Raw genomic sequence first — 57,128 nt, 5'->3', positions numbered from 1 at the left:
TTGCAGGATGACGGCACCCATGCTCCGCAGCCGTATCTGCGGCTCGTGATTCACGGCGGTGCCTGGCTCACGTGTCAGCGGTGCCTCGCTCCCTATGAGCAGGCCTTCAATGCCGATGCGGTCTTCCGTATCGTCCAGACGGAAGAAGAGGCGGACGAGTTTCCGCTCGACGACGATGAAGTCGAAGTGATCGTAGGCTCGCGCCATTTCGATCTCGTCGACTTGATCGAAGAGGAGTTGTTGCTCGCCTTGCCGCTCGTGCCGAAGCACGAAGTCTGTCCGGAAATTCACGAAAGCCTCGCCTCGGGTCCCGATGGCGCGGAAGGCGTGGACTCCGTGGACGACGTGCCGGAGCAGGAGATCGAGACGGAAGAGCGCATCAACCCTTTTGCGGCGCTCGAATCGCTCAAGAAGGACGGCCCAGGCAGCAAGCACTGAGCGTCAATATCTGACGTATCGGGCGGCCGCCAGGGCAGCAGTTTCAGATACGTGGGCCTGAGCCCGGAGTCCGGCCATCCCCCAGGGTGGCGGCGGCCGGATCGGGCTGTGTTAGAATTCGGAAAATTTTCAGGAGTTATCATGGCAGTTCAACAAAACAAGAAGTCGCCGTCGAAGCGCGGCATGCACCGCTCGCACGATTTCCTCACGGGCGCGCCGCTGGCTGTTGAGCCGAGCACGGGTGAAGTGCATCTGCGTCACCACATCAGCCCGAACGGCTACTACCGTGGCAAGAAGGTCGTCAAGACCAAGAACGACTAATCGTTCCAGCGTGCGGCGCACCGGCTCCGGGTTCTCCCGGCAGCTATCTGGCAGCGTCGCACATGGCGATTCCGTTCGCTTGACTATTGTTCGGCTCGGCAAAAAAGGCGGCATTCAACTGCCGCTTTTTTGTGCCTGAAATTCGTCGCATTCCATGACTGTTACGCTCACGATAGATTGCATGGGAGGCGACCACGGCCCGTCAGTGACGGTGCCCGCCGCAGTCCATTTCGTCCGCTCCCACCCCGACGCGCATCTGCAGCTCGTGGGCATCGAGACGGCGATCCGCGCCCAGCTCAAGAAGCTCAAGGCGCAGGACCTCCCCGCACTTTCCGTCGTTCCCGCCACCGAGGTCGTCGAAATGGACGATCCGGTCGAAGTCGCTCTTCGCAAGAAGAAAGACTCGTCCATGCGCGTCGCGCTCAATCGCGTGAAAGAGGGCGAGGCCCAGGCCTGCGTGTCGGCTGGCAACACTGGCGCGCTGATGGCGGTCTCCCGCTACGTCCTCAAGACGTTGCCCGGCATCGAACGCCCGGCCATCGCCTTTGCGCTGCCCAATCCGCGCGGCTATACGACGATGCTCGACCTTGGCGCGAACGTCGATTGCGAACCGCAGCATCTGCTGCAGTTCGCCGAGATGGGCCACGCGCTCGTCGCCGCGCTCGAAGGCAAGGAGCGCCCGACCATCGGGCTCCTGAACATCGGCGAAGAAGTCATCAAGGGCAACGAAACCATCAAGCGCGCCGGCGAACTGCTGCGCGCGAGCACGCTGAATTTCCGCGGCAATGTCGAAGGCAACGACATCTACAAAGGCAGCGTCGACGTGATCGTCTGCGATGGCTTTGTCGGCAATGTCGCGCTCAAGACGTCGGAGGGCCTCGCACAGATGCTCAACGACATGATCAAGGAAGAATTCGGCCGCTCGTGGTTCACGAAGCTGATGGCGATTGCCGCCTTGCCGGTGCTCATGCGCTTCAAGAAGCGCGTCGATCACCGCCAGTACAACGGCGCGGCGCTGCTCGGCCTGAAGAGCCTCGTCATCAAGAGCCACGGCTCCGCTGACGCCTACGCGTTTGAGTGTGCGATCAATCGCGGGTATGATGCCGTCAAAAATGGCGTGCTGGAGCGACTGGCCCGCGCCATGGAAGACAACGCCGGTTCGTTCGAACAGGCGCAGGGCAGCCAGAGCGCTGCCGCGTCGACTCCCGACAGCCCGGCCGCGAGTGCAGCAGGCCCGGCGGCCGACGCCGCCCAGCCCGTCCCGCCCGCCGCGGCATCCACCTCGAAGGCATCATCCTCGAAGGCATAATGGCTCAACCGACTCTCTATTCCCGCGTGCTCGGCACGGGCAGCTTCCTTCCGCCTGAGCGCGTCACCAACCAGGACCTGGCCGAGCGCCTCGCCGCTAAAGGCGTCGAGACGAGCGACGAGTGGATCGTCGCCCGCACGGGCATCCACGCGCGCCATTTCGCGGCGCCGGACGTCACCACGAGCGATCTCGCGCTTGCCGCGTCGCAGCGCGCCATCGCTGCTGCCGACGTCGATCCGCAGTCCATCGACCTGATCATCGTCGCGACCTCGACGCCCGATTTCGTGTTTCCGAGCACCGCCTGCCTGTTGCAGAACAAGCTCGGTATCCGCAATCACGGCGCGGCGTTCGACGTGCAGGCCGTGTGCTCGGGCTTCGCCTACGCCGTTTCGGTGGCCGACAGCCTGATCCGCAGCGGCCAGCACAAGACGGCGCTGGTGGTGGGCGCGGAAACCTTCTCGCGCATCCTCGATTTCAATGACCGCACGACCTGCGTGCTGTTCGGCGACGGCGCCGGCGCCATCGTGATGCAAGCCTCGGAAGAACCGGGCGTGCTCGCGAGCGCCCTGCACGCGGACGGCAGCTACGCGCACATCCTGTGCACGCCGGGCAACGTGAACGGTGGCGTGATCGCGGGCAACGCCTTCCTGCACATGGACGGCCAGGCAGTGTTCAAGCTGGCCGTGAACGTGCTGGAGAAGGTCGCGATCGAGGCGCTCGACAAGGCGCAACTGACGGCCGACCAGATCGACTGGCTGATTCCGCACCAGGCCAACATTCGCATCATGCAGGGCACCTGCCGCAAGCTCGGCCTGCCGGCTGAGCGCATGGTGGTGACGGTGGGCGAACACGGCAACACCTCGGCGGCATCGATTCCGCTCGCTTTCGACGTTGCAGTGCGCGACGGCCGCATCAAGCGCGGCCAGAACGTGCTGATCGAAGGCGTGGGCGGCGGTTTCACCTGGGGCGCCTCCGTCATCCGCTACTGATTTCCGAGCGGGCTTTCGCGCTCCCGCCCGGCAGGCCGCACGCACTCGCTCGACGATCGAGTCGACGACGTGCGCGGCCCGCGGCGGTTTATCCGAGCGCATCGCCCATCCGTTTTGACCGAATTTTGGGGAAGCCATGAAATTCGCATTCGTTTTTCCGGGCCAGGGCTCGCAGGCCGTCGGCATGCTCGACGCCTTCGCCGATAACGCCATCGTGCGCGAGACGGTTCAGGAAGCGTCCGACGCGCTGGGCCAGGACATCGGCAAGCTGATCGCCGAAGGCCCGGCCGAAGAGCTCAATCTCACCACCAACACGCAACCGGTCATGCTGACCGCCGCTTACGCCGTTTATCGCGCGTGGCAGCAGGCAGGCGGCCCGGCGCCCGCGATCGTCGCGGGCCATAGCCTGGGCGAATACACGGCGCTCGTCGCCGCCGGCGTGCTCGCGTTCCGCGACGCAGTGCCGCTCGTGCGCTTCCGCGCCCAGGCCATGCAGAACGCCGTGCCGGTCGGCGAGGGCGGCATGGCTGCCGTGCTCGGCCTGGACGACGACACCGTGCGCGCAGTCTGCGCCGAAGCCGCGGCTGCAAGCGGCGGCGTGGTCGAAGCCGTCAACTTCAACGCGCCGGCGCAAGTCGTGATCGCGGGCCACAAGGCCTCGGTCGAGAAGGCCTGCGAAGTCGCCAAGGCGAAGGGCGCCAAGCGTGCGCTGACGCTGCCGGTGTCGGCGCCGTTCCACTCGTCGCTGCTCAAGCCGGCTTCGGATCAGCTGCGCGACTACCTCGCCAGCGTCACGCTGAATGCGCCGGTCATCCCGGTCGTCAACAACGTGGACGTGGCTTTCGAAACCGATCCGGCGAAGATCCGCGACGCGCTCGTGCGTCAGGCCGCCGGCGCAGTGCGCTGGGTCGAGTGCGTGCAGGCGATCGCCGCGCAAGGCGCGACGCACGTGATCGAGTGCGGCCCGGGCAAGGTGCTCGCAGGCCTCACGAAGCGTATCGACGGCAACCTGGTCGGCGCCTCGGTGCTCGATCCGAAGTCGCTCGAAGAAGCGCTCGCCCTTCTGAGCGCGTAATGCGCGCATAACTCGCAACGGATTCGAAGATGGAAAAGACTCTCGACAATCAAGCCGCGATCGTGACCGGCGCCTCGCGCGGCATCGGCCGTGCGATCGCGCTCGAACTGGCGCGCCAGGGCGCGACGGTGATCGGCACGGCGACCAGCGAAGCGGGCGCGCAGGCCATTACGGCAGCGTTCGAAGAAGCGGGCGTGAAGGGCCGCGGTGCGGTTCTCAACGTCAACGATGCAGCTGCGGCAGAAGCGCTCATCGACGCCACCGTCAAGGAATTTGGCGCACTGGCGATCCTCGTCAACAATGCGGGCATCACGCAGGACAACCTGGCGATGCGCATGAAGGACGACGAGTGGGATTCGGTGATCGACACCAACCTGAAGTCGGTGTTCCGTCTCTCGCGCGCGGTGCTGCGCCCGATGATGAAGGCGCGCACGGGCCGCATCATCAACATCACGTCGGTGGTCGGCTCGTCGGGCAACCCGGGTCAGGCCAACTACGCGGCGGCCAAGGCCGGCGTCGCGGGCATGACGCGCGCGCTCGCACGCGAGATCGGCAGCCGCGGCATCACGGTGAACTGCGTGGCGCCGGGCTTCATCGACACCGACATGACCAAGGATCTGCCGGCCGAGCAACAGGCTGCGCTCAAGCAGCAGATTCCGCTGGGACGTCTGGGCAGCCCGGAAGACATCGCTCACGCGGTGGCGTTCCTGGCTTCGCCGCAGGCGGGCTATATCACGGGCACGACGATGCACGTGAACGGCGGCATGTATATGTCTTAACCGGATTCAGGTACTATCCGCGCCTTGAAGCGTCCGACGAAATGATTCGTTAGGCGTGGGCGCGGGCAGCCGTTCCGGAACCGCGGGCGCACTGCTTTTCTGCCAGGTCAAACCTGATAAAATGCGCGCACTCGCATTCATGAGCTAACTTTTTTCCCTTGGAGGGGTAATGGACAACATCGAACAGCGCGTCAAGAAGATCGTCGCCGAACAACTGGGCGTCGCCGAAGCCGAAATCAAGACCGAAGCTTCGTTCGTGAACGATCTGGGCGCAGACTCGCTCGACACCGTCGAACTGGTGATGGCCCTCGAAGACGAATTCGGCATGGAAATCCCGGATGAGGAAGCCGAGAAGATCACGACGGTCCAGCAAGCGATCGACTACGCTCGCGCGAACGTCAAGGCCTAATCCGCCTTCTTCCTGTCGGGGCCGGGCGCGCGCCATGCGTGTCTTTGGCCCGCGAGGACGCTCGCCCGTGAAACCGCGTACGGCCGCCGCACTCGTTGCGGGGCATCTGCCGGTCAACTAGCCACAGGGCTCACAGGAGCATTTCCTGTGGCCTCTGTGGCTTTTGTTTTTGTCATCTATGGAAAAGGGGTTACCGTGAGCCGCCGTCGAGTTGTTGTTACAGGCCTGGGGCTGATTTCGCCTGTTGGCAATAATGTTGCCGACGGCTGGGCCAATCTGGTCGCCGGGAAGTCGGGCATTGCCAACATCACCAAGTTCGATGCGACGAACTTCTCGACCCGCTTTGCCGGCGAGGTCAAGGGCTTCAACGTCGAAGACTACATGCCCGCGAAAGAAGCGCGCCATATGGATACGTTCATCCATTTCGGCATTGCTGCAGGCATGCAGGCGCTCAAGGACAGCGGCCTCGAAGTCACCGAGGCCAACGCTGAGCGCATCGGCGTGAACGTCGGCTCGGGCATCGGCGGCCTGCCGATGATCGAAGTCACGCAAACCGAATTGCTCAACCGCGGCCCGCGCCGTATTTCGCCGTTCTTCGTGCCGGCGTCGATCATCAACATGATCTCCGGCCACCTGTCGATCAAGTTCGGCCTGAAGGGCCCGAACCTGTCGATGGTCACGGCATGCACGACCGGTCTGCATTGCATCGGCGAAGCGTCGCGCCTGATCGAATACGGCGACTGCGATGTGATGATCGCGGGCGGTGCGGAATCGACCGTGTCGCCGCTGGGTATCGGCGGTTTCGCGGCGGCGCGTGCGCTGTCGCAGCGCAACGACGATCCGGCAACGGCGAGCCGTCCGTGGGACAAGGATCGCGACGGTTTCGTGCTGGGTGAGGGCGCAGGCGTGATGGTGCTCGAAGAGTACGAACACGCGAAGGCGCGCGGCGCGAAGATCTACGCTGAAATCGGCGGCTACGGCATGAGCGGCGATGCTTACCACATGACCGCACCGCTGGAAGATGGCGACGGCGCACGCCGTTGCATGCTGGCGGCGATGAAGAACGCGGGCGTCAATGCCAGCGAAGTGAACTGGCTGAGCGCCCACGGCACCTCCACGCCGCTCGGCGACCTGGCGGAAACCACGGCGATCAAGCGCGCCTTCGGCGACCACGCGAAGAACATCGTCGTGAACTCGACGAAATCGATGACGGGTCACTTGCTTGGTGGCGCAGGCGGTCTGGAGTCGGTGTTCACGGTGCTCGCCGTGCACAACCAGATCTCGCCGCCGACCATCAACATCTTCAACCAGGATCCGGCTTGCGACCTGGACTACTGCGCGAACACCGCGCGGGACATGAAGATCGATGTCGCGCTGAAAAACTCGTTCGGCTTTGGTGGCACGAACGGCACGCTCGTCTTCAAGCGTCACGCTTAAGACGCCAGCGAGTCTGACGTGATCGCCTCGAGCGACACAGCGGCCGTGCCGGCGCAGCAGCTTGCGCCGGCCGGCCGCGACTCTCTTTCTGCTGCGCGGCGCATGCATGCGCCGCGTCCGCCACGTATTGCCTTGCGCCCGTCCTGGGTGCTTCAGGCTCTGCTCCTTGCCGGTATCTTGATTGCCTCGCTGGCGTTCTATACGACGCTTGCGCAGTGGCTCGGCTTGTGGCGGGCGTTGCCGCCCGCGCTCGCATTGGGTGCGGCGGGCGGGCTCGCTTTCACCGCCTGGCGCCGCACGCAGCCGGCTTTCATCGAAATCGGGATCGATCGCCTCGCAGCGTTTTCTCGCTCGGGAAGCTGTCTCGTAGACGGGCGCCCGATTGGCGCAGCCCAGTGGGGCGGGGCCTTGCTTTCGCTCGTGGTCGAGGCGGGCGGCCGCCGCTGCAGCATCCTCATTGCCGCCGATTCGCTCGATGCCGAGTCGTTCCGCCTGCTCGCGGTGGCCGCGCGCAGCGCGTCCGGGCGCTGAAAAGCGCAGCGAACAACGCGAATTTCCTGCGCTTTTTCCTTCCTGTTTCTGTTTGCCTCTTGCGCTTGGGCAGGGCGTCCCCATTTAGTCCAGTTCCACCTCCAGCGGTGTGCTGTAAAGACTGTAACCGCTGTTACGCGCGTAACGTGGTGCCCTGGCGGTGACGCTACAATGAGGCCCCGCGTCCACTTCATGAGCTAACGGACTTTTCAGGTGAGCGAAAAAGAAATTGACCAGGTGCTGGTCGAGCGCGTGCAAAAGGGTGACAAGGCCGCGTTCGAACTGCTGGTCTCCAAGTACCACCGCAAGATCATCCGTCTGATCTCGCGCCTCGTGCGGGACCCCGCCGAGGTCGAGGACGTGGCCCAGGACGCCTTCATCAAGGCGTACCGGGCGCTGCCGCAGTTCCGTGGCGAATCCGCTTTCTATACGTGGTTGTACCGGATTGCGGTCAATACGGCGAAGAACTACCTTGCGACCCAGGGAAGACGCGCCCCCACTTCGACCGAAGCAGATGCAGAAGAAGCTGAAACTTTCTCGGACGCCGATCAACTAAGGGATATCAACACGCCCGAGTCGATGTTGATGAGCAAGCAGATCGCCCAGACGGTCAACGCTGCCATGGCGGTTCTACCGGAAGAACTGCGCACCGCCATTACTCTTCGGGAAATTGAAGGTTTGAGCTACGAGGAAATCGCGGAAATGATGAACTGCCCTATCGGCACCGTCAGGTCGCGAATTTTCCGCGCTCGCGAAGCCATTGCGGCAAAATTGCGTCCGCTGCTGGACACACCGGAAGGCAAGCGCTGGTAAAAAGCCACGTTCGCGCCGGGTACGGACGCAAGTCACTAAAGTGAGTGTGTCACTGCGGGGCTCTGTAAGGAAATGGGGAGCATCATGGGGTCGGTTTCGATGCAATCGGTGTCAAGCTCGCACGGCGAGCGTCTGTCCGCCTTCGTCGACGGCGAATTCGCCAATGAATTCGCGAAGGAAGCGGACACGCAGGCGCATCTGAACGCTATTTTTTCTGGACTCGACGACGAAGACCGCAAGGTCTGGTCGGCGTATCACCTGATCGGCGACGCGCTGCGCTCGGACGACCTGGCGATGAGCCCGGCCGCGAGCCAGTCGTTCATGGCGGGGTTCGCCGCGCGCTTCGAGGCGGAGCCGCACGTGCTGGCGCCTGCCGCCGTGGCAGCGGACACCGTCGCGAGCACGCACAACGGCCGCGTCGCGCGTATCCTGTCGCTGCGTCGTCGTGTGGTGCCGTCGCTGGCGGTGGCCGCTGCGGCCGCCACGTTGACGTGGATCGTCGTGCCGCAAATGCGCGGCGTCGGCATGGCCGGCGGCTCGCAGATCGCGGCGCTGCAACCGGCGGGCGACAATGTCCAGCGCGTGGCCATGAACACCGTGCCCGTGCAGACGGCCGCGGCGGTTCAGGACGGCAATATCATCCGTGACGCGCGTCTGGACGCGTATCTCGAAGCACATCAGCAGTTCGCACAGCAGCCGGTCATGTCGGATTCCATGCCGCTGATCCGATCTGCCGCCCTTACCACGCAAGGCCAGTGAGTCTGATGCAGACATTGCGGTTGAATAACAATACATTCTGGGGGCGGTTGCCGGCATTCCTGTGCTGCGCAGCCGTGATGTTCACCGCTCTGTCTGCCGCCACGCGTGCGCACGCACAAGGCGCGTCGGCGGCTTCCGTGACGGATCCGGCCACGCGCCAGAGCGCCTCGCAGTGGCTCGACCGCATCCAGCAGGCCGCCCAGCAGCAAAACTACATCGGCACCTTTGTCTATCAGCGCGGCAACTTCGTGCAGTCGTCGCGCATCACGCATTACGCGACCAAGGGCGACGGCGAGTTCGAGCAGCTCGAAAGCCTCGACGGCAAGCCGCGCAAGATGTTGCGCCATAACGACGATCTCTACACCTTCGTGCCGGAGCGCAAGCTCTGCGTCGTCGAAAAGCGCCAGAACAAGGACGCCTTCCCGGCGCTGCTCGCCACGAGCGGCGACCAGGTGCTGTCCGTCTACGACCCGAAGATGCTCGGCACTGACCGTGTCGCCGGCATCGACAGTCAGGTCATCGAACTCGATCCCAAGGACGCTTACCGCTTCGCCTACAAGCTGTGGGCGGACGCGAAGACGGGCCTGCTGCTGCGCTCGCAGACGCTCGATCCGTCGAACGGCCAGGTGCTCCAGCAGCTGTCGTTTACGCAGGTGAACATTGGCGTGCCGGTGGACAAGGCGCCGATCGCGGCCGGCATGCGCAATACCGCTGGCTGGACGGTGGTGCGCCCGCCGCTGCAAAGCGTCGATATGGAAGCACAGGGCTGGACTTTCGCGCAGACCGTGCCGGGCTTCGTCAAGATCCGCGAGCTGCGCCGCCCGATGGCCGCGCGCGACGCGAGCGAACCGCCGATCCCGGTCGATCAGGCGGTGTTCTCGGATGGCCTGTCCGCCGTGTCGGTGTTCGTCGAGCCGGTCGAGCACAACAGCCGCAAGGAAGGCGCGGGCAGCAACGGCGCGACGCACGTGCTGGTGAAGCGCAGCGGCGATTACTGGATCACTTTGCTCGGCGAAGTGCCCCAGGCCACGTTGCAGCAATTCGCGTCTGCCATAGAATACAAGGCTCCCAAGTAACTCCTTCGGCCGAATACGATATGACGATCCTCCCGCTGCGCAAATTCTTCGCTGCCGCGGTGGTGGCGGTGTGCCTGCCGTTCGCCCCGCACGTGGCATCGGCCGCGCCTGCCGCCAATTTGCCGGACTTCACCGACCTTGTGGACAAGGTGGGCCCGTCGGTGGTCAATATCCGCACCACCACGCGCGTGTCGCTGTCGCAGAGCGGGAGCCTGCCGCCGGGAATGGACAACGGCGACATGTCGGAATTCTTCCGTCGCTTTTTCGGCATTCCGCTGCCGCAGGGCCCTCAGGGCCAGGCGCCGCAAGGCCGCGGGCAAACGCCGCGCGGCGGGCAGGGCGGTCAGGGTGGCCAGGGCGGTCAGGATTCGGGCCCCGACAGCGGTAGCGACAGCGAACAGAACAGCGGCGTTGGTTCTGGCTTCATCATGACGAGCGACGGCTACGTCATGACCAACGCGCACGTCGTGGACGACGCGGACAGCATCTACGTCACGCTCACCGACAAGCGCGAATTCAAGGCCAAGCTGATCGGCGTTGACGATCGCACCGACGTGGCCGTGGTCAAGATCCAGGCGAACAATCTGCCGGCTGTGAACGTCGGCGATTCGAACAAGGTGCGCGTGGGCGAGTGGGTCGTGGCGATCGGTTCGCCGTTCGGCCTTGAGAACACCGTGACCGCGGGCATCGTGAGCGCCAAGGGCCGCGACACGGGCGACTATCTGCCGTTCATCCAGACCGACGTGGCCGTGAACCCCGGCAACTCAGGCGGCCCGCTCATCAACATGCAGGGCGAGGTCATCGGCATCAACTCGCAGATCTATAGCCGCACGGGCGGCTTCATGGGCATCTCGTTCGCCATTCCGATCGACGAGGCGATGCGCGTGGCGGATCAGCTCAAGACGACCGGCAAGGTCACGCGCGGCCGCATCGCCGTGGCGATTGGCGAAGTCACGAAGGACGTGGCCGATTCGCTCGGTCTGCCCAAGGCGCAGGGCGCGCTGGTATCGAGCGTCGAGCCGGGCGGCCCCGCGGAAAAGGCGGGCATCCAGCCGGGCGATATCATCCTGAAGTTCAACGGCCAGTCCGTGGATACCGCGACCGATTTGCCGCGCATGGTGGGCGACACCAAGCCGGGCACCAAGGCGACCGTGACGGTCTGGCGCAAGGGCCAGACGCGCGACCTGCCGATCACGATTGCGGAGATGCAGGCGGACAAGGGCGCGAAGGCCGACCCGAAGAAGGCGCCGGAGCCGAAGCCGCGTGCGGCGAATGCGCTGGGCCTGTCGGTGACGGACATTCCGGCCGATCAGCTGGCCCAGCTCAAGATCAAGGGCGGCGTGGTGGTCGATTCGGTGGACGGCCCTGCGGCGCGTGCCGGCCTGCAAAAGGGCGACATCATCCTGCGCGTGGGCGACACCGATATCGCCAATGCGAAGCAGTTCCAGGACGTGAGTTCGCATCTGGATCCGCAAAAGATGGTGGCGATTCTCGTGCGTCGTGGCGACAATACGCAGTTCGTGCCGATCCGCCCGCGCGGGCCGGCGCAGAAGTAACCGCAGCAAGTAGAAGCCGCGAGCAGCCGCAAGCAGCCACAAGCATTAGCAAAAAAGCGAGTCAGCACCATGCCCAACACGCCGATGCGTACGTCGACCGGCACTCAGCCTCGCGCGGTGGCGCGCGCGAGCGCGCATCTGGTTCTGTACGGCCGGGCGTGGTGCCATCTGTGCGAAGACATGCGCGAAGCGCTTGAACCGCTGGCAGTGGCCGCGGGCGCGCGTCTCGACGTGATCGATGTCGATTCCGACCCTGAACTCGTCGCGCGGTACGACGAACTCGTGCCGGTGCTGGTGTGCGACGGCATCGAACTCTGCCGCTACCGGCTTGACGAGGCGCGCGTGCGCGCCACGCTGGGCCTGAGCGCGGAAGCACCTTACGTACCGAAAAAGCCGCCGAGCGGAACCTGACGAAGGCTTTCAATCCCTCGTCGGTCCGGCAGCAAGGGGGCGTCCCTGGCACAACACCTGCGTGAGTTCACAGCAGGGTTAGCCCTTGACACCCCTTTTCGGCTAAAATAGTTCGGTTTTTCATCTGTTTACGAGGCGTGCCCAGCTTGTCGTTGGGGCGCGCCTTTTTCGCTTGATCGGTACTGAATGGATCATATTCGTAACTTCTCGATCATTGCGCACATCGACCATGGCAAGTCGACGCTCGCCGATCGCATCATCCAGCTGTGCGGTGGCTTGTCCGACCGCGAAATGGAAGCGCAGGTGCTCGACTCGATGGATCTCGAGCGCGAGCGCGGCATCACGATCAAGGCGCAGACCGCGGCCCTCACGTACAAGGCACGTGACGGCAAGGTCTACAACCTGAACCTGATCGACACGCCGGGCCACGTCGACTTCTCCTACGAAGTCAGCCGCTCGCTGTCGGCGTGCGAAGGCGCGCTGCTCGTCGTCGACGCCAGTCAGGGCGTGGAAGCGCAGACCGTGGCGAACTGCTACACGGCGATCGAACTCGGCGTCGAAGTGGTGCCGGTTCTCAACAAGATCGACCTGCCCGCCGCCAATCCCGAAAACGCCATCGAGGAAATCGAGGACGTGATCGGCATCGACGCGACCGACGCCACGCGCTGCAGCGCGAAGACCGGCCTCGGCGTGGACGACGTGCTCGAATCGATCATCGCCAATGTGCCGCCGCCCAAGGGCGATCCGGACGCGCCGTTGCAGGCGCTGATCATCGACTCGTGGTTCGACAACTACGTCGGCGTGGTCATGCTCGTGCGTATCGTCAACGGCACGCTGCGTCCGAAGGACAAGATCAAGCTGATGGCCACGGGCGCACAGTATCCGGTCGAGCACGTCGGCGTGTTCGCGCCGAAGTCGCGCAACCTGGATTCGCTGTCGGCGGGGCAGGTGGGCTTCATCATCGCGGGCATCAAGGAACTCGCCGCCACCAAGGTGGGCGATACCGTCACGCTCGTGAACCGTCCCGCGCCGGAACCGCTGCCGGGCTTCAAGGAAGTGAAGCCGCAGGTGTTCGCGGGTCTGTATCCGGTCGAAGCGAACCAGTACGACGCACTGCGCGAATCGCTCGAAAAGCTCAAGCTCAACGACGCGTCGCTGCAATACGAACCGGAAGTCTCGCAGGCGCTGGGCTTCGGCTTCCGCTGCGGCTTCCTGGGCCTGCTGCACATGGAAATCGTGCAGGAGCGTCTGGAGCGCGAGTTCGACATGGATCTCATCACCACGGCTCCGACCGTGGTGTACGAAGTCGTGCAGGGCGACGGCACGCTGATCAAGGTCGAGAACCCGGCGAAAATGCCGGAGCCTTCGAGGATCGCCGAGATCCGCGAGCCGATCGTGACCGTGAACCTGTACATGCCGCAGGACTATGTGGGTTCGGTGATCACGCTCTGTACGCAGAAGCGCGGCAGCCAGATCAACATGCAGTACCACGGCCGTCAGGTGCAGCTCACGTACGAAATCCCGATGGCGGAAATCGTGCTCGACTTCTTCGATCGCCTGAAGTCGGTGTCGCGCGGCTATGCGTCGATGGACTACGAGTTCAAGGAATATCGCAACGCGGACGTCGTGAAGGTCGACATGCTGATCAACAGCGAGAAGGTCGATGCGCTGTCCATCATCGTGCACCGTTCGCAGTCGCAGTATCGCGGCCGCGAAGTGGCGGCGAAGATGCGTGAGATCATTCCGCGCCAGATGTACGACGTGGCGATTCAGGCCGCGATCGGCGCGCATATCATCGCGCGTGAGAACATCAAGGCGCTGCGCAAGAACGTGCTGGCCAAGTGTTATGGCGGCGACATCTCGCGTAAGAAGAAGCTCCTCGAGAAGCAGAAGGAAGGCAAGAAACGGATGAAGCAGGTTGGCTCCGTGGAAATTCCGCAGGAAGCCTTCCTCGCGATCCTGCGCGTCGAAGACAAATAAGCCCGAACAACGGACCACTACATGAATTTTGCGCTGATCCTTTTTGTGCTCGTCATCTTGACGGGCATCGCGTGGGTTGCAGACAAGCTGGTTTTCGTGCCGCGCCGGCGCCTCGCCGCCGATGCAGCCGTTGCCGAGTTCGACCGGCAACAGCAACGCGTTGGCGAGCGTTTCGCCGACGAGAACGCAAGCGTCACGCGTCAGAACCTGCGTAACGAAAAGCTGCGCCAGCCGTGGTGGCTCGAGTACACGGCAAGTTTCTTCCCGGTCATCCTGGTCGTGTTCCTCGTGCGTTCGTTCGTCGTGGAGCCGTTCAAGATTCCTTCGGGCTCGATGGTGCCGACGCTGCTGGTGGGCGACTTCATCCTCGTGAACAAGTTCGACTACGGCATCCGCCTGCCGATCACCAATACGAAAGTCACCTCGGGCCGTCCGCTCGAACGTGGCGACGTGGTGGTGTTCCGCTATCCGAAGGACGAGTCGGTCGATTACATCAAGCGTGTGATCGGCCTGCCGGGCGATGTCGTTGCGTACCAGGACAAGCAGCTCACGATCAACGGCAAGCCGGTGCCTGAAACGCCGCAAGCCGATTACTTCGACGAAGAGCGCATCGGTTACGCGAAGCAGTTCACCGAAGACCTCGGCAACGGCCGCAAGAACAACATCCTGAACAACCCCGCTGTGCCGCCGTTCGTCGTCGGCGCGGACGATTATCCGTATCGCGACAACTGCCAGTACAACGCGCGCGGCGAGATCTGCAAGGTGCCGCCGGGTCATTACTTCATGATGGGCGACAACCGCGACAACAGCGCGGACAGCCGCTACTGGGGCTTCGTGCCCGACGCGAATATCGTCGGCCGCGCGTTCTTCATCTGGATGAACTTCAGCAGCCTGAAGCGCATCGGTTCGTTCGAGTAACGCGGCGTGCGCAACGGCGCGTCCCGATTGATCAACACATCGATCGATACGCGCCACGCATCTTCGCGCGCTACTTGAAGAACCCGCGGCAACGCCGCTTCATCACGGTTTTACGCCCGCCGCCCCGCGTTTTCGCCGGGGGCGGCGGGCGCGTTATACTCTCCCCATGCCCCAATCTCCGTTGGAAAGCCGGCTGCGCTATGAATTTCGCAATGCGGAATTGTTGCGCCAGGCTCTCACCCACCGCAGTCACAGTGCCACGCATAACGAACGCCTCGAATTCCTCGGTGATTCGGTTCTGAATTGCGCGGTGGCGGCCCTATTGTTCCAACGTTTTGGCAAGCTGGACGAAGGCGACCTGTCGCGCGTGCGCGCGAACCTGGTCAAGCAGCAGTCGCTGTATGAGATTGCTCAGGCCCTGAATATTGCCGATGGCCTGCGTCTGGGCGAGGGCGAACTGCGCAGCGGCGGCTTCCGCCGTCCGTCGATCCTCGCGGATGCGCTCGAAGCCATCTTCGGCGCGATCTTCCTCGATGGCGGCTTCGACGCTGCGCAGACTGTCATCAAGCGCCTTTACGTGCCGATCCTCGATCACATCGACCCGCGCACGCTCGGCAAGGATTCCAAGACGCTGCTGCAGGAATACCTGCAAGGCCACAAGATCGCATTGCCCACCTATACGGTCGTGGCGACGCATGGTGCGGCGCACAATCAACAGTTCGAAGTCGAATGCACGGTGCCCAAGCTCGACGTGAAGGTCTCGGGTTCGGGCGCGAGCCGTCGCGCAGCCGAGCAGGCCGCCGCGAAGAAGGCGCTCGACGAGGTAATGGCGGCCGCGCCCGCGCTGGTGGCCAAGCCGCGCCGCTCGAAGGGCGCGCGTGCACCGAAAGCCGAACTCGAAGTCGTGCCGGGCGTGACGGGCGTGCAAGGCGCGCTCGACCTGCGGGCGCCGGAGCGCCGCGGGCGCGGTGAGCGTCCGACGACCGTTGCGGGGGCCGCTGCCGCGGCTGCGGCAGCGGGCGCAGAGGCCGCGCCGCTCGCCGTGATCCGCGCGGCGCATGTGCAGGACAAAGGCGCAGAGAAGGGTGCAGAAAAGGGCGTCGAGAAAGTCGCTGAAAAAGCCGACCGCTTCGACGCCGTGCCCTCGGCCACTTCGATCGCACCGCGTGTTTCGCGCACCCGTGAGACGCAACACGGCGCTCCGGACGACAAGACGCCGTCCGGCTCCGCCGAAGCCAGCGCCGACATCGGCGCGGCCGTGCCCGTGCGCGCGGCCGACGCCGGCCACTGATTCCACCCGGGCGCGCGATCGACGCGCGCCCCGCTAATTTTCCCCGCTCATTTCCCTGGTCCGATCATGAACGCACCTACCACCACTCCTGCCGGCTTCCGCTGCGGCATGGTCGCGATCGTCGGCCGGCCGAACGTCGGCAAATCCACGCTGATGAACGCGCTCGTCGGCCAGAAGATCAGCATTACCTCGCGCAAGGCGCAGACGACGCGCCACCGCATCACCGGTATCAATACGACCGACGACGCGCAGTACATTTTTGTCGATACGCCGGGCTTCCAGACGCGCCACAGCACGGCGCTCAATCGTTCGCTGAACCGCGCCGTGACGTCGACGCTGAGTTCCGTCGATGCCGTGCTGTTCGTGATCGAAGCGGGCAAGTTCGGCCCGGATGATCAGCGCGTGCTCGACCTGATCCCGGCGGACGCGCCCACGATCCTGATTGCCAACAAAATCGATTGCGTAAAGGACAAGGCCACGCTGTATCCGTTTATCGAAGGCGTGCAGAAACTGCGCGAGTTCCGCGAGATCGTGCCGCTCTCGGCGAAAAACACGGACGACATCAAGCGCCTGCTCGCGACGCTCAAGCCGTATCTGCCCGAAGGCGAGCCGATCTACGGCGAAGACGACCTGACCGATCGCAGCGAGCGCTTCCTGGCCGCCGAAATCCTGCGTGAAAAAGTCTTCCGCTGGACTGGCGACGAGCTGCCGTACACGAGCACGGTCATCATCGACAAGTTCGAGCAGGACGGCCGTCTACGCCGGATCTTCGCGACGATCCTGGTCGAGCGCGATACGCAGAAGGCCATGGTGATCGGCCAGAAGGGCAGCAAGCTCAAGCAGATCAGCACCGAAGCGCGTCTCGACATGGAGAAGCTGTTCGACGGCCCGGTGTATCTCGAAACCTTCGTGAAGGTGAAGAGCGGCTGGGCCGACAACGACGCAGGCCTGCGCGCCTACGGCTACGAGTAACGCGTAGCCCCGCAACCCTGGACGCAACCCAGCGACAGCAATCTCAAGGTGCGAGTGAGCGGGCATGAGTGACGGCGAAGCCGGAACCCTGAACGACGACTGGCCCGCGCCCGACGCGGGCGCCGACGACGCCGATTTCGAATCGCCCGGCGGCGGCGCCACGCGCGCGCGGCGTTCGAGCGGTACGGGCGGCTCGGGCAGCGCGGCCACGTCGAACGGCACGCGCAGCCGCCGCACGCGGTCTTCGGCGTCGAGCGAGCGCGACATGAGCGAAGGCGCCGACGCCACGCTCGAGCGCCGCGCCGCGCCGCGCAAGACCACCGCACGCTCGCAACTGCCGCGCGCCTCGCGCGGCACGTCCGACTATCGCGTCAGCGAGCAGCCCGCCTTCGTGCTGCACAGTTACCCATACCGCGAAACCAGCCTCATCATCGACGTGCTCTCGCGCGACCATGGCCGCGTCGCGCTCGTCGCGAAGGGCGCCAAGCGCCCGCACTCGGCTTTGCGCGGCGTGCTGCAAACTTTCCAGCCACTCACGCTCAACTGGACAGGCAAGGGCGAAGTCCGCACGCTCACCGGCGCCGAATGGGTCGGCGGCATGTTGCCGCTCGCGGGTGACGCGCTGCTGTGCGGCTTCTATGTGAATGAGCTGCTGGTGAAGTTTCTCGCGCGCGAAGACCCGCATCCCGCGCTGTTCAATCATTACGTCGTCACGCTCACGCGCCTCGCGCATGATCTGCCGCCCGTGCAGGTGCTGCGCTCGTTCGAGCGCGTCCTGCTGCGCGACACCGGCTACGCACTGGCGCTCAACCGCACCGTCAACCGCAAGACCGTGGTCGCGGAAGGGCGCTATGTGTTCGATCCCGAGCGCGGCGTGCGCGAAGCGTCGGACGAGTGGCCCGCGCATTGGCCCGTCCTGTCGGGGCAGACCTTGCTCGACATGGAAGAGGACAATTACCATCGACCCCAGACCGTCGCGCAGAGCAAGGCGCTGATGCGTTTCCTGCTGAACACTTACCTTGGCGGCACGCCGCTCGCGACGCGCCAGATCCTGATCGACTTGCAGAATCTATGAGCTTCTTCCTGACTTCGCCTAACGTGATCGACCTCGGCATCAACATCGACCACGTCGCCACGCTGCGCAATGCGCGCGGCACGACCTATCCCGATCCGATCCGCGCGGCGCTGCTCGCCGAAGAAGCGGGCGCCGATGCCATCACGCTGCATCTGCGCGAGGATCGTCGCCACATCGTCGACGCCGACGTGCGCAAGCTGCGCCCGCTGCTCAAGACGCGCATGAACCTCGAATGCGCGGTGACGGCCGAAATGCTCGACATCGCCTGCGAGATCAAGCCGCACGATGTCTGTCTCGTGCCGGAAAAGCGCGCGGAACTGACGACCGAAGGCGGTCTCGACGTGGCGGGGCAGTTCGACGCGGTTGCGGCGGCGTGCCGTCAACTGGCCGACGCCGGCATCCGCGTGTCGCTCTTCATCGACGCGGACGAAACGCAGATCCGCGCCGCGCAGGCCGCGGGCGCGCCGGTGATCGAGCTGCACACCGGCCGTTACGCTGAAGCGCACGCAGCCGCCGAACAGCAGCGCGAATACGAGCGCGTGGTGGCGGGCGTGAACTGCGGCGTGGGTCTGGGCCTGAAGGTCAACGCTGGCCACGGCCTGCATTACACGAACGTGCAGCAGATCGCAGCGATCGAAGGCATTCACGAACTCAACATCGGCCACGCGGTGGTTGGGCACGCGATCTTCGCGGGCTGGGAGAACGCGGTGCGCGAGATGAAGGCGATCATGGTTGCGGCGCGCCTCGCGGCCACGCACGGTTGAGCAAGCACTAACGCGCTCAAGCACGCTCAGGCACGCCCCACGGCGAAAACGACGAAGCGAACCACGAGGAACGCATGGCGATCTACGGCATCGGTACTGACATCATCCAGATCAGCCGCGTCGCGGCGACGATGGAGCGCACGGGCGGACGGTTCGCCGAGCGCATCCTCGGGCCCGACGAGCTCAAGGTCTACCACGCGCGCAAGGCGCGCTCGGAAGTGCGCGGGCTTGCGTACCTGTGCACGCGCTTTTCGGCGAAGGAAGCGTTCTCCAAGGCGATCGGCCTGGGCATCCACATGCCGATGACCTGGCGCGCCGTGCAGACGCTCAACGCGCCAGGCGGCAAGCCCTACATGGTGGCGTCGGGCGAACTCGCGCTCTGGCTCGAGGAGCGCGGCATCACCACGCAGGTGACGATCACCGACGAGCGTGACTACGCTGTCTCGTTCGTGATCGCCGAGACCGACCAGCCGCGCAGCTGAACGCCCGCCGCTCATTTTCATTCCGCCGCGCGCGCCGTGAATGGCCAGGCGCGGCATTAACGCCCGATTGATCGATGAAACGAATTCCCGGACCGGTCATGCTCGACGTGGTCGGCACGACGCTCAACGATGACGACGTGCGCCGCCTCGCGCATCCCTCCACCGGCGGCGTGATCCTGTTCGCGCGCCACTACGAGAACCGCGCGCAGCTGGTCGCGCTCACCGACGCGATCCGCGCGGTGCGCGACGACCTGCTCATCGCCGTCGATCACGAAGGCGGCCGCGTGCAGCGCTTTCGCACCGACGGCTTCACCGTCCTGCCCGCGATGGGGCGCCTTGGCGCGCTGTGGGACAAGGACGTGCTGCTCGCGACCAAGCTGGCGACGTCGGTCGGCTATATCCTCGCCGCCGAGCTGCGTGCCTGTGGCATCGACCTGTCGTTCACGCCCGTGCTCGATCTGGGCTACGGCCAGTCGAAGGTCGTCGGCGACCGCGCGTTCCATCGCGATCCGCGTGTCGTCACGATGCTCGCCAAGAGCCTGAACCACGGCCTCGCGCTCGCGGGCATGGCGAACTGCGGCAAGCACTTCCCGGGGCATGGTTTCGCGACGGCCGATTCGCACGTCGCGGTGCCCGTGGACGAGCGTCCGCTCGAATCGATCCTCGGCGAAGATGCGCAGCCGTACGACTGGCTCGGTCTGTCGCTCGCAGCGGCCATGCCGGGCCACGTGATCTATCCGAAGGTCGATGCGAAGCCGGCCGGCTTCTCGCGCATCTGGGTGCAGGAGATCCTGCGCGAGCGCCTGCGTTTCACGGGCGCGATCTTCAGCGACGACCTGTCGATGGAAGCCGCGCGCCAGGGCGGCACGCTGACCGAAGGCGCACGTGCGGCGCTGGAGGCGGGCTGCGACATGGTGCTGATCTGCAACCAGCCGCACGAGGCGGAGAAGGTGCTCGACGCGTTGCGTACCGAAGAACCGTCGCGCGAGCGCAAGGCATCGGCAAAGCGCATCAAGAAGCTGCAAGGTCGCGGCAAGGCGCTGAGCTGGGACAAGCTCGTGGCCGATCCGGCGTATCTGTCGGCGCAATCGTTGCTGCGTAGCGTCCTGCCCTGAGTTTTGACCTGAACCGCTCGCGCTAGCCACAAAGAGAAACGGCGGCCCTCCGATATCGAAGGGCCGCCGTTTTTGCATCTGCAGGAGCGCCTGGCTAGTTGAGGCGCATGCGTTGCAGCTTGTTATAGAGCGTCTTCGGGCTGATGCCGAGCAGCGACGCCGCACGATGACGCGTGCCGCCCACGGCGTCGAGCGTCGCGCGGATCAGCATTTCCTCGACATCGGCGAGCGGCGTGCCCACCGTCACCTGCACGCGGCCGCCATTCGAGTCGCGGCTCGACGCGCCGCTGCTTTCCTCGGCTTGCAGCGTTTCGAGCACGTCGCCCGAGGCATGCCACGCGCGCTTCACGCGCTCCTGGAGTTCGCGCACATTGCCGGGCCAGTCGTAGGCCAGGCACTCGCGCACGAAGGAGGGCGACACCAGCCGCGTCGTGCCGGTCATGCCGCGCGAATGCGCATCGATATTGAGCTCGTCGACGCAGGCCGCGGCCAGCAGCGCCGCGTCTTCCTCGCGCTCGCGCAGCGGCGGCAGTTGCAGCGCCGCAGCGTCCAGGCGCAGCCACAGGTCTTCGTGCAGCATGCCCTGTTGAACCGCGTCGCGCGGCACGGCGCGGGTCGCTGCGATCAGGCGGAAATCGGTGCCCACTTCACTGCTGCCGCCCACGCGCATGAAAGTCTGCGAGTCGAGCGCGCGCAGCAACGCTTCCTGTTGTGCACGCGGCAGTTCGGTGAGCTCGTCGATGAAGAGCGTGCCGCCGCTTGCATGATCGACGAGGCCCGGTTCGCGCTGTTCGGCGCCGTTGAACGCGCCGCGCTCGTGGCCGAACAGGATGCTCGCGAGCGGCCGGCCACTGGCGGCTTCGGCGGCCAGCGCGCGTGAGTCGCAGACGACGAACGGGCCTTTGCGGCGACGGCTCAGCTGATGCAGCGTGCGCGCCGCGACTTCCTTGCCGGTGCCGGGTTCGCCGTGCACGAGGATCGCCGATTCGGTGGGCGCGAGCTGCTCGATTGCGTCATAGACATGCTGGATCGCGCTGCTGCGGCCAAGCATCGGGCCGAAGCGGCCCAGCAGGCGCAGGCTTTCGCGCAGCGTGCGCACTTCCTCGGTCAGCTCGTACGGACGCGGAATGCGCGCGAGCAGGCTACGCAGACGCGGAATGTTGACGGGCTTGAGCAGATAGTCCCAGATACCGTGGCGCAGGCCTTCGATCGCGCTTTCGACGGTGGCGTTGCCGGTCATCACGATCACGGGCAGCGCGCCGCCGGGCGGCTGCGCGGGCAGGTGAGGCAGCAGTTCGAGGCCGCCGCCGTCGGGCAGGTTCAGGTCGACGAGCACGACATCGGGGATAAAGCGCCCGAGGGCGGCGCGCGCATCGGCCAGGGTGGCGGCCGTATCGACGGAGAAACCGTCAGCGGCCAGGATGGCGGAAAGGCCTGACAGGCTATTAGGATCGTCTTCGACAATCAGGGCGTGTGGCATGGCGGAATCGGCTTACCGATAGACGAGGAGCGGGGCGAAAAGCGGGTCGAGAAGCGGGGCGCAAAGGAGCCGCACCGGTGCGAGCGTGCACGCGTCGTCCAGTTCCAGGACAACGGGCGCGCGGGCGCGACGTGGCTGCGCGACAGGTCGCGGCACGATACGGAATTAGTCACCGAGAGCACCTGCGTGTCTCGAGTCAGGTTGTTCAGTTCCGGTCCTCCCCCAGAATTGACGCGTTGCAGACTGCGCTGGTTGCGGCATTCTTCGAATCGCCGTGGCGATCCACTTTGACGTCGTTCGTCCGCACACCAGTCGCGCCGTGCTTGCGCGCGAGACCCGAAACACCGCGCGATGCGAAGTTCGAGCCGTACTACCCCCATGCTGCTGTAAGTCCGTCGGCGACCCATCAGGCCGATGGGCTGCCGCGAACCAACTTGATGACCTGCTGCGCCTGCCCGATCAATCGTCGAGCGGCCGATGCTCGTCAAACCAGCGCTTCACTTCCTGTTGCGCTTCGTCACGCGTCTTGCCGTAGCGTTCCTGGATCAGTCCGGCGATGCGATCCGCACGGCCTTCGACCTTGGTGAGTTCGTCGTCCGTCAACTCGCCCCATGCGGCCTTGGCTTTGCCGATCAACTGCTTCCACTTGCCTGCGGCGATGTCATTGTTCATCGTGTTTCTCCTGGTTTCGGTGGAAGGTCGCGCTCGCGCGCTATCTCAAATAGAAACCAGCAGGAACCATGCCATCGGCGCCCGGCCTTGCCGCTCCAACATACGGTGATTTTAAGCGACTGCTAAACCGGTAAGGTTTTCCCATGCAGTCACAAACATACACGCTCGGGAAAAAAAGAAAAAGCGCCCCGAGGGGCGCTTTTACGATTGCATCCACCACGCATGAGAATTCGCGTTGCGGCTGCTTACCACGCGACCGCGCGGCGCAGGACGCGCCGCTGCATGCTTTACGCGCGGCTGCGGTACTCGTTCGTACGCGTGTCGATTTCGATCTTGTCGCCGATGTTGCAGAACAGCGGCACTTGCAGTTCGAAGCCGGTGTTCAGCTTGGCGGTCTTCAGAACCTTGCCCGACGACGTGTCGCCCTTGACAGCCGGTTCCGTGTAGGTGATCTCGCGCACGAGCACGGTCGGCAGTTCGACCGAGATGGCCTTCTCGTTGTAGAACACGACTTCGCAAGCCATGCCGTCTTCGAGGTAGTTGAGGGCGTCGCCCATCATCTCGCCTTCGACTTCGTACTGGTTGTAGTCAGCGTCCATGAACACGTACATCGGGTCGGCGAAGTACGAGTACGTCACTTCCTTGCGCTCCAGCACCACGACGTCGAACTTGTCGTCGGCCTTGTACACGGTTTCCATGCCTGCGCCGGTCAGCAGGTTCTTGAACTTCATCTTAACGACTGCCGAGTTACGGCCCGACTTGTTGTACTCGGCCTTCTGCACGACCATGGCGTCGCTGCCGATCATGACGACGTTGCCGACGCGGAGTTCCTGTGCGGTCTTCATAAAAAACTGTCCTGTCCAGATTTAAATAGCTTCAAGTGTGCGCGACGGCAAACGTCGCAAGCGATTCGCCATTCGTATTGTCCGTTTCGCGGTTTTCGTCCTATGCAGGAGAAACCGCAGACGGTGTCGAATCCGAAGCGCTTGAGACGGCTGCCGTCGGGTAACCGCTTATTTTAACTGACTTTTTGCGAATTCGGCTAGATTTCCGCCGAGATCGCCGGCCTGCGCCAGTTCCCGCGCCCACGCCTGTGCGCGAGCCTTGTAGGCGGGCAAATGCCCGGCAAACTCGTTCCAGATGGCGTTCCAGGTCGCGTGCCCGTTCGTTTGATTGGTCTGGTTCGTCTGTCCAGCAGTGGCAGCGTCGCCGTGGGGCGCGCCGTTGCCGTTCCAGCCGTGCCAGAACCGTTCGAGCACGCGCCGGGGCGCCTCGTCGAGGGTGCTGGCGTAGTGATCGAGTGCGGCGTCGAGCTTGGGCAGATGGGCGTCGTCGCCCTGCGGATAGATGTGCCAGACAAACGGCCGCGCGGCCCATTGCGCGCGCACGAACGAGTCTTCGCCGCGCACGAAATTGAGGTCGCTGGCCCAGAGCAGCGCGTCGTAGCCACGTTGCTCGGTGAAGGCGAGGCCGTGCGCGGTCAGCGAACCGCGTTCGGCGCGCTGGCCGGCACCGAACGATTCGACACCGAAAAAGCGCGCCAGCGCCCCGGAAATGCGACCTTGCGGCACCAGCAGGACGATCGGCGTCGGGCTGTCGCGCCATTGCGCCAGCAGCGCGTCGACGGCGGGATTCTCATAGGCGAACAGCGAGATCACCGTGGCGTCGGGCGCGGGGGGCGGGCCGCCCGTCACGCTTTGCCACCATGCTTCACGAGCCTGCGGCGAGGCTTCGAACGCCGCGCGTGCGGCATCGAGGTCGCGTTCCTTCAACACGCCGCCTGTGCCTTTGCCCAGTCCTGGGAAGAAGAAGTGCTTGAGCAGCGGATAGCGCGGATGCGGCGAGGGGCGCAGGTGAAAGTCCGACACCCAGTCTTCCGCGCTCAGGTATTCGAGGTTGAACCAGACCGGCTTGCGCTCGCGCTGCGCCATCGCGGCGACGTACACCGGCGGCAGCTCGCAGGCGAAGGCTTCGATCACCACGTCGGCGATCTGCAGGGTTTCGCCGGCGTGGGTGGGCTCGTGCCAGTGCTCGATGACGACGCCTTCGACGGTCTGCGTCGTGCGCTGCGCATCGAGCGCAGGGCACAGCCGCTGGAACGACTGCAGGTCGTCGACGAAGAGGCGCACTTCCCAGTCGTGCTCGTGCGCGAGCTGGCGCGCGAGACGCCAGCACACGCCGATGTCGCCGAAGTTGTCGATCACGGCGCAGAACAGGTCGCAGGCGATGCGCGTCGGTGCGGGATCGGCGCTCGCGGGGGCGTCGGCGTGGCTGGCGGCGGTGTAGCGTGAGTCGTGGGGCATGGTGGCGAGCGGACGCGATGAGCGATGGAGCGGAGCCGGCGGCAGGGGCTGCGAGATCGCCTGCGTGCCTGTCGGCGCGGCAGGCGAGCGGGTTCGGGGCCGCACGGAATGATCTAAACTTGCGATTCTAGGACACTCGCATGACGGCGTCGCGAAGGCGGCCCGGCGTGCGCTACGTGCCGCACGTACTACATGGCGCCATCGCGGCGCAGACCCGACGCCCCCATACTGGATGACCGCTTCCACCGACCCCGCCGTTTTCGACCCAAAAGAGGTGCTGGCGCAGTTGCCCCATCTGCCCGGCGTCTATCGCTACTACGACGCGCAAAACGCGGTGCTCTACGTGGGCAAGGCGCGTGACCTGAAAAAGCGCGTATCGAGCTATTTCACGAAGACGCAGCTCTCGCCGCGCATCGCCATGATGGTGACGCGCATCGCGCGTATCGAAACCACGGTCACGCGCTCGGAAGCCGAGGCGCTGCTGCTCGAAAACAACCTCATCAAGGCGCTCGCGCCGCGTTACAACATCCTGTTTCGCGACGACAAGTCCTATCCGTTCCTCAAGCTCACGGGACACAAGTTCCCGCGCATGGCGTACTACCGTGGCGCGGTCGATCGCAACAATCAGTACTTCGGCCCGTTCCCGAGCGCCTATGCGGTGCGCGAGAGCATCCAGATCCTGCAACGCGTGTTCCAGTTGCGCACCTGCGAGGATTCGGTGTTCAACAACCGCACGCGGCCCTGTCTGCTGCATCAGATCGCGCGCTGCACGGCGCCGTGCGTGGGCGCGATCAGCCAGGAGGACTACGCGCGCGATGTGAGCAATGCGTCGCGCTTCCTGCTTGGCCGTCAGGGCGAGGTGATGAAGGAGCTGGAGACCAAGATGCACGCGTTCGCGGCCGAGCTGAAGTTCGAGCAGGCCGCGTCCGTGCGCAACCAGATGAGTTCGCTGTCGACGGTGCTGCATCAGCAGGCGATCGAGACGGGCAGCGACAGCGATGTCGACATTCTCGCGGTCGTGGCGCTGGGCGGGCGTGTCTGCGTGAATCTCGCGATGGTGCGCGGCGGGCGGCACCTGGGCGACAAGGCCTATTTCCCCGCGCACGTCGAGCGTGCGCTGACGGACGAAGAGGGCGGCGTGGCCGAGGAGATCGGTGACGAGACCGTGGTGGCGGCAACGGCCCTGAAATCGCTGCCGTCGCTCGCGCGCAAGGCGCTGGTGGAGGGCGCGGCGGCGCGCGCGCAGGCGAGCGACAGCGGGAGCGAGGAGGACGCGCAGGATGGCGAGGAACTGCCCGATCCGCTCGCCATCGCCGCCGATCTCGAAGAAGAAGCTGAAGAAGCCGATGCGCCCGACGCTCAGGAAGCAGAAGAAGGCGCCGCCACGCCGAAGCCGTCATCACGCAAAGCGCGCTCGGGCGGCATCGAATCCGAAGTGCTCGACGCCTTCATCGCGCAGCACTACTTCGGCAATCGCGTGCCGCCGGTGCTGGTGGTGAGCCATCCCCCGGCCAATCGCGAACTGGTCGATGTGCTGTCCGGGCAGGCCGGCCACAAGGTCGCCCTGGTACGCCAGCCGCAGGGACAAAAGCGCGCATGGCTCGCGATGGCCGAGCAGAACGCGCGGCTCGCGCTCGCACGGCTGCTGTCGGAGCAGGGCTCGCAGCAGGCGCGCACGCGCACGCTTGCACAACTGCTCGGGCTGGAGCTCGACGATCTCGCGCATCTGCGCATCGAGTGTTTCGACATCAGCCACACGATGGGCGAGGCGACTCAGGCATCGTGCGTGATCTATCACCACCACAAGATGCAGTCGAGCGAATACCGCCGCTACAACATCACCGGCATCACGGGCGGCGACGATTACGCCGCGATGCGCCAGGTGCTTACGCGCCGCTACGAGAAGATGGTCGCGCAGTCGGCGCGCAACGAAGCCGATGAGGCGCAGACGCTGCAGACCGAATCGTCCGATCCCGCCGATCCGACGGCATCGCCCGATGGAGCCGAACCGCTCGCGACGGGGGGCTTGCTGCCCAACATCGTGCTGATCGACGGCGGCAAGGGGCAGGTCGAGATCGCGCGTCAGGTGTTCGACGAACTTGGACTCGACCCTGCGATGCTCGTGGGCGTGGCAAAGGGCGAGGGGCGCAAGGTCGGCCTCGAAACCCTCGTGTTCGCCGACGGCCGCGCGCCGCTCGAACTCGGCAAGGAGAGCGCGGCGCTGATGCTGGTCGCGCAGGTTCGTGACGAGGCGCACCGTTTTGCGATCACGGGCATGCGCGCGAAGCGCGGCAAGACGCGGCAGACTTCGCGGCTCGAAGAGCTCGAAGGCGTCGGTGCGAAGCGGCGTCAGCGTCTGCTCGCGCGCTTCGGCGGCCTGCGCGGCGTGATGGCGGCGAGCGTCGAAGACCTGGCGAGCGTCGAAGGCATTTCCCGCGCGCTCGCCGAGCAGATCTACCAGCAACTGCATTGATCCGTTTTGATGCGTTTGCAGCCTGTGCCTGCCGCCGGACGTGAGGCGCCTGACGTTGGCGCCTTACGTTTGCTTGTGGCAGGTGCACTGAAGCGGCACAATTGCATCTCCCATAATTGCAATCTCCCCTGACAGACTGCGCCACCCAATGCCGTTCAATATCCCGATTCTCCTGACGTGGCTGCGGATCGTGCTGATTCCGCTCGTGGTTGGCGTGTTCTATCTGCCGCAGACAATGCTGAGCCCGATGCAGCAGAACACTTCGGCAATGCTCATCTTCGTGCTGGCAGCGCTCACCGACTGGTTCGACGGCTTTCTCGCGCGCAAGTGGAATCAGACCTCGTCGTTCGGCGCGTTCCTCGATCCGGTCGCCGACAAGCTCATGGTCACCGCCGCGCTGCTCGTGCTCGTGCACCTGCAACGGCTCGATGCCGTGATCGCGCTGGTGATCGTCGGCCGCGAGATCGCGATTTCGGCGCTGCGCGAATGGATGGCGCAGATTGGCGCCTCGAAGAGCGTGGCCGTGAACCAGCTCGGCAAGTTCAAGACCGCGTGCCAGATGGTGGCGATCCCGATGCTGCTGTTCTACGCGCCGCTGACGATCGGCGGAGCTACGCTGTTCGATTCGCGGGTGTGGGGAACGTGGCTGATTTACGTGTCCGCCGTGCTGACGATCTGGTCGATGCTTTACTACATGAAGCTCGCATGGCCGCAGATTCGCGAGCGTGGCAGCTTGTAAGCCTGCCTGTAAGCCTTACTGGGCGGGCGTTTCGGCCAGTTGAGCCGATGCCTTCGCGAAGCGCCAGCAAATCTTTTTTCAAAAAGTTCATGCGAAGGTGTTGACAGGATTCAGCGGCTTATACATAATCTCACTTCTCCGCTGCACGACAAGCAGCAAACGAAGCAGATGCGGTAGAGATAGCCGAAGATAAGTGGCAAATCAACGGTGAAGCAGTAAGGTAGTAAATATGCGGGAGTAGCTCAGTTGGTAGAGCGCAACCTTGCCAAGGTTGAGGTCGCGAGTTCGAGCCTCGTCTCCCGCTCCATATTAAGGTGTAGCGTTTTACGAAAATGTGAAACGAGACGCCAGGCAGGTCAAGCAGTACGGTAGGTTATGCGGGAGTAGCTCAGTTGGTAGAGCGCAACCTTGCCAAGGTTGAGGTCGCGAGTTCGAGCCTCGTCTCCCGCTCCACTTAGAAAGGGGAAGCAGCGCTTCCCCTTTTGTTTGGCGATTCACGCTGTGGTCGCACAAACAGTCCGCTTCTGGCGCGATAGCAAAGCGGTTATGCAGCGGCCTGCAAAGCCGTTTAGGCCGGTTCGACTCCGGCTCGCGCCTCCAGGAAAAAAAGAAAAGCCACCTTCGGGTGGCTTTTCTTTTTTCTGCGGCGGATTTTCCTGGTAGGGCTATCTGCGTCTTATCCAGCGAATCGAGTAGTAGCTCCGTGAGGCAAGTCGGCGAGTGCTTCGCCGACCTGGTGATGGCATCAATCGTGGTTGCTCGACGGCTTCATCGATGCGAACGCCTTTAGCGCGGAGTCGGAGATCCGTTTTTTGCCGCGCTTTAGCACTACGACCTCTGATTTCCTCAACAGAACGGAACCCGACAAGGTACTGGGCTTCGTCTGCCGTGAGTGCGCGAGGGAGGATGTTGAAGATTTTGCGGATTTCATTTCCCAATCCCCTTTTGTCCAGAATTGCAATGGTTTTTGGGTCTGCTTGCAGTCTACCAGAGCGACTTGCATTCACCAGGACGATCGCCGCGACCGGAATGCCGCCGCCTCGCTGGATAAAATCGGCCAGATCGCAGAGTGTTCCCCCCAGAGTCGTGACGTCGTCCACTAGCACGTAGTGCCTTCCGCGTTCGATTCTGCCGTGGAACGATGCTCGGGCGTTGAGCCTCTCCATCGGATCAGCGCCCGTGTGATACACCTTGGTCGTTTGTACGATCTCATCGTCGAGGTCGCCTCCACAGATCGAAAAAAGTGCAGCGAGAACCTGCGGAATCGCGTTGTCGCCGGTCGCTTCCCGTGCGTGAGGGGCAACCACGATATGGTCAGCCGGAATGTTGCCGCGTTCGACCGCATTCGAAAATTGGCGGAACAGCGGGACAGCAAGCGCATAGACGAGGGCGATCGCCGCGTCGCTGTCGCCACTTTTCGCCGCCTTGTAGCGACCGTGCTGCTTCAGTACCTGATCGGAGTCGAACGCCGAGAAGGGCGCCTGAATACAGGGCGGAAAGCCAAATTCGCGAAGAGGCGCCGGGGCAGGCGCTGCCTGCCCTGTAAGCGACAATTTTTGCGGAAAATTGCGCTCTTCTTCCAGTGCACTGCCCTGTGTTCGACCGATCATCGGCGGAGTATAGCTGCGCGAACTGGACGAACGTGAAGGGCACCTGACGCCAGGTGCGCGGTAGATCAAATGAAGTCGCGAACTCTGTGTTATCGGGATTCGCGCACAATACCCGGATCCCTCGCATCCGGACGCTCCCCATGCCCATCGAACTCCCCGAAGACGAACGCACGGCTGCGATTGCGTCGATCCAGCGCTACTTCGAAGCCAACATGGAGGAGCCCATCGGCAATATCGCAGCGGGCGGCTTGCTGGCTTTCTTCCTCGAAGAGATCGGCCCAGCCGTCTATAACCGCGCGATCGCCGAAGCGCAGGAGCGCATGCAGGCGCGCATCGCCGAACTCGATATCGAATTGCATGAGGAGCCGTTTCAATACTGGCGCAAGTTCGAAGCGCCGCGCCGTCGCAAGTGACGCCGTCGTTCGCCCGGTTTGAGGGTTTGTGAGCCGCGCATGCTGCGAGGCATAATCAGCCTTTCAGCAAGCTTCGACGGAAATCCCATGACTGTGCAGTCTCCCACCGTGTCCTCCGCCATTTCGCCCGCGTTGTCCGCCACGACGCCCGCGCAACTCGACTGGCAGTGGAGCGCTTTCGACGACCTCAATGCACGCGATGTCTACGCCATGCTCGAACTGCGCTCGGCGGTATTCGTGGTCGAGCAGAACTGCGTGTATGGCGATATCGACGGTCTCGATGGCGATGCGTGGCATCTGTTCGCCTGGGGCGAGCGCGATGGCGTGCGCAAGCTGGCAGGCTACCTGCGCGTGCTGCTGCCCGATGCGAGCGACGCCGATGTACGTATCGGCCGTGTGGTGACGTCGCCGGACTTTCGCGGCATCAAGCTCGGCAACGGCCTGCTCGAGCGCGCGATCGGCCACATCGCTCAGCAGTGGCCCAATGTGCCGATGCGCCTGCACGCCCAGGCGCATTTGCAGAAGTTCTACGGTGCGTTCGGCTTCAAGCCGGTCTCGGATATTCACGACGAAGACGGCATTGCGCACGTCTGGATGCGTTCAGAGTAACAACACAGTAACAACGACTAGCCGTGCTGCGCGGCCCCTGAGGCATTGCGCGGCGCACGCGCGGGCCGCTCGCGCTTGAGCCGTCCGCGCGCCGACAGGCGCATCCAGTGACGCAGCGCGAGCAGCGCGCCGATCACGCTCATCATCGATCCCGGAATCCACAGCAGCAGCCCGCCGATCTGTTGATCGCGCATCGGCGAAAGCCAGACGAACGCGCGCCCGCAAATCGAATACACCGGATAAAGCTCGCGCGGCGTGAAGAAGATGAACGCGCCCAGGATGATCTGCGGCGGAATTGCCGCGATCACGACCAGCACGCGCTTGCCGGGTGCAAGGCGCGCGGGCGGGGCGGGCCGCGGATCGAGCACGAGCCACCAGAACAGCAGCCCGTCGATCACCATGCTCCAGTTCATGACGCGATAGAGCCGCCAGTCGAGCATCGCGATGAGGTGAATCGGCGACAGCAGCCAGAAGTAGATCAGCCCGACAAAGAGCGTCACGGCGACGACCGGGTGCATGACGACGTCGAGTGCGATGCGCACAGGACGCGCAGCCAGCGCGGGCCGCACGAAACGTTGCCGCCACGCGAACGGAATGCCGGCGCGCAACGCCGCGCCGGGATAGGCGAGTGCGATAAAGAACGGCCCGAGGTGATGCAGTACGAGATGCTGGGCGCGGTGCATGAAGAACTCATGCTCGAAGAAGTAATCGAGCCGGGTATGCAGCGCGACATACAGCGCGCCAAGTCCAAACCAGAACGAGATCTGCCGCGCAGGCGAAACCCGCGCATGACGCTTGCCACGCGCGAAGAGGATCGCCGCCACGCCGATGGCAATGACGACCGTCGGCGACGGTTCCCAGGGATCGAGCCAGTAGAGCAGGTTCATCGCGCCCGGCGAATGGTGAGCCACGCGTGTTGCGCGCTGGGCGGCGTTTTCACATCGATCGTCAAGGCAAGTCCTGTGTCGGTATAGCAGTAGTCAGATGAGTCACGCCGAAGCGTCGATCACGCGACGCAGGTCGTGCGCAATCGCGTCCGGCGTATCCTTGTCGGTGGCGAGCAGACGTGCGCGGCCCTGCGCATCGAACACGTAGACCGCCGAACTATGCGTGACTTCGTAGCTGCCGTCCGGGTCGCGCTTCTCCATCTGATAGGCCACCCGGTAGCGCTTCGCGAGCGATTCGATCTGCGTGTCGCTGCCGGTCAAGCCCAGCGCATGCTGCGCATCGAAGGCGTCCACATAGGCATGCAGCGCCTGCGGCGTGTCGCGGGCCGGATCGACGCTGATGAAAAGAATGCGGACGTGCTGCGCATCGGGGCCAAGTTTTGCTAGCACCTGCATCAGGCGCGCCATCGTTTCCGGGCAGACATCGGGGCAATGCGTGTAGCCGAAATACACGAGCGTGGTTTCGCCGCGCAGGTCGTTGGCCTCCATGCGCTGGCCGTTATCGGCGGTCAGTGCGAAGTCCAGATTGGGGAGGTGGCCGCTGACGTTCGTGAGCTGCCACGGCGCGCCGGGCTGCGAACACGCGCCCAGCAGCGTCGCGACAAACAGCGCGCAGCCCCCGGCCAGGCGCCAGGCAAGGCGGTTCAGAGGCATGAAAGGCAACGCGGCGAAGTTCGAAAACAAAGGCTGTCTCAACAGTTTGAGCAACGGCTTGAGCGACGGCTTGAGCGACGGCTCGAATGGCATTGTGTGCCGGGCGGCTTGCTGCGGCATGTCGACGGACTGTAGCAAAATTGTACGTTCGCGGTCGCAGGCGGGCTGTTATGACCGGGTTTCGGTGCAAGTCGGCGTACGGATCTCATGCGGATTCATTGAGAGCCAAAACGTGCGTCAAACGGCACGAAACACCCCTCGAAGCGGTCTGCCAGGCCTGTTTTCTCGAAAATCGAAGTGATGCGCGGTAAGATGCGCTCACTTTGCCCGGCAGGCTTGCGCCCGCCGGGTGCTTACCCGGCCCGCGCGCCGAGGGACGAAACGAACGCGATGCAACAACCTCCGCAACACCCTTCGCAAGACCTTCCGGTGGAATTGCCGTTCGACAGGACGGCGTTTTTCTTCGACTTCGACGGCACGCTCGTCGAGCTTGCGCCCACGCCCGATGGCGTGCTGGTGCAGCCTGAAATGTTGGCGCTGCTCGGCGCGCTGCGGCGCGCGACGCGCGGCGCGGTGGCGATCGTGTCCGGCCGCGGCATCGAGAGCATCGACGCCTTCCTCGGCATGCCGGATCTGCCCATCGCGGGCCTGCACGGCGCGGAGCGCCGCGACGCGAATGGCGACACGCAGCGCGTCGGCTTTAACGACGAGCGCCTGCTGCACATGGAGCAGGTGCTCGCGGAAGTGGTGCGCACGCATCCTGGCATGCTGCTGGAGATCAAGGGCGCCGCGCTTGCGCTGCACTACCGCAATGCGCCGGAGCACGAGGGCGTCGCGCGCGCGGCGACCGAAAAGCTCGCCGCCGAATTCTCTGCTGCCTACGTCCTGCAGCCGGGCAAGATGGTCTACGAGATCAAGCCGAAGGACGTCGACAAGGGCCGCGCGCTGCGCGCCTTCCTGAATGAGCCGCCGTTCGCGGGCCGCACGCCGGTGTTCGCGGGCGACGACCTGACCGACGAAAAAGGCTTCGCCGTGGTCAACGAGATGGGCGGCCTGTCGATCAAGGTCGGCGGCGGCGAGACCATCGCCAGGACGCGCGTCGACTCGGTCGGCGCGCTGCTCGCATGGCTGGCGGCGCTTGGCGCCTGATGCTCGTGCTGCCGCTGCTGTCTTCAGCCTCATCGATCTTCGCGCCCGTGCCCGCATCGCCCGCAGGGTGTCCGGCACGCGCGCACTCTGTTTCACCCCAGCACGGAACCTGTAATTCATGAGCCGACTCATCATCGTGTCGAACCGGGTCGCGCCCATCTCCGAAGGCGGCCCGGCCGCCGGCGGTCTCGCGGTCGGTGTGTACGACGCGCTCAAGGAAACCGGCGGCATGTGGTTCGGCTGGAGCGGCGACGTGCTCTCCTCGGGCGCGCCGCAGATCCAGCTCGAAGAGCGCGGCCCCGTCACCTTTGCGACCATCGGCCTGCTGCGCCGCGATTACGACCAGTACTACCGCGGTTTCTCGAACGCGACGCTCTGGCCCGCGTTCCACTATCGCGCCGATCTGCTCCAGTACGACCGCCACGAATACGAAGGCTATTGCCGCGTGAATGCATGGCTCGCGCAGCAGCTCGTGCCGCTGCTGCACGACGACGACGTCATCTGGGTTCATGACTATCACCTGATCCCGTTCGCACAGGCGCTGCGTGCGGCGGGCGTGAAGAACCGCATCGGCTTCTTCCTGCACATTCCGTTTCCGGCTTCGCAGGTGCTACTGGCGGTGCCGCCGCATCGCGAACTGGTCGATGCGCTGTGTTCGTTCGATCTGCTCGGCTTCCAGACCAAGCCCGATGTGCGCGCCTTCTGCGACTACATCGTCAACGAGGCGGGCGGCACGGTCGAAAAATGCGCGGACGGCCGCACGCGCATCGAGGCGTTCGGCAAGACGCTGTATGCGAACGACTACCCGATCGGCGTCTATCCCGATGAAGTCGCGGAACTGGCCAAGGCCGGCGAGCGCGGCAAGCCGGTGCGCACGCTCAAGTCCACGCTGCACGGCCGCAAGGTCATCATGAGCGTGGATCGGCTCGACTACTCGAAGGGGCTCGTCGAGCGTTTTCGCGCGTTCGAGCGGCTGCTTGAGCATTCGACCGCACAGCGCAACAAGGTCTCGTTCGTGCAGATCGCGCCGCCCACGCGCGCCGATCTGCATGCCTATCAGGACATCCGTCTGCGTCTGGAAGCGGAATCGGGCCGCATCAACGGCCGTTTCGCCGAACTCGACTGGACGCCGATCTGGTACATCCATCGCCAGTACGAGCGGGCGGTGCTGGCGGCGCTGTTCCGCGCTTCGCATGTGGGCTATGTCACGCCGCTGCGCGACGGCATGAACCTGGTGGCGAAGGAATATGTGTCGGCGCAGGATCCGGAGAATCCGGGCGTGCTGGTGCTCTCGCGCTTCGCGGGTGCGGCGCAGGAGCTCTCGGGTGCGCTGATCGTCAACCCGCTCGATATCGACGGGATGGCGGACGCGCTCGCCACCGCGCTCGCGATGCCGCTCGCGGAACGGCTCGCACGCTACAACGACATGATGGTTCAGCTGCGCGAGAACAACGTCTCGGTGTGGCGCGACCGCTTCATGCGCGACCTCACAGGCCGGGCCGCAGCCGCCTGAGGTTCACGCCGGATCGCGGCGGCTCACGCTGGAAAAGAAAAAGCCGCTTCGAACGAAGCGGCTTTTTTACTTTGACGAGCCGGGCAGGGCCCTATAGTCAGGCGACGTGTTTCTCGTCGCTTTTCTTGTTGCCCAGGTGCAGCGTCGAATGCTTGCCGTACTGTTTGGCGAGCAGGTCGCGGTACAGGCCCGGACGGTTGCGCAGTTCTTCGGGGCTGCCGTCGTCGATCACCTTGCCCGCGCTCATCACGATGATGCGGTCGAAGTTGTTGAGCGTCGACAGCCGGTGCGCAATCGCGATCACGGTGCGGCCCACCATCAGCCGGTCGAGCGCCTGCTGGATCGCTTCTTCCGAGGCGCTGTCGAGCGCCGAGGTCGCTTCGTCGAGCAGCAGGATCGGCGAATTCTTCAGAATCGCGCGCGCGATGGCGATGCGCTGGCGCTGACCGCCCGAGAGCTTCACGCCTCGGTCGCCCACGATCGTGTCGTAGCCTTCGGGCATCGCTTCGATGAAGTCGGCACAGCGCGCCTCGCGGGCGGCGGTCATGACTTCCTCGCGGCTCGCCTCGGGGCGGCCGTAGGCGATGTTTTCGTAGATCGAGCGGTGCAGCAGCGAAATATCCTGCGGCACCAGCGCGATCGCGTGACGCAGGCTGTCCTGGGTGACGTGGGCGATATCCTGCCCGTCAATCTTGATCGCGCCGCCCTGGACTTCGTAGAAGCGTTGCAGCAGCGCGAGCACGGTGGTCTTGCCCGCGCCCGACTTGCCGATCAGGCCCACGCGCTGGCCGGCCTTGATGTTCAGGTCGAAGTGATCGAGGATCGGCTTGCGGTGCGGATACGCGAAGGTCACGCCCTCGAAGTCCACGCGGCCGCCTTGCGCGATCAATTCGGTCGCGTCGTTGCGGTCGGGCATGCCGTGCGGCTCGAGCAGCGTCTGCACGGCTTCGGCCAGCCGTGCGACGTGCTGCGTCACGTCCACCAGCGCCACGGCGAGGTCGCGCGTGCCGTGCAGGATCGTGAAGCCGAGCGAGCTCACCAGCACGATGTCGCCTGACGTCACCTTGCCTTCGTTCCAGAGCCACAGCGCCCAGCCGAGCAGGCCGGCCGACAGCATCGCCGTGATGACAGCGTGCAGCAGGCGCAGCTTTTCGAGGTAGAGCAGGCTCTGGCGGCGCGCGTCGAGTTCGGCCTTGACGGTCGAGCCGAAGCGTTTCTGCTCGCGGAACGTCATGCCGAAGGCGCGCACGAGGGCCATATTGCCGATCACGTCGACGAGCTCGCCGTCCACGGCGGCCGCCTTGGCGGCGAACGTGTGGTGGCGCGCCGAGCCGCGTCCGGCCAGCTTGAACAGAATCACCGAAAGAATCGCCGAGCACAGCAGCAGGCCGCCGGCCATCAGCGGATTGACCGCGATGATCATGACGATCGCGCCGGCCACGGCGATACAGGGCGGCAGCACGTTCCAGGCCGTGGTGTTCTCGGCGGTGTAGACGGCGTTCGAGGTCGCGGTGATCCGGCTGGCCAGCGTGCCGGGCTGCTTTTCCGCGTAATAGGTGGGCGAGTGTCCGCTCAGGTACTGGAAGAGGTCGCGCCTCAGGTCGCCGGTCACGGCGACGAACGTATGGGCGGCGAACCAGCCGCCGACGCGCCAGAGCAGGTTATCGGCGGCGATCAGGCCGACGAGGATGGCGAACGCAGTCCACAACGGGCCGGGATGGTGGCGGCCCGCGCCGAGCACGTCGATCAGATGCTTGATCGCGTACTGCGAAGCGAGCGCGCAGCCGACGGCCGCAAACACGCTCGCCAGCACGACGGCGTGGGCGAACGGATGGCGCTTGATGTAGCGGAAAAGGAACGCGAGCGGATGCCGCGCATAGCTCGCGAGCTTTGCGTTGTGGGCGTTACGCTGGGCGATAGTCAGATGTTCCAATTGATCGGTGGTCGGTCTGACGGAGCTACGTCCGTGCAAGGTAGTAAAAGAGGAAGAAAGGCGCCAGCGGCAAACCTTGGTGGATCCCCGCATTGTAAACACGCGTGGCGCATGACGCATCGCTTATGCCCGACGGGACGCGAATCTTATCGCGAGCGGGCGACGGAGCGTGTGCCTGCGTGTTCATTCCCAACAGCGTGTCGCGCCTGATGCTCAACAGGTTTTCAGGGCGCTTTTGAGGATACAATTACGGATTGCATTCAGGATGACCGTGTGCTTGTCCATCTGACACTTTGTCCTGGTGCTGCCGATGTTGCAACCCGTTTCGGGACGTGGCCGTGATAACGGCGCGTTGCCTGAAAAACGTACCCCCAATTTAGAACTGTCTTTGAAAACAGTGGGTTGCGGAGTGTTTCCGGTTTGTAACAACGTAAAGACTTTGAAATGTTCTAGCCGGTAGCGGGCGCAAGCCCGGATAATGCCGTCTCGAATAGCGTAGGGAATTTGACAGCTTGTATGTCAACGACCGCGAACCCTGCGCGTTTACCGCCTGAGCCGCCGCATGTGTCTTCCCATACTGCACAACTGCGTCGGATTCTGTGTGCCGGGCTGCCGGCGCGGTTAGCGGTAAGGATCGCCTGGTGAGGCGCGCGGCAAGGATGCCGCAGCACGCAAGGTCGACTGTCAAATTTGTAGTACTTAGCCCGATTTATTACGAGGAAGGAGTTCACCACTATGCGAATCGCTCAAATCGCTCCCTTGCACGAGGCGGTTCCTCCCAAGCTTTACGGCGGCACGGAACGGGTGGTCTCCTACCTGACCGAAGCGCTGGTTGAACAGGGTCACGACGTCACGCTGTTCGCAAGCGGCGATTCGATCACCTCGGCAAAGCTCGAAGCGTTCTGGCCGCAGGCGCTGCGTCTGGATCCGACGATCCGCGACGTGATGGCTCCGCACATGCTGCTGCTCGAAGAAGTCCGCCGTCGCGCCGACGAATTCGACGTGCTGCATTTCCACATCGATTACTACCCGTTCTCGCTGTTCCAGCGTCAGGAAGTGCCGTTCGTCACGACGATGCACGGCCGTCTCGACCTGCCGGAACTGCAGCCGATCTTCAACGCGTTCAGCGACGTGCCGGTCGTCTCGATCTCGGACAACCAGCGCCTGCCGCTGCAGCAAGCCAACTGGCAGCAGACCGTTTACCACGGCCTGCCGGAAGACGTGCTCACGCCGATCCCGAACGTGGAACCGGGCTACCTCGCTTTCCTCGGCCGCGTGTCGCCGGAGAAGGGTCTTGACCGCGCTATCCGTATCGCCGGCCAGGCAGGCATGAAGCTCAAGGTCGCTGCGAAGATCGACAAGGCCGATCGCGCCTACTACGAAGAAGTCATCAAGCCGCTGATGGCGCTGCCGCACGTCGAGTACATCGGCGAAATTGGCGAGCACGAAAAGCGTGAATTCCTCGGCAACGCGCACGCGCTGGTGTTCCCGATCGACTGGCCGGAGCCCTTCGGCCTCGTCATGATCGAAGCCATGGCCTGCGGCACGCCGGTGATCGCGTTCAAGCGCGGCTCGGTGCCGGAAGTCATCGAAAACGGCGTGTCGGGTTTTGTCGTCGAAGACGAAATCAGCGCAGTCGCAGCCGTCAAGCGCCTGTCGACGCTGCCGCGCGAGAAGGTTCGCGCAGCGTTCGAATCGCGTTTCTCGTCGAAGGTCATGGCGAAGAACTACGTCGCCGTGTACGAAGAAATGCTGCGCCAGAAGCGCCGAACCGTGCTGCGCGAAGTCAACGCAAGCTAAGCTGCAAGCTGTCCTGGACGCGCCCGGCGCGTCCAGCGTCACACCAACGCCCCGGTGCCCGCGCACTGGGGCGTTGTCGCATCTGCGCTACCTCGGCAACGACGACGCGACGCAGCGCAACGCCTGTGCCCGTGAGCGTGAGGGGCGCGGGCAATGTCCCTATAATGGCCGTTCCGCGCAAAACCGCGGCTAGCTCATGAAATCAGCGCAAGACCACAGCGACAGCTTTGCATGGCATCCGGGCAAGGGGCTCAAGCCTCAGCTCGGGCCGACACAGGAGAATGCCTTGGCGAGAAACCGACCCACGCGCGCCGCCACCGTTCCCGGTGCCGGGACGCTGTTCGCGCTGCGCGCGATCGGGCTCGTCATTCTTGCGCGCTGGCTGCATTCGATGGGGGAGATGAGTCATTTCCTCACCGCGCTGGAGGCCATGGCGTCGTCGCCGGTTGCGTGCCTCAATATCGTCTTCCTGTTCCTGCTGATCGTGTTGCCGGGTGCGAAAGCGCGTGTCGAGCGGCCGTTCCATCCGCTGCCGCAGTGGTTGCGCCAGGCGCTGCGTTTCTTTGGCTTGCTCGGCTGCCTGTTCGCGCTCTGGTCGATTGGCGCGTTCGTGTGGTTTGCGGGCTGGCGGCGCGCGGTGCATGCGGTCGCTGAAACTAACGGCTGGCTTGTCGTCGCGCCCGCGCTCTATGCAGCGGTCGTGTGGATCTGCCGGCCGCGTGCGCTCTGGCGCACCAATATCGCGGCGCGCCGCTTTGCGATTGGACGCTATGCCGTGTCGATCGATGCGGCCACGCGCACGACCATCGTCTGGCTCGAAAGCCGCAAGCTCGGGCAGTACGATGCACGCGAATTGTCGGTGCGCTGGCCGAACGGCGAGCAGCGTCACGCCGTGCCGGTTGCGCCGCTCGATAGCGTTGTACATACGAATGTCGATGCGGACACAACCGTCGCGTCTGCCACGCCCGGTACGAGTCTCGTGCCAGTTGTGTCTGCGCGTACGCAAACGCAGACGCGCGAGCGCCGTCCGAGAATCGAGTTGCTGTGGGATTCACCGGCGGCAGCAGGCCATAACCGTCAAACCGTATTCCGCGTGCGCCTCTCGACGGTGAACGACCGTGAAGCGGCTCGCGCGCTCGACAACGCATTGAGTCAAGTGTGATGCGTTGTGTCCGGCCGGTTTCATCGTCATCGGCCGGTTAGTCTTTCCCGCTTCAAGGCTGCACCGCTTCACGAGTTTGCATTGCGCTGCGCGCATGCTGGTCGATCCCGTCGTCAACCGAAGGAGTCGCGATGCTCATACGCTGGTTGCTTGCCGCCATCCATCTGCTGGCCTTCGGCTTCGCGCTCGCCTCGATCCTGAGACGCACGCGCGGGCTGCGCCGCTGCACGTCCACCGAAGACCTGCCGATGATTTTCCGCGCCGACAACGGTTGGGGTGGCTCTGCGCTCGTGTTGATCCTGACGGGCGCGGCGCGCGCATTCGGTGGCTTCGAGAAGGGTGCCGACTACTACCTGCATGAGCCGCTCTTTCACGTGAAGATGGCCGCGCTCGTGCTGATCCTGTTGCTGGAGATTGTGCCGATGAGAGCGCTGCTGCGCTGGCGCTCGGCGGTGAATCGCGGCGATGTGCCGGATCTGACTTCCGCGCCGAAGTACGCCCGCATCGGCGTCTGGCAGACGGTGCTGCTTGTGGTGATGGTGTTCGCGGCAACAGGCATGGCGCGCGGCATTGGGATGGAGGCGGGAGGGGAGTGATGCGCTGCAAACCGTTGAGCCCGCACCCGCGCGAAGCGCAATGAAAAAAGCCCCGTTGCTTGCGCAACGGGGCTTTTTATCTTCGGTGCTTGTCTTTACCAACACCAGAATCCTGGTGGGTAGTACTGGGATCGAACCAGTGACCCCTGCCGTGTGAAGGCAGTGCTCTACCGCTGAGCTAACCACCCGAAGAGATTGAAATTATGCCGGGCATTTTCAATCTTGTAAAGCCCTTTTTTAAGTATTTTGCGCGGACGCTGCAACTTCTTCCAGGGGCGCCGGTTGGGTACGCCAAATCGACGTGCCCTTGATCGCTTTATCGAGTCCATCGAGCAGCGCTTCGTGTGCGCTCAGTTCGTCGGCACTCGCGGCGATCACCGGGAGCGAGAGTGTATCGAACTTCACGCGCGTTGTGGCGACTTCGCTGCCGGTTTCTGCGGTGCTCGACATATCGATCACGAGGCTTTCCTGGCCGCGCGTCATCGCGAGATAGACCTCGGCGAGCAGTTCCGAGTCGAGCAGTGCGCCGTGCAGCGTACGGTGCGCGTTGCTGATGCCGAAGCGATCGCACAGCGCGTCGAGCGAATTGCGCTTGCCCGGGAAAATCTGCTTGGCCTGGACGAGCGTGTCGATCACCTCGCCGCAATGTTCCTTGAACGACGGCTTGCCGAGCATGGCGAGTTCGGCGTCGAGAAAGCCGATGTCGAAGGGCGCGTTGTGGATGATGATGTCCGCGCCCGTCACGAAGTCGAGGATCTGGTCTGCGACTTCGGCGAACTTCGGCTTGTCCGAGAGAAACTCGGTCGTGAGGCCGTGCACGGCGAGTGCGCCCGGGTCGCTGTCGCGTTCCGGGTTCACATAGAAGTGCAGGTTGTTGCCGGTCAGGCGACGGTTCAGCAGTTCGACGCAGCCGATTTCGATGATGCGGTCGCCCGTGCGGGGGTTCAGGCCGGTGGTTTCGGTGTCGAGAATGATCTGGCGCATGGCTTGGCTGGCGTGTTGATTCGTGGAGGCTAATGAGGCGCAGGGCAGTGCGCGTGGCTCAGCGTTCGTTGAGCGTGGCGACGCCGCGGTTCGCGAGCGCGTCGGCGCGTTCGTTCTCGGGGTGGCCGGCGTGGCCCTTGACCCAGCGCCATTCCACCTCATGCTGCGCGACGAGCGCGTCGAGCCGCTTCCACAGATCGTCGTTCTTGACTGGGGTTTTCGCGGCCGTCATCCAGTTCTTCTTCTTCCAGCCGTGAATCCACTCGCTGATGCCTTTTTGCACGTATTGCGAGTCGGTATGCACGATCACCTTGCACGGACGCTTGAGCGCTTCGAGCGCGGCGATCACGCCCATCAACTCCATACGGTTGTTGGTCGTGCCGTGCTCGCCGCCGAACAGTTCTTTTTCCTGCGTGCCGAAGCGCAGCAGCGCGCCCCAGCCGCCTGGGCCGGGATTGCCCTTGCAGGCGCCGTCGGAGAAGATTTCGACGAAATCGGGTGTGCTCATGAGTCCTTGTTGCGTGTAGGGGAGGGCGTGGTGGCAGCGGCCTTCAGGCTCGGCGCCAGCACGGGTTTCTTGACCTTCAGCGGGCCGACGAGACGCATGCCGCGCACGCGCTTGATCGCCGTCACCATATAGACCGCGCCGAAGATCGCCCACCAGCGGTCGCCGGCGGCCTCCATGAATTCATAACGGCCCAGCCACTTGTCGGTGGAAAGCGGCGGGCGATAGCAGCCAAAACGGCCGCGTTCGAGCTCGAAACCGAGCAGCTTGATCCAGTCCTTCAGGCGCGTGAACGCGATCAGATCCTGGCGCGCGGGCAGGAACGGGTGCCCCGTGAGCTTGCCCGCCGATTGCCGCGCACCCCACAACGACAGCGAATTGAAGCCGACGATCACCAGTTGTCCTTCGGGCATCAATACGCGTTCGGCTTCGCGCAGCAGGCGGTGCGGGTCGCTCGTGAATTCGAGCGTGTGCGGCATCACGATCAGGTCGACGCTCTGCGCTTCGAACGGCAAATCGAGCGAGTCGCACCAGACCGTGCTGCGGCCGTCTGGCGTATGCAGCGCGGGTGCGCGCGGCGGTTCCGCTGGCGGCATGGTGTAAGGCGCGCTGGCTGCACTGGCGGCGTCGAGCACGAGCCCGCGATACGTCATGCGGTTCTCCCGCAGCGCGTCGAGCTGCGGCAGGCCGAGCTGCAGCGCATGGTAGCCGAACACGTTCGACACCATGCGGTCGAGCTGTTCCTGCTCCCAGCCAAGCACGTACCTTCCGGCTGGCGAATCGGTCCAGGCGGGCCAGTCTATAATCGTTCGGTCAGACATGTCGAAGAATACGTCGCCCCATGAAGAGTCCGCTTGAGCACGCGAGCGCGCCGGCCAACCACGCCGGCGCAACGGCCGCAGAACTCGAATACGTACCGGTTCCGGCTTTCGAAGATAACTACATTTGGGTCGTGTCGGACGGCCATGACGCCGTTGCCGTCGATCCGGGCGACGCCGCGCCGGTTCGCGCGTATCTGGCGAAGCGAGGCTGGCGGCTCGCCGCTATTTTACTCACCCATCACCACAACGACCATGTCGGCGGGGTCGCCGATCTCCTTTCGGATGAGCGCGTGCCCGTGTACGGCCCGGCCGGCGAGGCGCTCGGCCCGCTCGACGCCTTCGTCACGCGCGTGAAGGGCGGCGACGCTGTGCATCTGGACGCGCCCGCGCTCGATTTCAAGGTGATGGACGTGCCGGGCCACACGCGCGGCCACATCGCCTATTTTCAGGACGCGGATAGCATAGGCGGCATCAGCGGTGTCGGCGCCGGCACGCCGCATCTTTTCTGCGGCGACACGCTGTTCGCCTGCGGCTGCGGACGCCTTTTCGAAGGTACGCCTGCGCAGATGCTGGCGTCGCTCGACTCGTTCGCGGCGCTGCCGGGGTCGACCCATGTGCACTGCGCGCACGAGTACACGCTTTCGAATATCCGCTTTGCGCTGGCCTGCGATCCTGACAATGCCGCCCTGCAAAACTGGAGCCGCGAAGCCACGGCGCTGCGCGAGCGCGGCGTGCCGACCTTGCCGACCACGATTGCGCACGAGCGTGCCGTGAACCCCTTCCTGCGCGCCGACAACCCGGCAGTGCAGGCCACGCTCGCCGAAGCGCTGCATGAAACGGTGCCCGACCGGCTGGCCGCTTTCACACTGATGCGCGAATGGAAGAACCGGTTCCGCTAACCCACCAGCGTGCGTGGTTATGCTCAACCCAAACGTATGGAACGTGATCCAAGCTGCGGATTTGCATGGTTTTTTTCCAATTAATCCGATTGACGGAAACGTGTGCGTTACGTACTATCGGCTGCAAATTCCAGCCATTGCAAGTAGACGTTCATGCGATTTATCCTAAGCGCGCTGCTGGTCCTGATGCTCGCCGCCTGTGCGAGCGGGGGGCCGAACGCGAATTCAGCCAGTTCACTTTCTCCCGCCGATCCGCAGGCCCGCGCCGACGCCATCCGCAAGACCTCCGCCGCGAAAGAAACGATTAACGTCGATCAAGGTTCGGTCGATCAGCTCACGAGCCCGGACGCCGACCTTTGGGGCCGCATCCGCCGCGGCTTCCAGATGCCCGATCTGCAAAGCGATCTCGTCGATATGAATGCGCAGTGGTACGCGCAACGTCCCGACTACGTCGCGCGCATGACCGAGCGTTCGCAGAAATATCTGTACCACATCGTCGAAGAGCTCGAAGCGCGCCATATGCCGACCGAGCTCGCGCTGCTGCCGTTCATCGAATCGGCGTATAACCCGCAGGCGCTGTCGGTCGCGAAGGCCGCGGGCATGTGGCAGTTCGTGCCGGGTACGGGCAAGACCTATAACCTCAAGCAGAACATGTGGCAGGACGAGCGCCGCGACGTGCTGGCCTCGACCAGCGCCGCGCTCGATTACCTCTCGCGTCTGCACGATATGTTCGGCGACTGGTATCTCGCGCTGGCCGCGTATAACTGGGGCGAAGGCAACGTGCAGCGCGCCATTGCGCGCAACCAGGCGGCCGGCCTGCCGACCGACTACCAGAGCCTGCGCATGCCGAACGAGACGCGCAACTACGTGCCCAAGCTCCAGGCGGTCAAGAACATCGTGATGAACCCGCAGCAATACGGTCTCACGCTGCCGAGCATCCCGAATCACCCGTATTTCGTCACGGTCACCACCTCGCACGATATCGACGTGGACGTCGCCGCGAAGCTCGCGAACATGACGCCCGACGAATTCCGCACGCTCAATCCGTCGTTCAAGAAGCCTGTGATTCTGGGCACGACCGATCCGCAGATCCTGCTGCCGTTCGATAACGCCAGCGCGTTCGAGCGCAACCTGAAGTCGTATTCGGGCCAGTTGTCGTCGTGGACGGTCTATACCACCGATGCGCGTGCGACGCCTGCCGCCATCGCGCAGAAGATCGGCGTGGACGCTGACACGCTCATGTCGGTCAACAAGATTCCGGCGGGCATGCGCCTGAAGCCGGGCTCGACGCTCGTGGTGCCGCGCACCGACGATGCCGACGACGAGGACATCAGCGCCGACGTGGCCGAAAGCGCCGTGCTCGCCATGGAGCCGGACGTGCCCGACACGCGCAAGATGCTGATTCGCGTGCGCCGCAAGCAGTCGATGGACATGGTCGCCAGCCGCTACGGCGTCTCGGTCGGCCAGCTCAAGGCGTGGAACAAGACGCGTCGCGACGCCGTCGCGCCGGGCCAGGTGCTCGTGCTGCACGTGCCGGTCGGCAAGTCGATGCCGAGTGAGCCGGGGCCGGAGCGTCTCGCCACGAATGTCTCGGGCGGTGGTGTGGAACGAATTGGCACCCGCGTTGCGGAGTCGGGTTCGAAGTCGCGCTATGATAAGAAGCACGGTCGCGCACGCGCGGAAGTCGTCAAGGTCGCTGAGCCGGTCAAGACCAAAGCTTCCAGCGCAGCGCCCAGCAAGGCGTCGAAGGGTGCGGCAAGCCGCCCGAAGGCCGAAACCCACACGCAGAAGCACAAGTCCAAATAGCGGCTGGCTGAGGGTGCTCAGCCATGTGTTGCGGGGGCAACGCATGGCGGTTTCGCTCCGATCACTTAAGCTATTCCCACGCCGTTGCCCCGCCGGGTGACGGCGTTTTCATTTGTGCGGCCGGTTTGTGGTCGATTGGTGCAGTCGATTAGTGCGGTCGATTTTGCTGCGGGTTGTCGCGCTCAAGTCAGAGTATGGCGCCCACGAAGGCTGTCCCCAATTGCCGCGCTTCCGTGCGTGGCAAGGACGCCTATAGTGAAAGGCGCGGCGTTCGACGTTCATCCGGCGCTGCCGGAAGTTGCGTGCGCATTTCACACGACTGTCATCTCGAAATTTGGCGGATTAAGGGTTTTCACGCTATAATTTCAAGGTTTGAGCTTATCAACCCGCACCCTAGCGCCTACCTCCCCCCATCCGTTCATCCGCCGCCCGCGCTTTCCCCGTCAAAGGCTGGCTGCCGCCCGATCGAGCGTCACAAACGCTTCATTCTGGCAGGCGCCCGACGCAGTCCACTGCGAGCCTGACGACACCGAATAGCCGCGCAAGGTGCGAGCCGCGCGCGCATCTCATCGTCATGATGTCGATGCCGACGCCGCAGCCGCGCCCAGGTCGCAAGATCGCAACGTCGGACAACAGGTCGGCACAGGGTGCTCCCCCAAGGAGTCTCCCGTGTTGCCGTCTTTCTCTCCCGCTCTGCTCGCGCTCGCCGACGGCACGGTCTTTCGTGGTTACTCGATCGGCGCCCCGGGTCATACGATCGGTGAAGTCGTGTTCAACACGGCCATCACCGGTTATCAGGAAATCCTGACCGACCCGAGCTATGCTCGCCAGATCGTCACCCTCACGTATCCGCATATCGGCAACGTCGGCGTCAATGCCGAAGACGTCGAAGCCACGAAAGTCCATGCCGCCGGCCTGATCATCCGTGACCTGCCTGTCCTCGCCTCGAACTTCCGTATGGACCGCACGCTCGGCCAGTACCTGAAGGACGAAGGCGTGGTCGCCATCGCCGGCATCGATACGCGCAAGCTCACGCGTATCCTGCGCGACAAGGGCGCCCAGAACGGCGCGATCCTCGCCGGTTCCGACGACGAAGCCAAGGCCATCGAACTCGCGCGCTCGTTCCCGGGCCTCGCGGGCATGGATCTCGCCAAGGTCGTCTCGACGGACAAAGCCTACCCGTGGAACACCACGGAATGGCGTCTGGGCGAAGGCTATCGCACGCAGTCGGCGCCGAAGTACAAGGTCGTCGCATTCGACTACGGCGTGAAGCAGAACATCCTGCGCATGCTGGCCGAACGCGGCTGCGACGTCACGGTGCTGCCGGCGCAATCGACGGCTGAAGACGCGCTCGCGCTGAACCCGGACGGCGTGTTCCTCTCGAACGGCCCTGGCGACCCGGAACCGTGCGACTACGCGATCAAGGCGGCACAGGCATTCATCGAGCGCGGTATCCCCACGTTCGGCATCTGCCTCGGTCACCAGATCATGGGCCTCGCCGTCGGCGCGAAGACGCTCAAGATGAAGACCGGCCACCACGGCGCGAACCATCCGGTCAAGGACCTGGCCGACGGCCGCGTGGTCATCACGTCGCAGAACCACGGCTTCGCCGTGGACGCGGCCACGCTGCCCGCGAACGCGCGCGTCACGCACGTGTCGCTGTTCGACGGCACGCTGCAAGGTTTCGAGCTGACCGACAAGCCGGCTTTCTGCTTCCAGGGCCACCCGGAAGCGTCGCCTGGCCCGCAGGACATCGGCTACCTGTTCGATCGCTTCACGGCGCTGATGGACAAGTCGAAGGGCGCTTGAGCCGCGCCTGAAGCAAAAGAGCAGAGCAGGGTGCGCAGCGAGCCGGTTTGACGCAGTTTCAGGCGCGGCCCACGCGCGCACCCGGCGGCAGAAGTGATGCCGCCAGACGTAAAAGACACAGGAATATTTAGCGAGAGCGTTATGCCCAAGCGGACAGACATTAAGAGCATTCTCATCATCGGCGCCGGCCCGATCATCATCGGCCAGGCGTGCGAGTTCGACTATTCGGGCGCGCAGGCATGCAAGGCGCTGCGTGAAGAAGGCTACAAGGTCATCCTCGTCAACAGCAATCCGGCGACGATCATGACCGACCCGAACACGGCCGACGTCACCTACATCGAGCCGATCACCTGGGAAGTGGTGGAGCGCATCATCGAGAAGGAGCGCCCGGACGCGATCCTGCCGACGATGGGCGGCCAGACCGCGCTGAACTGCGCGCTCGACCTGCACCACCACGGCGTGCTGGCGAAGTACAACGTCGAGCTGATCGGCGCGTCGCCGGAAGCCATCGACAAGGCCGAAGACCGCCAGAAGTTCAAGGACGCGATGACCAAGATCGGTCTCGGTTCGGCGAAGTCGGGTGTTGCTCACTCGATGGAAGAGGCGCTCAAGGTGCAAGCCGAGATCGCCGAAGCCACCGGCACGGGCGGCTACCCGGTCGTGATCCGTCCGTCGTTCACGCTCGGCGGTTCGGGCGGCGGCATCGCCTACAACCGCGAAGAATTCGAAGAGATCTGCAAGCGCGGTCTCGATCTGTCGCCGACGCGCGAACTGCTGATCGAAGAATCGCTGCTCGGCTGGAAGGAATACGAGATGGAAGTGGTCCGCGACAAGGCGGATAACTGCATCATCGTCTGCTCGATCGAAAACCTCGACCCGATGGGCATCCACACCGGCGACTCGATCACGGTCGCGCCGGCACAGACGCTCACGGACAAGGAATACCAGATCCTGCGCGACGCTTCGCTGGCTGTGCTGCGCGAAATCGGCGTGGACACGGGCGGTTCGAACGTCCAGTTCTCGATCGACCCGAAGACGGGCCGCATGATCGTGATCGAAATGAACCCGCGCGTGTCGCGTTCGTCGGCACTGGCGTCGAAGGCCACGGGCTTCCCGATCGCCAAGGTCGCAGCGAAGCTGGCCGTCGGCTACACGCTGGACGAGCTCAAGAACGAAATCACGGGCGGCGCGACGCCGGCCTCGTTCGAGCCGACCATCGACTACGTCGTCACGAAGATCCCGCGTTTCGCGTTCGAGAAGTTCCGCGAAGCCGATCCGCGCCTGACCACGCAGATGAAGTCCGTCGGCGAAGTGATGGCGATTGGCCGCACCTTCCAGGAGTCGTTCCAGAAGGCACTGCGCGGTCTGGAAGTCGGCGTCGACGGTCTGGACGAAAAGACCACGAGCCGCGACGAGATCATCCGCGAGATCGGCGAAGCCGGCCCGGATCGCATCTGGTACGTGGGCGACGCATTCCGCGTGGGCATGACGCGCGAAGAGATCTTCGAAGAAACCGCGATCGACCCGTGGTTCCTCGCGCAGATCGAACAGATCATCCAGAAGGAAGAGGCCGCACGTGGTCGCACGCTCGAAAGCCTTACGAAGGACGAGCTGCGTTACCTCAAGCAGAGCGGTTTCTCGGATCGCCGTCTGGCGAAGCTGCTCGGCGCGAATGCTGCCGACGTGCGCAAGCGCCGTATCGAGCTCAACGTGCGCCCGGTCTACAAGCGTGTGGACACCTGCGCGGCCGAGTTCGCCACGAAGACCGCCTATATGTACTCGACCTATGAGGACGAGTGCGAGGCCAACCCGACGAACAACAAGAAGATCATGGTGCTGGGCGGCGGCCCGAACCGGATCGGCCAGGGTATCGAGTTCGACTACTGCTGCGTTCACGCCGCGCTCGCGATGCGCGAAGACGGCTACGAAACCATCATGGTCAACTGCAACCCTGAGACTGTTTCGACCGACTACGACACGTCCGACCGTCTGTACTTCGAGTCGCTGACGCTCGAAGACGTGCTCGAAATCGTCGACCTGGAAAAGCCGGTTGGCGTGATCGTGCAGTACGGCGGCCAGACGCCGCTGAAGCTCGCGCTCGACCTTGAAGCGAACGGCGTGCCCATCGTCGGCACCTCGCCGGACATGATCGACGCGGCCGAAGACCGCGAGCGCTTCCAGAAGCTGCTGCAGGACCTGGGCCTGCGCCAGCCGCCGAACCGCACCGCACGCGCCGAAGACGAAGCGCTCAAGCTCGCCGACGAAATCGGCTACCCGCTCGTCGTGCGTCCGTCGTACGTGCTCGGCGGCCGCGCCATGGAAATCGTCCACGAGCCGCGCGACCTCGAACGCTACATGCGCGAGGCCGTGAAGGTGTCGAACGATTCGCCGGTGCTGCTCGACCGCTTCCTGAACGACGCGATCGAATGCGACGTGGACTGCATCTCCGATGGCACGGACGTGTTCATCGGCGGCGTGATGGAGCACATCGAACAGGCAGGCGTCCACTCGGGCGACTCGGCCTGCTCGCTGCCGCCGTACTCGCTGTCGAAGGAAACCGTCGACGAACTCAAGCGTCAAACCGCCGCGATGGCCAAGGCGCTGAACGTGGTCGGCCTGATGAACGTGCAGTTCGCGATCCAGCAAGTGCCGCAGGATGACGGTTCGAAGAAGGACATCATCTACGTGCTGGAAGTGAACCCGCGCGCTTCGCGTACCGTCCCGTACGTGTCGAAGGCGACCAGCCTGCCGCTCGCGAAGATCGCGGCGCGTGCGATGGTCGGCCAGAAGCTGGCGGACCAGGGCGTGACGAAGGAAGTCGTGCCGCCGTACTTCAGCGTGAAGGAAGCGGTGTTCCCGTTCGTCAAGTTCCCGGCTGTCGATCCGGTGCTCGGGCCCGAAATGCGTTCGACCGGCGAAGTGATGGGCGTGGGCAAGACCTTCGGTGAAGCGCTGTTCAAGTCGCAGCTCGCAGCGGGTTCGCGTCTGCCGGAATCAGGCACGGTGTTCATCACCGTGATGGATTCGGACAAGCCGAAGGCCGTCGAAGTCGCGCGCATGCTGCACGAACTCGGTTACGCGATCGTCGCCACGCGCGGCACCGCTGCCGCGATCGAAGCGGCTGGCGTGCCGGTCAAGGTCGTCAACAAGGTGAAGGACGGCCGTCCGCACATTGTCGACATGATCAAGAACGGCGAGATTTCGCTGGTCTTCACGACCGTCGACGAAACCCGCGCGGCGATTGCCGATTCGCGCTCGATCCGCATGAGCGCGCAGGCGAACAAGGTCACGTACTACACGACGATGTCCGGCGCGCGCGCCGCCGTCGAAGGTCTGCGCTACCTGAAGAACCTGGAAGTCTATGATTTACAAGGCCTCCACGCTCGCCTAAACTAAGGCTTCGATTGTCTGTCCAATAGAAACGAGACAGGCAAACATAGCTGAATGTGCCGCGGTTAAGCGGCGTCCCAACAGGGTTTTGAGGCTGCGCCTGCGTGCGCAGCTGCCCTCGCGGGATGCACTTAACCGCGGTGATTTTTTTTATGGCCGCAATGTGTATTGCATGCGGCATCAATACGGCCCCAAGCGGCTGAACGAGTTGTTTATGAGCACGATTCCCTTGACCAAGCGCGGTGCAGACCAACTCCGTGGAGAACTGCAACGCCTGAAATCCGTCGAGCGTCCGGCGGTCATCAATTCGATCGCTGAAGCGCGCGCGCAGGGCGATCTCTCGGAAAACGCCGAATACGACGCAGCGAAGGAAAAGCAGGGTTTCATCGAGGGCCGTATTGCCGAGATCGAATCGAAGCTGGCAGCGGCTCAGGTCATCGACCCGGCTACGCTCGAAGCGGACGGCCGCGTCGTGTTCGGTTCGACCGTCGATCTCGAAGACCTCGAATCGGGCAATACCGTGACGTACCAGATCGTCGGCGACGACGAAGCCGACCTCGAACACGGCCTGATTTCGGTGAGCTCGCCCATCGCGCGCGCGCTGATCGGCAAGTCGGAAGGCGACGTTGCGGCCGTGCAGGCCCCGAGCGGCGTGCGCGAATACGAAGTCATCGAGGTTCGCTACGTCTGACGGGGCGCGATCATGAGTCACGATGTGAAAAATGATGTGCGCGCCGAGATCAACGCTGCCTCATCGGGCGTATCCGGCTCGCTCGTGCCGCATCGCCTGTTCGCGCTGATCGCCATGTTGTGGGTGGGCAGCCAGCTGACCATCGGTTATGCGGTCGCGCCGGTGCTGTTCGCGTCGCTCGACCGCATGTCGGCGGGCGCGCTTGCGGCTCAGCTCTTTCGCATCGAAGGCATGATCGGACTTGTGTGCGGCGTGCTGCTGCTCGTGCTCGCGAATGTATTCGTGCGGTGCGGGGAAGTAGGGTATCGCCGCCTGCGCTGGCTGCTGGTCGGCATGCTGCTGTGCGTGGTGATCGGCTATTACGCGCTGCAGCCGTTCATGAACGCCATGCGCATGAATGCGATGCAGGCGGGCGTAGACATCGCACATTCGGCATATGCGAGCCGCTTTGGCATGCTGCACGGCATCTCGAGCCTGTTTTATCTGGTCGAGAGCCTGCTGGGTGCGTGGCTCGTCTGGTTGCTGCCGTCCACGCGCCGCTGAGCCCGTCAGGGCGGCGGCGAAAAAAAGCGCGGCACACAGGCCGCGCTTTTTATTTCGAAGCGGGTTCGAAACCGCGTCGAGCTTACTTCGAACCCTGGTGGGCGCGCTTCGAGCTGGTCTGGCGCTTCTTGGCACGCTTGACGTTGCCGCCTTGCGTGACGCGCTCGTTGCCCTTGACCGTGACCTTTTGCGCCTTCGGCTTGCGCATCGGGTTTTCACTGGGCTTGACGACCTTCACGACGCGCGGGGCGCGCTTGCCAGCTTCGCGTGCGCTCGGCACGTCGCCGGACGGGCGCGTCACGGTGCCGCGGGCGCCGGCGCGGGCCGTCGTGGTCTTCGCCTTGGCTTCTTCGGGCTTGTAGATCACCAGCAGCTTGCCGATGTGCTGAACCGGGGCGGCGTTCAGGCGATCGCAGATTTCTTCGTAGATCGCGATGCGCTCTTCGCGCTCGTCGCCGAACACGCGAACCTTGATGAGCTGGTGCGCGCCAAGGTGAACCTGGATTTCCTTGATGACGGCGTCGGTCAATCCCTCGGCGCCGATGAGCACGACCGGTTTGAGGGCGTGAGCCTGGGAACGCAGTTCGGAGCGCTGTTCGGCAGTAAGAGAGAGGGCGGGCATGGGATGTGGCAGACTCGACTAAAATGACGGCGCTCGCCGGGCAGCCTGTCGGGCCTCATGAAGAGGGACAGGCGCACAGGAAGGCGAAAGGCGCGTCGGAAACAACGGAAAACCGTGGAGAACGGCGTGGCGCGGGCTGATGTGGGCAGGTGTGGCGGTACGAACACGCCGGCTTAGCCGCACGGGCCGCGACGGCCGCACGAATTAAACGCGTATTATCCGCTAAAAGCGCGACATCACGCAGCAAGAGTTCATCTTTAATGGCAAAAAACCGCTTCAACACGTCGTGGCTGCACGACCATATCAACGATCCGTACGTGAAGCTGGCGCAGCGGGAGGGTTATCGCGCCCGCGCCGCCTACAAGCTCAAGGAAATCGACGAGCAGGACAAGCTGATCCGCCCGGGCATGGTCATCGTCGACCTTGGCGCCGCGCCGGGCAGCTGGAGCCAGTACGCGCGCAACAAGCTCGCCCAGAGCTCGAAACGCGACGAACAACGCCAGGGGGGCATCGACGGTACGATCATTGCGCTCGACATCCTGCCGATGGAGCCGATTTCCGACGTGCAATTCCTGCAAGGCGACTTCCGCGAGGACAGCGTGCTTGAGCAACTGGAAGAAATCGTCGGCGGCCGTCCGGTGGATCTTGTAATTTCGGATATGGCGCCCAATCTGTCCGGGGTCGCGCTGGCTGATGCCGCGCGCATCGAACACGTCTGCGATCTCGCCCTAGAGTTTTCGCAGAATCATTTGAAACCGGATGGTGCCCTTTTAGTAAAATGCTTTCACGGCAGTGGTTACAGCCAGATCGTCGAGAAATTCAAGCATCAGTTCAAGGTCGTGGCCGCGCGCAAACCGAAGGCTTCGCGCGATAAATCGGCCGAAACGTTTATATTGGGCAAACATCTGAAGCGACCCCGTTAACCTCGGGCATTACGCAAGGATCGGTTCCAGTGCGTCAGGCGTCCTGCAGGGGCGGTGAAAAAACGCCCGGATAAGCTCCGGGAGGTTGTCCCGGCAAGGCGTTGCGGCTATTTATGCCTTAGCGAAACGTTATGGCGAGGCCCTGCGTACTGGATTAGAATGCTTTGGTGGTGTCGCAAGGCAAATGTAGGCGCCCGTCTATGAGTGAAGGAGTGGTGCTTTGAACAACAACATGTTTTCGAAAGCAGCAGTGTGGCTGGTGATCGCACTGGTGCTGTTTACGGTGTTCAAGCAGTTCGACAAGCCCCGTGTCCAGGAAGGCGTTTCCTATTCGCAGTTCATGGACGACGCAAAGAATGGCAAGGTCAAGAGCGTCGTAGTGCAGGGGCGGAACCTCACGGTCACTCCGGCCGATGGCCAGAAATACCAGATCGTCTCCCCGGGTGACATCTGGATGGTCGGCGACCTGATGAAGTACAACGTGCAGGTGAGCGGCAAGGCTGACGAAGAGCCGAACGCGCTCGTGTCTGCGCTGTATTACCTTGGGCCGACCATACTCATCATCGTGTTCTGGTTCTACATGATGAGGCAGATGCAGGGGGGCGGCAAAGGCGGGGCGTTTTCGTTCGGTAAATCGCGTGCCCGTCTGATCGACGAGAACAACAACGCGGTGAACTTCTCCGACGTCGCAGGCTGCGACGAAGCCAAGGAAGAAGTGTCCGAGCTCGTCGATTTCCTGCGTGATCCGCAAAAATTCCAGAAGCTGGGCGGGCGCATCCCGCGCGGCGTGTTGCTGGTCGGCCCTCCGGGTACCGGTAAGACGCTGCTCGCGCGTGCCATCGCCGGCGAAGCGAAGGTGCCGTTCTTCAGCATCTCCGGTTCGGACTTCGTTGAAATGTTCGTTGGCGTGGGCGCGGCCCGCGTGCGCGACATGTTCGAGCAGGCCAAGAAGCACGCGCCCTGCATCGTGTTCATCGACGAAATCGACGCGGTCGGTCGTCATCGCGGCGCCGGCATGGGCGGCGGTAACGACGAGCGCGAACAGACGCTGAACCAGATGCTGGTCGAGATGGACGGTTTCGAAGCCAACTCGGGCGTCATCGTGATCGCGGCAACCAACCGTTCGGACGTGCTGGACAAGGCGCTGCTGCGTCCGGGCCGTTTCGACCGCCAGGTCTATGTCGGTCTGCCGGACATCCGTGGCCGCGAACAGATCATGAAGGTGCACCTGCGCAAGGTGCCGATCGCCAACGACGTCGATGCAGCGGTGATCGCACGTGGCACGCCGGGTTTCTCGGGTGCTGACCTCGCGAACCTCGTGAACGAAGCGGCGCTGTTCGCAGCGCGTCGCGGCAAGCGCATCGTCGAAATGCAGGACTTCGAAGACGCGAAGGACAAGATCTTCATGGGCCCGGAGCGCAAGTCGGCCGTGATTCGCGAAGAAGCGAAACGCGCCACGGCGTATCACGAGTCGGGCCACGCGGTGATCGCCAAGCTGTTGCCGAAGGCCGATCCGGTGCACAAGGTCACGATCATCCCGCGCGGTCGCGCACTGGGTGTGACGTGGCAGTTGCCGGAGCACGACAACGAGACGTACTCGAAGGACTATCTGCTTGACCGTCTCGCGATCCTGTTCGGCGGCCGTGTTGCGGAAGAGCTGTTCATGAACCTGATCAGCACGGGTGCATCGGACGACTTCAACAAGGCGACGCAGACAGCGCGCGCAATGGTTACGCGCTTCGGCATGACCGACGCGCTGGGGCCGATGGTCTACGCCGACGATGAGAACGAAGGCGGCCCGTTCGGCAAGGGCTTCACGCGTGCCATCTCGGAAGCGACCCAGCAAAAGGTCGACGCGGAAATCCGCCGCGTGCTGGACGAACAGTACAACCTCGCGAAGCGTCTGCTGGACGAGAATCGCGACAAGGTCGAAGCGATGACTGCCGCGCTGATGGAGTGGGAGACGATCGACGCCGATCAGATCAACGACATCATGGCTGGCCGTCCGCCGCGCTCGCCCAAGAGCACGCCGTCTGCTGGCGACGCCTCGTCGTCGGGCGGCAGCAGCACGGGCAGCGAAGTCAAGCCGGGCAGCAGCGCGACCCAGCCGGCCTGACCCACTGCGGTTCGCCAGATCGAGTAGAGTTGCGGGCCGGTGTGATCTTCACACCGGCCCGTTTTGCATTTCTGGCCGCTTTGTACTGTGACCGGCGGCGCAGCCTTGACTGGCTGCGCCGCCGGGTCGCAGCTGGCGGCTGCATTTCGTTACACATCTGACGTTTCTTGACGTGCCCAAACTCACTTCGCAGGGTAATCTGCCCGAACCGCTGATCTGCGGTCGTTTCACGCTGACTTTCGAGCGTCCGCTCGTCATGGGGATCCTCAACGCGACCCCGGATTCGTTCTCGGATGGCGGCAGCTTTATCGCCTTCGACGATGCCATGCGCCGCGCGCAACAGATGCTGGATGACGGCGTCGACATCATCGACATTGGCGGCGAATCGACCCGCCCGGGCGCGCCGCCCGTGCCGCTCGACGAGGAACTCGCCCGCGTGATCCCGCTGGTCGAGCGCCTGAAAGACGCCGGTGTGCCGCTGTCGATCGATACCTACAAGCCCGAAGTGATGCGTCACGCGCTGGCGGCCGGTGCGGATCTGATCAATGACATCTGGGGTTTTCGCATGCCGGGGGCCATCGACGCGGTGCGTGGAAGCAACTGCGGCCTGTGTGTGATGCACATGCTTGGCGAGCCGCAGACGATGCAGGTGGGCGAGCCCGATTACGTCGATGTCGTGAGCGAAGTGCGGGAGTTCTTGCAGGCGCGTTGCGCCGAACTCGAAGGCGCGGGCATCGCGAAAGCTCGCATCAGTGTCGACCCGGGGTTTGGGTTCGGCAAGGCGGTGGTCGAGCATAATTACGCTTTGCTCGCGCACCTGCCGCAAACCGCGCCGGACGTCGTCGCTGGCGTTGCACCGTATCCGATCCTTGCGGGCATGTCGCGCAAGTCGATGCTCGGCGCGTTGATCGGCCGGCCGGCGCCCGAGCGTATTGCGGCCAGTGTGGCGGCGGCGGTGTGCGCGGCGCAGAAGGGCGCGGCGATTATCCGCGTGCACGACGTCGCGCCGACCGTGGACGCGCTCAAGGTCTGGGGCGCGATGCGCGAGGCCGAACGCAGCTAGCGCTAGCTGGGAAAAGCCGTGCAAGCGGCAGGGCGTTGAGAGAACAGGGCGCGACGGGGCATCGATAAAGCCCCGGCGCCATACAACAGTGTCAATGTGAGGTTTGAGGTATGGGACGTCGTTATTTCGGAACCGATGGGATTCGCGGCAAGGTCGGCGAGGCGCCGATTACGCCGGATTTCGTGCTGCGTCTCGGCTACGCGGCGGGCAAGGTGCTCGCAGGGGCCGCACCGGCTTCGGGCCCGCGCCCGGCCGTGCTGATCGGCAAGGACACGCGCATTTCGGGCTATATGCTTGAGGCGTCGCTGGAAGCAGGGCTTTCCGCCGCCGGTATCGACGTGATGCTGGCCGGCCCGATGACGACGCCCGGCGTCGCCTATCTCACGCGCGCACTGCGTCTGGC

The 57,128-nt window shown here is 63.9% G+C and carries 53 protein-coding genes and 4 tRNA genes (2 of these 57 only partly in view); 44 read left to right on the top strand and 13 right to left on the bottom strand.

Going from position 1 to position 57,128, the window contains the following annotated elements:
• From BBA01S_RS15830 to nagZ, 22 genes are all read left to right on the top strand, one after another.
• Positions 1-438: the 3' portion of a DUF177 domain-containing protein gene (locus BBA01S_RS15830; RefSeq protein ID WP_027817310.1), read on the top strand. It extends 180 nt beyond the left edge of the window; 438 of the gene's 618 nt are visible here — the last part of the coding sequence; its start codon lies off the left edge, out of view; it ends in the stop codon at positions 436-438.
• Positions 439-579: 141 nt separating this feature from the next.
• Entirely contained in the window at positions 580-759 is a 180-nt protein-coding gene (gene rpmF, locus BBA01S_RS15825; protein ID WP_018441573.1) for a 50S ribosomal protein L32, read from the top strand.
• Positions 760-913: 154 nt separating this feature from the next.
• Positions 914-2,068, top strand: a complete 1,155-nt coding sequence (plsX, locus tag BBA01S_RS15820) for a phosphate acyltransferase PlsX (RefSeq protein ID WP_027817309.1) — start codon at positions 914-916, stop codon at positions 2,066-2,068.
• Positions 2,068-3,057 carry a beta-ketoacyl-ACP synthase III gene (locus BBA01S_RS15815; RefSeq protein ID WP_027817308.1) on the top strand — a complete coding sequence of 330 codons (990 nt, stop codon included), beginning with the start codon at positions 2,068-2,070 and terminating at the stop codon, positions 3,055-3,057. Before plsX ends, BBA01S_RS15815 begins: the two co-directional genes overlap by 1 nt.
• A gap of 136 nt (positions 3,058-3,193) precedes the next feature.
• Positions 3,194-4,132: an ACP S-malonyltransferase gene (gene fabD, locus BBA01S_RS15810; RefSeq protein ID WP_027817307.1), complete on the top strand. Its 939-nt coding sequence runs from the start codon at positions 3,194-3,196 to the stop codon at positions 4,130-4,132.
• A gap of 29 nt (positions 4,133-4,161) precedes the next feature.
• Positions 4,162-4,911 carry a 3-oxoacyl-ACP reductase FabG gene (fabG, locus tag BBA01S_RS15805; protein ID WP_027817306.1) on the top strand — a complete coding sequence of 250 codons (750 nt, stop codon included), beginning with the start codon at positions 4,162-4,164 and terminating at the stop codon, positions 4,909-4,911.
• 169 nt (positions 4,912-5,080) lie between these two features.
• Complete coding sequence (gene acpP / locus BBA01S_RS15800; RefSeq protein ID WP_014897657.1) at positions 5,081-5,320, top strand: acyl carrier protein; 240 nt, start codon at positions 5,081-5,083, stop codon at positions 5,318-5,320.
• A gap of 195 nt (positions 5,321-5,515) precedes the next feature.
• Positions 5,516-6,757, top strand: a complete 1,242-nt coding sequence (fabF, locus tag BBA01S_RS15795) for a beta-ketoacyl-ACP synthase II (protein WP_027817305.1) — start codon at positions 5,516-5,518, stop codon at positions 6,755-6,757.
• An 18-nt stretch (positions 6,758-6,775) separates the two neighbouring features.
• On the top strand, positions 6,776-7,288 hold the full coding sequence (locus BBA01S_RS15790) for a protein YgfX (RefSeq protein ID WP_052391764.1): 513 nt from the start codon (positions 6,776-6,778) through the stop codon (positions 7,286-7,288).
• A 213-nt stretch (positions 7,289-7,501) separates the two neighbouring features.
• Positions 7,502-8,101, top strand: a complete 600-nt coding sequence (gene rpoE, locus BBA01S_RS15785) for an RNA polymerase sigma factor RpoE (protein WP_027817303.1) — start codon at positions 7,502-7,504, stop codon at positions 8,099-8,101.
• Between the two features lie 84 nt (positions 8,102-8,185).
• The gene (locus BBA01S_RS15780; RefSeq protein WP_027817302.1) at positions 8,186-8,860 is read left to right on the top strand and encodes a sigma-E factor negative regulatory protein; all 675 of its coding nucleotides are present in this window, start codon (positions 8,186-8,188) and stop codon (positions 8,858-8,860) included.
• Positions 8,861-8,865: 5 nt separating this feature from the next.
• A complete protein-coding gene (locus tag BBA01S_RS15775; RefSeq protein ID WP_027817301.1) occupies positions 8,866-9,936 on the top strand; it encodes a MucB/RseB C-terminal domain-containing protein in 1,071 nt (356 codons plus the stop codon).
• Between the two features lie 20 nt (positions 9,937-9,956).
• On the top strand, positions 9,957-11,492 hold the full coding sequence (locus BBA01S_RS15770; protein ID WP_027817300.1) for a DegQ family serine endoprotease: 1,536 nt from the start codon (positions 9,957-9,959) through the stop codon (positions 11,490-11,492).
• Between the two features lie 84 nt (positions 11,493-11,576).
• Positions 11,577-11,903, top strand: a complete 327-nt coding sequence (locus BBA01S_RS41440) for a glutaredoxin family protein (RefSeq protein ID WP_042297394.1) — start codon at positions 11,577-11,579, stop codon at positions 11,901-11,903.
• Positions 11,904-12,089: 186 nt separating this feature from the next.
• Complete coding sequence (gene lepA / locus BBA01S_RS15760; protein WP_027817299.1) at positions 12,090-13,883, top strand: translation elongation factor 4; 1,794 nt, start codon at positions 12,090-12,092, stop codon at positions 13,881-13,883.
• A gap of 21 nt (positions 13,884-13,904) precedes the next feature.
• Positions 13,905-14,801 carry a signal peptidase I gene (gene lepB / locus BBA01S_RS15755; protein WP_027817298.1) on the top strand — a complete coding sequence of 299 codons (897 nt, stop codon included), beginning with the start codon at positions 13,905-13,907 and terminating at the stop codon, positions 14,799-14,801.
• Positions 14,802-14,967: 166 nt separating this feature from the next.
• Complete coding sequence (rnc, locus tag BBA01S_RS41435; protein WP_084162198.1) at positions 14,968-16,092, top strand: ribonuclease III; 1,125 nt, start codon at positions 14,968-14,970, stop codon at positions 16,090-16,092.
• Positions 16,093-16,158: 66 nt separating this feature from the next.
• Entirely contained in the window at positions 16,159-17,064 is a 906-nt protein-coding gene (era, locus tag BBA01S_RS15745; protein WP_027817297.1) for a GTPase Era, read from the top strand.
• Between the two features lie 64 nt (positions 17,065-17,128).
• Positions 17,129-18,139, top strand: coding sequence for a DNA repair protein RecO (recO, locus tag BBA01S_RS15740; RefSeq protein WP_042297314.1), 1,011 nt, complete (start codon positions 17,129-17,131; stop codon positions 18,137-18,139).
• The gene (pdxJ, locus tag BBA01S_RS15735; protein WP_027817295.1) at positions 18,136-18,903 is read left to right on the top strand and encodes a pyridoxine 5'-phosphate synthase; all 768 of its coding nucleotides are present in this window, start codon (positions 18,136-18,138) and stop codon (positions 18,901-18,903) included. Before recO ends, pdxJ begins: the two co-directional genes overlap by 4 nt.
• Before the next feature lie 74 nt (positions 18,904-18,977).
• A complete protein-coding gene (gene acpS / locus BBA01S_RS15730) occupies positions 18,978-19,385 on the top strand; it encodes a holo-ACP synthase (protein ID WP_027817294.1) in 408 nt (135 codons plus the stop codon).
• Between the two features lie 74 nt (positions 19,386-19,459).
• The gene (gene nagZ / locus BBA01S_RS15725; protein ID WP_027817293.1) at positions 19,460-20,500 is read left to right on the top strand and encodes a beta-N-acetylhexosaminidase; all 1,041 of its coding nucleotides are present in this window, start codon (positions 19,460-19,462) and stop codon (positions 20,498-20,500) included.
• Positions 20,501-20,594: 94 nt separating this feature from the next.
• Here the strand turns inward: nagZ and BBA01S_RS15720 are convergent, their stop codons facing one another.
• The 4 genes from BBA01S_RS15720 to earP all read right to left on the bottom strand — a co-directional run bounded on the left by BBA01S_RS15720 (position 20,595) and on the right by earP (position 24,955).
• On the bottom strand, positions 20,595-21,980 hold the full coding sequence (locus tag BBA01S_RS15720) for a sigma-54-dependent transcriptional regulator (RefSeq protein WP_027817292.1): 1,386 nt from the start codon (positions 21,978-21,980) through the stop codon (positions 20,595-20,597).
• A gap of 459 nt (positions 21,981-22,439) precedes the next feature.
• Entirely contained in the window at positions 22,440-22,652 is a 213-nt protein-coding gene (locus tag BBA01S_RS15715; protein ID WP_027817291.1) for a CsbD family protein, read from the bottom strand.
• Between the two features lie 287 nt (positions 22,653-22,939).
• Positions 22,940-23,497: an elongation factor P gene (efp, locus tag BBA01S_RS15710; protein ID WP_027817290.1), complete on the bottom strand. Its 558-nt coding sequence runs from the start codon at positions 23,495-23,497 to the stop codon at positions 22,940-22,942.
• Between the two features lie 168 nt (positions 23,498-23,665).
• Positions 23,666-24,955, bottom strand: coding sequence for an elongation factor P maturation arginine rhamnosyltransferase EarP (gene earP, locus BBA01S_RS15705; protein WP_027817289.1), 1,290 nt, complete (start codon positions 24,953-24,955; stop codon positions 23,666-23,668).
• A 232-nt stretch (positions 24,956-25,187) separates the two neighbouring features.
• Between earP and uvrC the strand changes: the two genes are divergently transcribed.
• From uvrC to BBA01S_RS15680, 5 genes are all read left to right on the top strand, one after another.
• Positions 25,188-27,428, top strand: coding sequence for an excinuclease ABC subunit UvrC (gene uvrC / locus BBA01S_RS15700; protein ID WP_027817288.1), 2,241 nt, complete (start codon positions 25,188-25,190; stop codon positions 27,426-27,428).
• A gap of 148 nt (positions 27,429-27,576) precedes the next feature.
• Entirely contained in the window at positions 27,577-28,167 is a 591-nt protein-coding gene (gene pgsA / locus BBA01S_RS15695; protein ID WP_027817287.1) for a CDP-diacylglycerol--glycerol-3-phosphate 3-phosphatidyltransferase, read from the top strand.
• Positions 28,168-28,398: 231 nt separating this feature from the next.
• A tRNA-Gly gene (locus tag BBA01S_RS15690) sits at positions 28,399-28,474 on the top strand.
• 70 nt (positions 28,475-28,544) lie between these two features.
• A tRNA-Gly gene (locus BBA01S_RS15685) sits at positions 28,545-28,620 on the top strand.
• A gap of 73 nt (positions 28,621-28,693) precedes the next feature.
• A tRNA-Cys gene (locus BBA01S_RS15680) sits at positions 28,694-28,767 on the top strand.
• Between the two features lie 65 nt (positions 28,768-28,832).
• On the opposite strand, the gene BBA01S_RS45905 is transcribed toward BBA01S_RS15680, so the two are convergent.
• Positions 28,833-29,777 carry a phosphoribosyltransferase gene (locus BBA01S_RS45905; RefSeq protein ID WP_156965960.1) on the bottom strand — a complete coding sequence of 315 codons (945 nt, stop codon included), beginning with the start codon at positions 29,775-29,777 and terminating at the stop codon, positions 28,833-28,835.
• 140 nt (positions 29,778-29,917) lie between these two features.
• Here BBA01S_RS45905 and BBA01S_RS15670 point away from each other — a divergent pair, with 140 nt between their 5' ends.
• Both BBA01S_RS15670 and BBA01S_RS15665 read left to right on the top strand, forming a co-directional pair.
• Positions 29,918-30,190 carry a DUF2164 domain-containing protein gene (locus tag BBA01S_RS15670; RefSeq protein WP_027817285.1) on the top strand — a complete coding sequence of 91 codons (273 nt, stop codon included), beginning with the start codon at positions 29,918-29,920 and terminating at the stop codon, positions 30,188-30,190.
• An 87-nt stretch (positions 30,191-30,277) separates the two neighbouring features.
• A complete protein-coding gene (locus BBA01S_RS15665) occupies positions 30,278-30,799 on the top strand; it encodes a GNAT family N-acetyltransferase (protein ID WP_084162194.1) in 522 nt (173 codons plus the stop codon).
• 17 nt (positions 30,800-30,816) lie between these two features.
• Here BBA01S_RS15665 and BBA01S_RS15660 read toward each other — a convergent pair whose 3' ends face one another.
• Together BBA01S_RS15660 and BBA01S_RS15655 are read right to left on the bottom strand one after the other, a co-directional pair.
• Positions 30,817-31,686: a cytochrome c oxidase assembly protein gene (locus tag BBA01S_RS15660; RefSeq protein ID WP_027817283.1), complete on the bottom strand. Its 870-nt coding sequence runs from the start codon at positions 31,684-31,686 to the stop codon at positions 30,817-30,819.
• Positions 31,687-31,788: 102 nt separating this feature from the next.
• Complete coding sequence (locus BBA01S_RS15655) at positions 31,789-32,400, bottom strand: SCO family protein (protein WP_027817282.1); 612 nt, start codon at positions 32,398-32,400, stop codon at positions 31,789-31,791.
• 390 nt (positions 32,401-32,790) lie between these two features.
• Here BBA01S_RS15655 and otsB point away from each other — a divergent pair, with 390 nt between their 5' ends.
• Both otsB and otsA read left to right on the top strand, forming a co-directional pair.
• The gene (gene otsB, locus BBA01S_RS15650) at positions 32,791-33,549 is read left to right on the top strand and encodes a trehalose-phosphatase (RefSeq protein WP_042297307.1); all 759 of its coding nucleotides are present in this window, start codon (positions 32,791-32,793) and stop codon (positions 33,547-33,549) included.
• Between the two features lie 118 nt (positions 33,550-33,667).
• On the top strand, positions 33,668-35,062 hold the full coding sequence (gene otsA / locus BBA01S_RS15645) for an alpha,alpha-trehalose-phosphate synthase (UDP-forming) (protein ID WP_027817280.1): 1,395 nt from the start codon (positions 33,668-33,670) through the stop codon (positions 35,060-35,062).
• Between the two features lie 97 nt (positions 35,063-35,159).
• On the opposite strand, the gene BBA01S_RS15640 is transcribed toward otsA, so the two are convergent.
• Positions 35,160-36,995 carry an ABC transporter ATP-binding protein gene (locus BBA01S_RS15640; RefSeq protein ID WP_027817279.1) on the bottom strand — a complete coding sequence of 612 codons (1,836 nt, stop codon included), beginning with the start codon at positions 36,993-36,995 and terminating at the stop codon, positions 35,160-35,162.
• 735 nt (positions 36,996-37,730) lie between these two features.
• On the opposite strand from BBA01S_RS15640, the gene BBA01S_RS15635 reads away from it, so the two are divergent.
• The 3 genes from BBA01S_RS15635 to BBA01S_RS15625 all read left to right on the top strand — a co-directional run bounded on the left by BBA01S_RS15635 (position 37,731) and on the right by BBA01S_RS15625 (position 40,553).
• Positions 37,731-38,795, top strand: coding sequence for a glycosyltransferase family 4 protein (locus tag BBA01S_RS15635; RefSeq protein ID WP_027817278.1), 1,065 nt, complete (start codon positions 37,731-37,733; stop codon positions 38,793-38,795).
• Between the two features lie 286 nt (positions 38,796-39,081).
• Positions 39,082-39,957, top strand: coding sequence for a hypothetical protein (locus BBA01S_RS15630; protein ID WP_027817277.1), 876 nt, complete (start codon positions 39,082-39,084; stop codon positions 39,955-39,957).
• A 131-nt stretch (positions 39,958-40,088) separates the two neighbouring features.
• Positions 40,089-40,553, top strand: coding sequence for a DUF2214 family protein (locus BBA01S_RS15625; RefSeq protein ID WP_027817276.1), 465 nt, complete (start codon positions 40,089-40,091; stop codon positions 40,551-40,553).
• 113 nt (positions 40,554-40,666) lie between these two features.
• On the opposite strand, the gene BBA01S_RS15620 is transcribed toward BBA01S_RS15625, so the two are convergent.
• From BBA01S_RS15620 to BBA01S_RS15605, 4 genes are all read right to left on the bottom strand, one after another.
• Positions 40,667-40,741 (bottom strand) — tRNA-Val (locus tag BBA01S_RS15620).
• Positions 40,742-40,790: 49 nt separating this feature from the next.
• The gene (dnaQ, locus tag BBA01S_RS15615) at positions 40,791-41,537 is read right to left on the bottom strand and encodes a DNA polymerase III subunit epsilon (protein WP_027817275.1); all 747 of its coding nucleotides are present in this window, start codon (positions 41,535-41,537) and stop codon (positions 40,791-40,793) included.
• A gap of 58 nt (positions 41,538-41,595) precedes the next feature.
• Positions 41,596-42,045, bottom strand: coding sequence for a ribonuclease HI (gene rnhA, locus BBA01S_RS15610; RefSeq protein ID WP_027817274.1), 450 nt, complete (start codon positions 42,043-42,045; stop codon positions 41,596-41,598).
• Positions 42,042-42,863: a class I SAM-dependent methyltransferase gene (locus tag BBA01S_RS15605; protein ID WP_027817273.1), complete on the bottom strand. Its 822-nt coding sequence runs from the start codon at positions 42,861-42,863 to the stop codon at positions 42,042-42,044. Before BBA01S_RS15605 ends, rnhA begins: the two co-directional genes overlap by 4 nt.
• 20 nt (positions 42,864-42,883) lie before the next feature.
• On the opposite strand from BBA01S_RS15605, the gene gloB reads away from it, so the two are divergent.
• From gloB to BBA01S_RS41420, 6 genes are all read left to right on the top strand, one after another.
• Positions 42,884-43,762, top strand: coding sequence for a hydroxyacylglutathione hydrolase (gloB, locus tag BBA01S_RS41425; protein ID WP_042297304.1), 879 nt, complete (start codon positions 42,884-42,886; stop codon positions 43,760-43,762).
• Positions 43,763-43,915: 153 nt separating this feature from the next.
• Positions 43,916-45,568 (top strand): transglycosylase SLT domain-containing protein, encoded by a 1,653-nt coding sequence (locus BBA01S_RS15595; RefSeq protein WP_027817272.1) that lies wholly within the window; start codon positions 43,916-43,918, stop codon positions 45,566-45,568.
• A 669-nt stretch (positions 45,569-46,237) separates the two neighbouring features.
• Positions 46,238-47,377: a glutamine-hydrolyzing carbamoyl-phosphate synthase small subunit gene (carA, locus tag BBA01S_RS15590; RefSeq protein WP_027817271.1), complete on the top strand. Its 1,140-nt coding sequence runs from the start codon at positions 46,238-46,240 to the stop codon at positions 47,375-47,377.
• Between the two features lie 141 nt (positions 47,378-47,518).
• The gene (gene carB, locus BBA01S_RS15585; protein WP_027817270.1) at positions 47,519-50,773 is read left to right on the top strand and encodes a carbamoyl-phosphate synthase large subunit; all 3,255 of its coding nucleotides are present in this window, start codon (positions 47,519-47,521) and stop codon (positions 50,771-50,773) included.
• Between the two features lie 208 nt (positions 50,774-50,981).
• Positions 50,982-51,458, top strand: a complete 477-nt coding sequence (gene greA, locus BBA01S_RS15580; protein ID WP_027817269.1) for a transcription elongation factor GreA — start codon at positions 50,982-50,984, stop codon at positions 51,456-51,458.
• Between the two features lie 84 nt (positions 51,459-51,542).
• Positions 51,543-52,001: a DUF4149 domain-containing protein gene (locus tag BBA01S_RS41420; RefSeq protein WP_042297389.1), complete on the top strand. Its 459-nt coding sequence runs from the start codon at positions 51,543-51,545 to the stop codon at positions 51,999-52,001.
• An 82-nt stretch (positions 52,002-52,083) separates the two neighbouring features.
• Here BBA01S_RS41420 and yhbY read toward each other — a convergent pair whose 3' ends face one another.
• Positions 52,084-52,623 (bottom strand): ribosome assembly RNA-binding protein YhbY, encoded by a 540-nt coding sequence (yhbY, locus tag BBA01S_RS15570; protein ID WP_027817268.1) that lies wholly within the window; start codon positions 52,621-52,623, stop codon positions 52,084-52,086.
• A gap of 260 nt (positions 52,624-52,883) precedes the next feature.
• On the opposite strand from yhbY, the gene BBA01S_RS15565 reads away from it, so the two are divergent.
• From BBA01S_RS15565 to glmM, 4 genes are all read left to right on the top strand, one after another.
• Positions 52,884-53,546: an RlmE family RNA methyltransferase gene (locus tag BBA01S_RS15565; RefSeq protein WP_027817267.1), complete on the top strand. Its 663-nt coding sequence runs from the start codon at positions 52,884-52,886 to the stop codon at positions 53,544-53,546.
• A 220-nt stretch (positions 53,547-53,766) separates the two neighbouring features.
• Complete coding sequence (gene ftsH / locus BBA01S_RS15560) at positions 53,767-55,662, top strand: ATP-dependent zinc metalloprotease FtsH (RefSeq protein WP_027817266.1); 1,896 nt, start codon at positions 53,767-53,769, stop codon at positions 55,660-55,662.
• Positions 55,663-55,918: 256 nt separating this feature from the next.
• Entirely contained in the window at positions 55,919-56,725 is an 807-nt protein-coding gene (gene folP / locus BBA01S_RS15555) for a dihydropteroate synthase (protein ID WP_156965968.1), read from the top strand.
• Positions 56,726-56,835: 110 nt separating this feature from the next.
• Positions 56,836-57,128, top strand: the beginning of a protein-coding gene (gene glmM, locus BBA01S_RS15550; RefSeq protein WP_027817264.1) for a phosphoglucosamine mutase. The gene runs 1,060 nt beyond the window's last position; the window shows 293 of its 1,353 coding nt (coding positions 1-293); the start codon lies at positions 56,836-56,838; the stop codon falls past the right edge of the window.

It is taken from the genome of Paraburkholderia bannensis NBRC 103871 (genome assembly GCF_000685015.1).
GTDB classification, from domain to species: Bacteria; Pseudomonadota; Gammaproteobacteria; order Burkholderiales; family Burkholderiaceae; genus Paraburkholderia; species Paraburkholderia bannensis.
The sequence above is the reverse complement of the archived record's forward strand: the minus strand, read 5'-3'. Positions and strand labels throughout refer to the sequence as shown.

Bases quoted from the DNA above. Each gene is read 5' to 3' on its own strand.
- rpmF (WP_018441573.1), top strand. From the start codon at position 580: ATGGCAGTTCAACAAAACAAGAAGTCGCCGTCGAAGCGCGGCATGCAC.
- plsX (WP_027817309.1), top strand. From the start codon at position 914: ATGACTGTTACGCTCACGATAGATTGCATGGGAGGCGACCACGGCCCG.
- BBA01S_RS15815 (WP_027817308.1), top strand. From the start codon at position 2,068: ATGGCTCAACCGACTCTCTATTCCCGCGTGCTCGGCACGGGCAGCTTC.
- fabD (WP_027817307.1), top strand. From the start codon at position 3,194: ATGAAATTCGCATTCGTTTTTCCGGGCCAGGGCTCGCAGGCCGTCGGC.
- fabG (WP_027817306.1), top strand. From the start codon at position 4,162: ATGGAAAAGACTCTCGACAATCAAGCCGCGATCGTGACCGGCGCCTCG.
- acpP (WP_014897657.1), top strand. From the start codon at position 5,081: ATGGACAACATCGAACAGCGCGTCAAGAAGATCGTCGCCGAACAACTG.
- BBA01S_RS15780 (WP_027817302.1), top strand. From the start codon at position 8,186: ATGGGGTCGGTTTCGATGCAATCGGTGTCAAGCTCGCACGGCGAGCGT.
- BBA01S_RS15775 (WP_027817301.1), top strand. From the start codon at position 8,866: ATGCAGACATTGCGGTTGAATAACAATACATTCTGGGGGCGGTTGCCG.
- BBA01S_RS15770 (WP_027817300.1), top strand. From the start codon at position 9,957: ATGACGATCCTCCCGCTGCGCAAATTCTTCGCTGCCGCGGTGGTGGCG.
- BBA01S_RS41440 (WP_042297394.1), top strand. From the start codon at position 11,577: ATGCGTACGTCGACCGGCACTCAGCCTCGCGCGGTGGCGCGCGCGAGC.
- lepA (WP_027817299.1), top strand. From the start codon at position 12,090: ATGGATCATATTCGTAACTTCTCGATCATTGCGCACATCGACCATGGC.
- lepB (WP_027817298.1), top strand. From the start codon at position 13,905: ATGAATTTTGCGCTGATCCTTTTTGTGCTCGTCATCTTGACGGGCATC.
- rnc (WP_084162198.1), top strand. From the start codon at position 14,968: ATGCCCCAATCTCCGTTGGAAAGCCGGCTGCGCTATGAATTTCGCAAT.
- era (WP_027817297.1), top strand. From the start codon at position 16,159: ATGAACGCACCTACCACCACTCCTGCCGGCTTCCGCTGCGGCATGGTC.
- recO (WP_042297314.1), top strand. From the start codon at position 17,129: ATGAGTGACGGCGAAGCCGGAACCCTGAACGACGACTGGCCCGCGCCC.
- pdxJ (WP_027817295.1), top strand. From the start codon at position 18,136: ATGAGCTTCTTCCTGACTTCGCCTAACGTGATCGACCTCGGCATCAAC.
- acpS (WP_027817294.1), top strand. From the start codon at position 18,978: ATGGCGATCTACGGCATCGGTACTGACATCATCCAGATCAGCCGCGTC.
- nagZ (WP_027817293.1), top strand. From the start codon at position 19,460: ATGAAACGAATTCCCGGACCGGTCATGCTCGACGTGGTCGGCACGACG.
- BBA01S_RS15720 (WP_027817292.1), bottom strand. From the start codon at position 21,980: ATGCCACACGCCCTGATTGTCGAAGACGATCCTAATAGCCTGTCAGGC.
- BBA01S_RS15715 (WP_027817291.1), bottom strand. From the start codon at position 22,652: ATGAACAATGACATCGCCGCAGGCAAGTGGAAGCAGTTGATCGGCAAA.
- efp (WP_027817290.1), bottom strand. From the start codon at position 23,497: ATGAAGACCGCACAGGAACTCCGCGTCGGCAACGTCGTCATGATCGGC.
- earP (WP_027817289.1), bottom strand. From the start codon at position 24,955: ATGCCCCACGACTCACGCTACACCGCCGCCAGCCACGCCGACGCCCCC.
- uvrC (WP_027817288.1), top strand. From the start codon at position 25,188: ATGACCGCTTCCACCGACCCCGCCGTTTTCGACCCAAAAGAGGTGCTG.
- pgsA (WP_027817287.1), top strand. From the start codon at position 27,577: ATGCCGTTCAATATCCCGATTCTCCTGACGTGGCTGCGGATCGTGCTG.
- BBA01S_RS45905 (WP_156965960.1), bottom strand. From the start codon at position 29,777: ATGATCGGTCGAACACAGGGCAGTGCACTGGAAGAAGAGCGCAATTTT.
- BBA01S_RS15670 (WP_027817285.1), top strand. From the start codon at position 29,918: ATGCCCATCGAACTCCCCGAAGACGAACGCACGGCTGCGATTGCGTCG.
- BBA01S_RS15665 (WP_084162194.1), top strand. From the start codon at position 30,278: ATGACTGTGCAGTCTCCCACCGTGTCCTCCGCCATTTCGCCCGCGTTG.
- BBA01S_RS15660 (WP_027817283.1), bottom strand. From the start codon at position 31,686: ATGAACCTGCTCTACTGGCTCGATCCCTGGGAACCGTCGCCGACGGTC.
- BBA01S_RS15655 (WP_027817282.1), bottom strand. From the start codon at position 32,400: ATGCCTCTGAACCGCCTTGCCTGGCGCCTGGCCGGGGGCTGCGCGCTG.
- otsB (WP_042297307.1), top strand. From the start codon at position 32,791: ATGCAACAACCTCCGCAACACCCTTCGCAAGACCTTCCGGTGGAATTG.
- otsA (WP_027817280.1), top strand. From the start codon at position 33,668: ATGAGCCGACTCATCATCGTGTCGAACCGGGTCGCGCCCATCTCCGAA.
- BBA01S_RS15635 (WP_027817278.1), top strand. From the start codon at position 37,731: ATGCGAATCGCTCAAATCGCTCCCTTGCACGAGGCGGTTCCTCCCAAG.
- BBA01S_RS15625 (WP_027817276.1), top strand. From the start codon at position 40,089: ATGCTCATACGCTGGTTGCTTGCCGCCATCCATCTGCTGGCCTTCGGC.
- dnaQ (WP_027817275.1), bottom strand. From the start codon at position 41,537: ATGCGCCAGATCATTCTCGACACCGAAACCACCGGCCTGAACCCCCGC.
- rnhA (WP_027817274.1), bottom strand. From the start codon at position 42,045: ATGAGCACACCCGATTTCGTCGAAATCTTCTCCGACGGCGCCTGCAAG.
- BBA01S_RS15605 (WP_027817273.1), bottom strand. From the start codon at position 42,863: ATGTCTGACCGAACGATTATAGACTGGCCCGCCTGGACCGATTCGCCA.
- gloB (WP_042297304.1), top strand. From the start codon at position 42,884: ATGAAGAGTCCGCTTGAGCACGCGAGCGCGCCGGCCAACCACGCCGGC.
- BBA01S_RS15595 (WP_027817272.1), top strand. From the start codon at position 43,916: ATGCGATTTATCCTAAGCGCGCTGCTGGTCCTGATGCTCGCCGCCTGT.
- carB (WP_027817270.1), top strand. From the start codon at position 47,519: ATGCCCAAGCGGACAGACATTAAGAGCATTCTCATCATCGGCGCCGGC.
- greA (WP_027817269.1), top strand. From the start codon at position 50,982: ATGAGCACGATTCCCTTGACCAAGCGCGGTGCAGACCAACTCCGTGGA.
- yhbY (WP_027817268.1), bottom strand. From the start codon at position 52,623: ATGCCCGCCCTCTCTCTTACTGCCGAACAGCGCTCCGAACTGCGTTCC.
- BBA01S_RS15565 (WP_027817267.1), top strand. From the start codon at position 52,884: ATGGCAAAAAACCGCTTCAACACGTCGTGGCTGCACGACCATATCAAC.
- folP (WP_156965968.1), top strand. From the start codon at position 55,919: ATGGGGATCCTCAACGCGACCCCGGATTCGTTCTCGGATGGCGGCAGC.